This window comes from Acidobacteriota bacterium (assembly GCA_029861955.1).
GTDB lineage: Bacteria > Acidobacteriota > Polarisedimenticolia > Polarisedimenticolales > Polarisedimenticolaceae > JAOTYK01.
Window position 1 is genome coordinate 1 of the sequence record JAOTYK010000014.1, and the last position, 57,671, is coordinate 57,671.

45 protein-coding genes (1 of these 45 running past the window's edge) are annotated in these 57,671 nt (G+C 62.1%); 27 read left to right on the forward strand and 18 right to left on the reverse strand.

The genetic code is table 11. The features are described 5' to 3' along the window. The 4 genes from OES25_08650 to tal form a co-directional block, all read right to left on the reverse strand. The coding region (locus OES25_08650) for a hypothetical protein (protein ID MDH3627710.1) at positions 1 to 329 on the reverse strand (329 nt) is incomplete at its 3' end. Between the two features lie 485 nt (positions 330 to 814). Beyond that, on the reverse strand, positions 815 to 3,232 hold the full coding sequence (locus OES25_08655; GenBank protein MDH3627711.1) for a hypothetical protein: 2,418 nt from the start codon (positions 3,230 to 3,232) through the stop codon (positions 815 to 817). A gap of 39 nt (positions 3,233 to 3,271) precedes the next feature. Then, positions 3,272 to 5,683, reverse strand: a complete 2,412-nt coding sequence (locus OES25_08660; GenBank protein ID MDH3627712.1) for a TonB-dependent receptor — start codon at positions 5,681 to 5,683, stop codon at positions 3,272 to 3,274. Positions 5,684 to 5,692: 9 nt separating this feature from the next. Then, entirely contained in the window at positions 5,693 to 6,655 is a 963-nt protein-coding gene (gene tal, locus OES25_08665; protein ID MDH3627713.1) for a transaldolase, read from the reverse strand. Between the two features lie 124 nt (positions 6,656 to 6,779). Here tal and OES25_08670 point away from each other — a divergent pair, with 124 nt between their 5' ends. The 6 genes from OES25_08670 to OES25_08695 all read left to right on the forward strand — a co-directional run bounded on the left by OES25_08670 (position 6,780) and on the right by OES25_08695 (position 14,175). Then, positions 6,780 to 8,501, forward strand: coding sequence for an aldehyde dehydrogenase family protein (locus OES25_08670; GenBank protein ID MDH3627714.1), 1,722 nt, complete (start codon positions 6,780 to 6,782; stop codon positions 8,499 to 8,501). 77 nt (positions 8,502 to 8,578) lie between these two features. Beyond that, on the forward strand, positions 8,579 to 9,838 hold the full coding sequence (locus OES25_08675) for a dicarboxylate/amino acid:cation symporter (GenBank protein ID MDH3627715.1): 1,260 nt from the start codon (positions 8,579 to 8,581) through the stop codon (positions 9,836 to 9,838). 119 nt (positions 9,839 to 9,957) lie between these two features. Then, positions 9,958 to 11,370, forward strand: coding sequence for a hypothetical protein (locus OES25_08680; protein ID MDH3627716.1), 1,413 nt, complete (start codon positions 9,958 to 9,960; stop codon positions 11,368 to 11,370). Between the two features lie 57 nt (positions 11,371 to 11,427). After that, complete coding sequence (locus tag OES25_08685; GenBank protein MDH3627717.1) at positions 11,428 to 12,537, forward strand: MBL fold metallo-hydrolase; 1,110 nt, start codon at positions 11,428 to 11,430, stop codon at positions 12,535 to 12,537. A 13-nt stretch (positions 12,538 to 12,550) separates the two neighbouring features. After that, complete coding sequence (locus OES25_08690) at positions 12,551 to 13,780, forward strand: MFS transporter (protein ID MDH3627718.1); 1,230 nt, start codon at positions 12,551 to 12,553, stop codon at positions 13,778 to 13,780. Next, entirely contained in the window at positions 13,777 to 14,175 is a 399-nt protein-coding gene (locus OES25_08695) for a response regulator (protein MDH3627719.1), read from the forward strand. The genes OES25_08690 and OES25_08695 overlap by 4 nt, the downstream gene beginning before the upstream one ends. Here the strand turns inward: OES25_08695 and OES25_08700 are convergent. The 3 genes from OES25_08700 to OES25_08710 are packed head-to-tail and all read right to left on the reverse strand — an operon-like array spanning position 14,172 to position 18,615. Beyond that, positions 14,172 to 15,161, reverse strand: a complete 990-nt coding sequence (locus tag OES25_08700; protein MDH3627720.1) for an aldo/keto reductase — start codon at positions 15,159 to 15,161, stop codon at positions 14,172 to 14,174. The two genes, OES25_08695 and OES25_08700, sit on opposite strands and share 4 nt — an antisense overlap. A 14-nt stretch (positions 15,162 to 15,175) precedes the next feature. Continuing rightward, positions 15,176 to 17,596, reverse strand: a complete 2,421-nt coding sequence (locus OES25_08705; protein ID MDH3627721.1) for a penicillin acylase family protein — start codon at positions 17,594 to 17,596, stop codon at positions 15,176 to 15,178. Beyond that, positions 17,593 to 18,615, reverse strand: a complete 1,023-nt coding sequence (locus OES25_08710; protein ID MDH3627722.1) for an NAD(P)-dependent alcohol dehydrogenase — start codon at positions 18,613 to 18,615, stop codon at positions 17,593 to 17,595. The genes OES25_08705 and OES25_08710 overlap by 4 nt, the downstream gene beginning before the upstream one ends. 107 nt (positions 18,616 to 18,722) lie before the next feature. Here OES25_08710 and OES25_08715 point away from each other — a divergent pair, with 107 nt between their 5' ends. Further along, positions 18,723 to 20,084, forward strand: a complete 1,362-nt coding sequence (locus OES25_08715; GenBank protein MDH3627723.1) for a DUF4388 domain-containing protein — start codon at positions 18,723 to 18,725, stop codon at positions 20,082 to 20,084. Between the two features lie 39 nt (positions 20,085 to 20,123). Then, positions 20,124 to 21,695 (forward strand): phospholipid carrier-dependent glycosyltransferase, encoded by a 1,572-nt coding sequence (locus OES25_08720; GenBank protein ID MDH3627724.1) that lies wholly within the window; start codon positions 20,124 to 20,126, stop codon positions 21,693 to 21,695. Here OES25_08720 and OES25_08725 read toward each other — a convergent pair. After that, the gene (locus OES25_08725; protein ID MDH3627725.1) at positions 21,692 to 23,602 is read right to left on the reverse strand and encodes a TonB family protein; all 1,911 of its coding nucleotides are present in this window, start codon (positions 23,600 to 23,602) and stop codon (positions 21,692 to 21,694) included. The genes OES25_08720 and OES25_08725 overlap by 4 nt on opposite strands. 98 nt (positions 23,603 to 23,700) lie before the next feature. Beyond that, positions 23,701 to 25,497, reverse strand: a complete 1,797-nt coding sequence (locus tag OES25_08730) for a long-chain fatty acid--CoA ligase (GenBank protein MDH3627726.1) — start codon at positions 25,495 to 25,497, stop codon at positions 23,701 to 23,703. Positions 25,498 to 25,572: 75 nt separating this feature from the next. Between OES25_08730 and OES25_08735 the strand changes: the two genes are divergently transcribed. Continuing rightward, positions 25,573 to 26,154 carry a DNA-3-methyladenine glycosylase I gene (locus OES25_08735; protein MDH3627727.1) on the forward strand — a complete coding sequence of 194 codons (582 nt, stop codon included), beginning with the start codon at positions 25,573 to 25,575 and terminating at the stop codon, positions 26,152 to 26,154. Here the strand turns inward: OES25_08735 and OES25_08740 are convergent. Next, entirely contained in the window at positions 26,151 to 26,954 is an 804-nt protein-coding gene (locus OES25_08740) for an HDOD domain-containing protein (GenBank protein MDH3627728.1), read from the reverse strand. The two genes, OES25_08735 and OES25_08740, sit on opposite strands and share 4 nt — an antisense overlap. 67 nt (positions 26,955 to 27,021) lie before the next feature. Here OES25_08740 and OES25_08745 point away from each other — a divergent pair, with 67 nt between their 5' ends. Continuing rightward, positions 27,022 to 27,441 carry a secondary thiamine-phosphate synthase enzyme YjbQ gene (locus OES25_08745; protein MDH3627729.1) on the forward strand — a complete coding sequence of 140 codons (420 nt, stop codon included), beginning with the start codon at positions 27,022 to 27,024 and terminating at the stop codon, positions 27,439 to 27,441. A 9-nt stretch (positions 27,442 to 27,450) separates the two neighbouring features. Here the strand turns inward: OES25_08745 and pruA are convergent, their stop codons facing one another. Then, entirely contained in the window at positions 27,451 to 29,076 is a 1,626-nt protein-coding gene (pruA, locus tag OES25_08750) for an L-glutamate gamma-semialdehyde dehydrogenase (protein MDH3627730.1), read from the reverse strand. Positions 29,077 to 29,147: 71 nt separating this feature from the next. Next, positions 29,148 to 29,417: a hypothetical protein gene (locus OES25_08755; protein ID MDH3627731.1), complete on the reverse strand. Its 270-nt coding sequence runs from the start codon at positions 29,415 to 29,417 to the stop codon at positions 29,148 to 29,150. A 56-nt stretch (positions 29,418 to 29,473) separates the two neighbouring features. On the opposite strand from OES25_08755, the gene OES25_08760 reads away from it, so the two are divergent. The 3 genes from OES25_08760 to OES25_08770 are packed head-to-tail and all read left to right on the forward strand — an operon-like array spanning position 29,474 to position 32,587. Next, a complete protein-coding gene (locus tag OES25_08760; protein MDH3627732.1) occupies positions 29,474 to 30,358 on the forward strand; it encodes a CAP domain-containing protein in 885 nt (294 codons plus the stop codon). Further along, on the forward strand, positions 30,355 to 31,320 hold the full coding sequence (gluQRS, locus tag OES25_08765; GenBank protein ID MDH3627733.1) for a tRNA glutamyl-Q(34) synthetase GluQRS: 966 nt from the start codon (positions 30,355 to 30,357) through the stop codon (positions 31,318 to 31,320). The genes OES25_08760 and gluQRS overlap by 4 nt, the downstream gene beginning before the upstream one ends. A 13-nt stretch (positions 31,321 to 31,333) precedes the next feature. Beyond that, positions 31,334 to 32,587 carry a DUF1015 family protein gene (locus OES25_08770; GenBank protein MDH3627734.1) on the forward strand — a complete coding sequence of 418 codons (1,254 nt, stop codon included), beginning with the start codon at positions 31,334 to 31,336 and terminating at the stop codon, positions 32,585 to 32,587. Positions 32,588 to 32,591: 4 nt separating this feature from the next. On the opposite strand, the gene OES25_08775 is transcribed toward OES25_08770, so the two are convergent. Next, on the reverse strand, positions 32,592 to 33,389 hold the full coding sequence (locus OES25_08775; GenBank protein ID MDH3627735.1) for a PilZ domain-containing protein: 798 nt from the start codon (positions 33,387 to 33,389) through the stop codon (positions 32,592 to 32,594). Positions 33,390 to 33,489: 100 nt separating this feature from the next. Here OES25_08775 and OES25_08780 point away from each other — a divergent pair, with 100 nt between their 5' ends. Next, positions 33,490 to 34,551: a Fic family protein gene (locus tag OES25_08780; GenBank protein MDH3627736.1), complete on the forward strand. Its 1,062-nt coding sequence runs from the start codon at positions 33,490 to 33,492 to the stop codon at positions 34,549 to 34,551. Positions 34,552 to 34,560: 9 nt separating this feature from the next. Here the strand turns inward: OES25_08780 and ftcD are convergent, their stop codons facing one another. Next, the gene (ftcD, locus tag OES25_08785; GenBank protein ID MDH3627737.1) at positions 34,561 to 36,231 is read right to left on the reverse strand and encodes a glutamate formimidoyltransferase; all 1,671 of its coding nucleotides are present in this window, start codon (positions 36,229 to 36,231) and stop codon (positions 34,561 to 34,563) included. A 187-nt stretch (positions 36,232 to 36,418) separates the two neighbouring features. On the opposite strand from ftcD, the gene OES25_08790 reads away from it, so the two are divergent. The 6 genes from OES25_08790 (at position 36,419) to OES25_08815 (ending at position 46,001) form a co-directional block, all read left to right on the forward strand. After that, complete coding sequence (locus tag OES25_08790; protein MDH3627738.1) at positions 36,419 to 37,642, forward strand: efflux RND transporter periplasmic adaptor subunit; 1,224 nt, start codon at positions 36,419 to 36,421, stop codon at positions 37,640 to 37,642. Next, complete coding sequence (locus OES25_08795) at positions 37,639 to 41,181, forward strand: efflux RND transporter permease subunit (GenBank protein ID MDH3627739.1); 3,543 nt, start codon at positions 37,639 to 37,641, stop codon at positions 41,179 to 41,181. Before OES25_08790 ends, OES25_08795 begins: the two co-directional genes overlap by 4 nt. Further along, positions 41,178 to 44,363 (forward strand): efflux RND transporter permease subunit, encoded by a 3,186-nt coding sequence (locus OES25_08800; protein ID MDH3627740.1) that lies wholly within the window; start codon positions 41,178 to 41,180, stop codon positions 44,361 to 44,363. The genes OES25_08795 and OES25_08800 overlap by 4 nt, the downstream gene beginning before the upstream one ends. A gap of 24 nt (positions 44,364 to 44,387) precedes the next feature. After that, positions 44,388 to 44,678, forward strand: a complete 291-nt coding sequence (locus OES25_08805) for a hypothetical protein (protein ID MDH3627741.1) — start codon at positions 44,388 to 44,390, stop codon at positions 44,676 to 44,678. After that, on the forward strand, positions 44,679 to 44,993 hold the full coding sequence (locus tag OES25_08810; GenBank protein MDH3627742.1) for a TMEM14 family protein: 315 nt from the start codon (positions 44,679 to 44,681) through the stop codon (positions 44,991 to 44,993). 87 nt (positions 44,994 to 45,080) lie between these two features. Then, positions 45,081 to 46,001 (forward strand): class I fructose-bisphosphate aldolase, encoded by a 921-nt coding sequence (locus tag OES25_08815; GenBank protein ID MDH3627743.1) that lies wholly within the window; start codon positions 45,081 to 45,083, stop codon positions 45,999 to 46,001. On the opposite strand, the gene OES25_08820 is transcribed toward OES25_08815, so the two are convergent. The 4 genes from OES25_08820 to OES25_08835 all read right to left on the reverse strand — a co-directional run bounded on the left by OES25_08820 (position 45,998) and on the right by OES25_08835 (position 51,237). Continuing rightward, positions 45,998 to 46,990, reverse strand: a complete 993-nt coding sequence (locus OES25_08820) for a TlpA family protein disulfide reductase (protein ID MDH3627744.1) — start codon at positions 46,988 to 46,990, stop codon at positions 45,998 to 46,000. The two genes, OES25_08815 and OES25_08820, sit on opposite strands and share 4 nt — an antisense overlap. A 46-nt stretch (positions 46,991 to 47,036) precedes the next feature. Further along, entirely contained in the window at positions 47,037 to 48,089 is a 1,053-nt protein-coding gene (locus OES25_08825; protein MDH3627745.1) for a hypothetical protein, read from the reverse strand. Positions 48,090 to 48,160: 71 nt separating this feature from the next. After that, the gene (locus OES25_08830) at positions 48,161 to 49,681 is read right to left on the reverse strand and encodes an MFS transporter (protein MDH3627746.1); all 1,521 of its coding nucleotides are present in this window, start codon (positions 49,679 to 49,681) and stop codon (positions 48,161 to 48,163) included. Continuing rightward, positions 49,678 to 51,237: a hypothetical protein gene (locus OES25_08835; protein MDH3627747.1), complete on the reverse strand. Its 1,560-nt coding sequence runs from the start codon at positions 51,235 to 51,237 to the stop codon at positions 49,678 to 49,680. Before OES25_08835 ends, OES25_08830 begins: the two co-directional genes overlap by 4 nt. 64 nt (positions 51,238 to 51,301) lie before the next feature. On the opposite strand from OES25_08835, the gene OES25_08840 reads away from it, so the two are divergent. From OES25_08840 to OES25_08870, 7 genes are all read left to right on the forward strand, one after another. After that, a complete protein-coding gene (locus OES25_08840; GenBank protein MDH3627748.1) occupies positions 51,302 to 51,979 on the forward strand; it encodes a phytanoyl-CoA dioxygenase family protein in 678 nt (225 codons plus the stop codon). Positions 51,980 to 52,000: 21 nt separating this feature from the next. Continuing rightward, positions 52,001 to 53,863 (forward strand): M1 family metallopeptidase, encoded by a 1,863-nt coding sequence (locus tag OES25_08845; GenBank protein ID MDH3627749.1) that lies wholly within the window; start codon positions 52,001 to 52,003, stop codon positions 53,861 to 53,863. A 64-nt stretch (positions 53,864 to 53,927) separates the two neighbouring features. Continuing rightward, entirely contained in the window at positions 53,928 to 54,296 is a 369-nt protein-coding gene (locus OES25_08850; GenBank protein MDH3627750.1) for a hypothetical protein, read from the forward strand. A 16-nt stretch (positions 54,297 to 54,312) separates the two neighbouring features. Next, on the forward strand, positions 54,313 to 54,819 hold the full coding sequence (locus OES25_08855; protein MDH3627751.1) for a PH domain-containing protein: 507 nt from the start codon (positions 54,313 to 54,315) through the stop codon (positions 54,817 to 54,819). Next, positions 54,809 to 56,287 carry a PH domain-containing protein gene (locus tag OES25_08860; protein MDH3627752.1) on the forward strand — a complete coding sequence of 493 codons (1,479 nt, stop codon included), beginning with the start codon at positions 54,809 to 54,811 and terminating at the stop codon, positions 56,285 to 56,287. Before OES25_08855 ends, OES25_08860 begins: the two co-directional genes overlap by 11 nt. Before the next feature lie 72 nt (positions 56,288 to 56,359). Then, the gene (locus OES25_08865; protein ID MDH3627753.1) at positions 56,360 to 57,448 is read left to right on the forward strand and encodes an AAA family ATPase; all 1,089 of its coding nucleotides are present in this window, start codon (positions 56,360 to 56,362) and stop codon (positions 57,446 to 57,448) included. A gap of 15 nt (positions 57,449 to 57,463) precedes the next feature. Beyond that, positions 57,464 to 57,671, forward strand: partial view of a hypothetical protein gene (locus OES25_08870; protein MDH3627754.1) — the 5' end (the start) only. The gene runs 362 nt beyond the window's last position; only the first 208 of its 570 coding nucleotides appear in the window; the start codon lies at positions 57,464 to 57,466; its stop codon lies beyond the right edge, outside the window.

Below are 57,671 nucleotides of genomic sequence, written 5' to 3' on the forward strand. Positions count from 1 at the left end.
CAGGTCGAGCCCCCCGGGCTCCTACTTAGGAGTCTTTCCAGCGTATTACAGGTGGAATCGATCCGGACACCGGGCGTCGTCGGGTCGGGGGTGCGCTTCAGCATTCGCTTGCGTCGACTGCGGCGGCGAGACCCTCGGTAGCGCATCCCGTCGACGGAGTAAACAAACCAGGACTGTTGCCCGACGGCGGTGCCGATCGCCAGGCGCTCCATTTGAGATCGCACGAACGTCTCAAAATGATCGAAGACAACCGGCTCTTCGATCGTTCCCAACTGTTCCAGGGACGCTCGATGAAACAGGTCGGCATGGCGGCCGAGACGCACACTCATCGTCATGACGGTCGAGGGTGAACAGCCCAGATACCGGGCAATCTGGCGATGGGCCGACCCCGCCACCAGCAATCCGGCGACGGGTCGCAGTAGCTCCGGCCGCTTGAGGTAGTAACTCGTGGCAAACGACTGACGGGAGAATGTGCGTTCGCACGTCCGGCATCGAAAACGAGGGACGCGCCGGTGAGGGTCACAGGCTCGACGGTAGTAGCCGACCCGCCGGGGACGGTACCCACGTCCCTGAACCCGATGATCAGGGCAGTCCGACTTCGGGCAATGAGGGGGACGAAATCGGTCGGGTCGTCTGCCTTCGATCGGCTGGCATGGAGTCCACATCGTCCAGGAGACATTGCGAGGACCGTGCCGCCGTACGATGCCGATTTACCCTGGGAATCTTGCGGGTGATGCAATCACATGTCCGCTGGCGGACGATCGGCGACCGGACGTATCACGCAACACACAACATTCTTCGAGCCACGTTGCGATCAGTTGCCCGAGGCCTCCCCGCACGCGTCAACGGCGAAGGCCCGATAGGCCAGGTTGCCGGCGGCGACGCCACCCACATGCGTTGCCGTCGCGGTCGACGGTGAACAGTCCATCCCAGCGGGGCATGGAATCTCGAGGTCCGTGTCGAGGTCGTACACCGTGATCAGGTAGGCGTCAGCACCGGCAACCGCGTTCCAAGACAGATCGATGTCGCCGCCGTTAATGGCAGTGAAGGGCGTCACCCCATCGCCGACGCGAAACGTGACACCGTCGAGCCGCGCCGGGTCTTCGAGGATCTGGTAGAACGCGCCGGACTGGAACGTCGTGACATCGAGGATGTCGGGGTCGGTGTAATCGATGGCGGTGGTGACCGTGGCTCGTACGTCGCTGCCTCCCCAACCGCTGATCACATAGGACGTCGGCTCGGAACCGGCAGGTGCACTCAGATAGCCCCCCTCACCGGGCAACGGCGAATGGTTCGGGTTGCCGGTCCAGTCTGCCAACGCCTCGGGCGTTGTCTCGGTTCCCCACGAGACGACGTAGCCATAGTTGGCGATGTTGGGTTCGCCGTTGAGGTTGGAGCCATCGTCCGGCAACGACCAGTCGACGCGGGTTCCCGAGAGACACGCGTCGGCGGTCATCTGAACCGGTGGGAACGGCCCCCACGTGAAGTCGGCGCCGTCGGACGTGTTGCCGTTGGCCGACCAATCGGTGCCCGTGATCGTGTCGTTGTTGGACGACGAGACGCTGGCCAGCAACCCGTACGTATCGTTGACCCAGAAGAAATCGAAGGTGCGGTTGGGAGTCGATCCCAGGGCACACGAGACGATGAAATCCAGACCGGCAATCAGGTCGGTGTCTTGACGCATCAGGAGTGACGGCAGGTAGTTGCCGGCGGGCACGTGGACGAACCCGTCCTCGAGGACTGTCATCTGAAATCCGGAATTCCCCGCCAGTTGCCCCTGGGCACGTGGCTGCGGGATCGTGCAGCCGGGATAGCACTGATCCCCGCACTGAGACGCGGCGGTCAGGCGCAGGCCGTTGCCATCGTTGCACGACGGCCAGTTGCCGGAGTTCCAGACATCGCCGACCCCCATGGTGGCGGTGGCGTTGTCGGGTCCGGTGAACTGGAAGAACCGCAAGAAGCGATCGGCTCCTCCCGCGCTTTGCTCGAAACAGACCTGGGTTCGATCGGACGCGTTCAGCACATCCTGTCCGGTGAACGGAACGTCGATGGATGGATTCGCGCCGGTGTCGTTGTCGTTGAGGGCGAAGAAGTCCTCGGTGTAGAGCGTGCCGAGGTCATCGTAGGTCGCGATCTTGAGGTAGGCCTGCCAGGTGCCGTCCGGCGGGGTGGCCGTCACGTCGCGCGTCGTGCAGTTGGCGAAACAGGGCGCCCCTGCCTGGTCGTCACGGGTGGAGTTGAACGTGCGGAAGTTCAGCACCGCCGTGTCGAGAGCCCCGAACTCCCAGACCTCCGGGAGTGTGACCTGCGAACCCGGATCATCGCCGTCCGGTTGGATGACGACATTGCTGGCGTCGGTGGCGATCATCGTCGGGATATCGATCCATGCCGGGTGGATCGCCGACAGGACCGTGTCGTTCACCGTGGTGTACTGAAGGAACCCGGTTCGTCCCGGTGTCAGACGATTGCTGAACGTCTGATAGTCGATCGTCATCAGGTTGTCGGCCTCGGGCGAGAAGCTCTGCAGCGTTTCGAGCTTGTCGACGACGAAGCCGTCGGCTCCCGGACGCCCCGTCAACCCTGCCAGGGCCCGTCCCTGCCGATCCAGGAAGAGGTAGGAAGTCGGCGCGGAGTTGTCCCGCAGGTCGCGAGTCTCCACGAGCAGAACCTCGGCCGGTCCCATTCCCGTCACGAGCAGTCCTTCGGCGACGACCCGCTGGCGACGCTGGATCCGTACACCGCTGTCGTCTCTTGCCGTCTCCAGGTGCCGGTCCCCAAGCCGCAGAGGTGCCATGGCAGGTCGTGTGCTCTCCCAGCGCAGGCCCGCCGAAAACTTTGGCGTCCATAACGGTTGGTCAAGCTCGCCTGACGAGTCGAGAAGACGACACGCGTCGCGGGTCGTGAAATCTTCCGGGCAGAGAGCCAGCTCCGCGCCGACCCGGTCGGCCTCGGTGCTGAGTCCGGCGTCGATCGGTTGCATCACCGACCACGATCGCCGTTGCCCGACCTTCTCGTAGGATCGAAGATCCCAGAACGTTCCACCGAAGAACGAATCGGTGAGGATGAGGAGCGACTCACCCGAAGCCGGCTCGTGTACCTGCAAGGTGAAACGGATCTCCTCGGAAAGCTGTTGTCGTTGCACCTCGATCGGTGCGGCGATGATCGCGCCGATACCGAATAGCAACCCGAGGCAGCATAGAAGCGTGGTGGTCAGTCTTCGATTCAGGTTCATGGCAGGTTCCCCCCAAACAAGCGTCCCCGGAATGTACGGTCATTTCCCCTGACTGGTTTCGGCCACGCCACCCCACGCGTAATGCAGGGCGATCGAGGCCCGACGATCCACGATATCGCCGAAAATATGCTGTTGGATGTCGTCGTCGAGGAGGTTGCTGACCTGTGCGGTGATCTCCAGCGGAGATCGTCGGAATCGGTAGCCACCCTTGAGCCCGACCAGTGTGTAGTCGGGAACATAGCCCCAGAAGTCCGACGTCAAGACATCCTGCCAGAACGTCTCACCGACATGATCGATGTTTAGCGACGTGTACCACTGTGCTCGGTCAAGTCGCGCAGAGAACGCGATCCTGTTCTCGGCAGGGATGTTGACAAACGATGCAGTATCAGCGACGAGACCGTCGCCATCCAGATCCATTCCCGCTGCGTCCTCGGCGATCACCGTGTCGATCCGACGATCCATCGGGATCCCGTCTGCGCGCGGGATACTCTGCCAGGAATAGTTCAACCCCAACGAGAGTCCGTTCGGTCCGTTCCAGTGGGTTCCGAGTTCGATTCCCCAGTTTCGTGCCGTCGCACCATTGTCGTACTGGAACAGAGACGGGATCTCACCATCGAGCAGGATCGACAGGGCTTCGTTGTAGGTTACCGCTCCGAACTGCGGGCAGAGTTGATTGAACGGTGGCAACGCATTGAGATACGGACAGACATCGACCGCCGGTGCTTCGTCAATGCCGTTGCCGTCGGGATCGGTTGGCAGGATGACATCGTCCAGGGTCCCGAACAGGCCGTCCACCCCCAGGCCGTAGCTGCCCTTCTGCGGAAAGTCGATCCCCTCCTCGGAGTTCGTCCGATAGACCGCCGCCGAGAGATCGAAGTCTCCTAGCTGTGCTGCATAGCCGATCTCGATCGAGCGCGTCGATTCTTCCTTCAACTCTCGCGAGCCGAGTGCCGATGTCACGGCGATATAGTCCGGAACCTCACCGGGCGGTGCACCGCAATTGTCGGGTTGCGACTGGCAGACGACCGCAGCGATCGGTTCGAAGAAGCCGAACGGGAACAAGTTGGGATCGATGACCTCGGCATCGAGCTCCGCCCAGTCGATGATCGCGACGGGAATCGTCGGCACCAACAGGTCGCTCTCGATCACCGACGGAGAGCGGAACGCCTGACCCCACGCCAATCGAATCGTCTGGGTCTCGTTCGGTTTGAACCGCAGCGCGGCTCGCGGCGAGAGGACCGTGCCGATGGTCTCGGTGAAATGATCGATTCGGGCGCCGGCGTCGAGCCACACCCTGTCGTGAAGCCTGAGATCCGTCTCCGCGAAGATGCTGAACTGGGTCCGCACCTTTCCATCCGGCGCGATGCTCAGTTCGTAGCGAGTTCGTTGCACCTCGCTACCCCAGGCGAGGATGCCACGGCTCCCGAGCAGCGTCTTTCCGCGGAACGCGGAATGCACCTTCCCGGATCGAAAGCCGAACGGGATCGCGTTGATCAGGTTGAGGGCCCCGCCGTCAAACCACGACGCATCGATCTGTGCCTCGTAGGGTCCGTACTGATAGCGGCCCTGGACGTACGAGTTGGAAGTGCCGGGGTCGATATCGAACGGACCCAGCCCCGTCGCGATCCAGCCACGGGTGCGACCCCAGCCGCCCTGCAGGATCCAGCGGGCCCCGGACTCGCTCTCCCAGTCGGCGCGCAGATCCAGGGACGGTTGATCGGTACCGGAGTCGCGGAACCCGTCCTCGATCAGACCGAGGTCGGGATCGACCACCTCACCGAACAGGTTGGTGATCGTCTGTGGCCGACGGAACGCGTCGGCCTCGAAGAAACTGCCCTTTATGCGCAACGCCCAGTCACCGACCAGAAAACTGTGTTGTGCGTCGATCCTGCGGGAGGCGTAGCTGCCCGAGGTGATCGAGAGGCGGCCGCCGAGGGTCTCCGCCGGAGACTTGGTGATGATGTGAACGAGGCCACCGACCGCATTGGCGCCCCACAACGACGACGAGGGACCCCGGACGACCTCGACGCGATCGACCAGTGAGAAGTCCGTCGGTGCAAATTCCCAGAGGATGAAGCCGAGAAAGTCCTGATAGATCGAGCGCCCGTCGGCCAACGCCAAGGTCGAGTTGTTGATCCCGCCGGTTGCACCCCGGGACGAGATGTTGACGTCGCGGGAGCTGAACTGAACGACGTTGATGCCCGGAACCCGACGAAGATGATCTGTCAGTTGCTCGCCGCTACCGGTCTCGAGGGCTTCGCCATCGATCACGGAGACGGCGGTCGGTGAATCGAGCAACGCCTGGGTCGTCGCCGAGGCCGAGACGACGACCGTCTCGGTGATCGTCTTCTTCCGTTTCTTCTTCTTGCCTTCGGCTTCGTCGTCTTTCTCATCGGGAGCCGACCACGCGGGCGTCGCGACGAGCAAGAGAATCAGTAGCAGACGGATCAACGTCCCGTCCTAGGCCTGGACGCCGGTCCGCTCTGCAAGAAGCTGACGCAGCTTCGTAAGATCCGCCGCGAAGTTGCGGATGCCCTCCGCGAGTTTCTCGGTCGCCATCGCGTCTTCGTTGAGCATCCAGCGGAACATCTGTTCGTCCATCGCGATCCGATCGGGGCTGGGGTCGGAGACCTCCTGGCCGCCGAGCTTTTGCGGGACCTCGCCCTCGGCCGCCTGAAGCTCGTCCAGTAACGAGGGCGCGATGGTCAACAGGTCGCAGCCGGCCAACTCGAGGATCTGACCGCTCTTACGGAAACTGGCACCCATCACCTCGGTCTTGTAACCGAAGTGTTTGAAATACTCGTAGATGGTGCGTACCGACCCGACGCCGGGGTCGTCCTCCAACGGAATATCGTCGACACCTTGCGCCTTCCGATACCAGTCGTATATCCGGCCGACAAACGGACTGATCAGCGTGACGCCGGCTTCTCCGCAGGCCACGGCCTGACCGAAACCGAACAACAGCGTCAAATTGCAGTGGATGCCCTCGTTCTCGAGTTGGTCTGCCGCTCGGATCCCTTCCCAGGTCGAGGCGATCTTGATCAACACGCGTTCGCGTTCGATGCCGGCATCCTTATAGAGGTCGATCAACCGGTGGGCCCTGGCGATCGTCGCCTCGGTATCGAAGGAAAGGCGTGCATCAACCTCGGTGGAGACTCGGCCCGGAATCAGCTGGAGGATCTTGTGACCGAAGTTGACCGCCAGTCGGTCCATCGTCGCGTCGAGTCGATCGACGCCGGCCTGACTCTCTCCCCAGCGAACCGCCTCGTCGACCAGATCCCGGTAGGCCTCGATCTGGGCCGCCTTGTAGAGCAGCGATGGGTTGGTCGTGGCGTCCTGTGGGCGATAGCGGGCGATCGAGTCGATGTCCCCCGTATCCGCGACGACGGTCGTCCACGCTTTCAGTCCTTCCAGCTTGTTCATGGTCGCTCCAGCCAATGAAAATCCCGCGTGGAAGCCAGTATAACGGTCCCTCCGCCCGTGAACGCCCAAAAACGCCCTATCTGGGAGGTGGTTTCCGCCGGTGGCAGGGACTTATATTCCCGTCGTGCTCGATACAGACCTTGAGAGGACCCTCGCCCGGGATATTCAGGCGGCCCTCGCCGAAGTCACCGGAACCGAAGAGGTCGCGGATGCCGTTCGTCCATTCGTAGACGGCCAGCAGGCCGGGGGCACCGGTGCGATTCAGGTCCTGGTCGATCCGTCCACCGGGGAGCCGTTTTGTAACGTCGCCCTGGCCGGTCCGGAGGATGTGTTGCAGGCCGTCGAGGCCGCGGGGCGTGCCTACCCTCTCTGGCGGAGTACCGCCTACGAGGAACGGGGTTCGCTCCTTCGACGACTGTCGGTCTTGATCCGTCATCACGCCGATCGTCTGGCAGAGATCATCGCCCACGAACAGGGAAAACCGAAACACGAAGCGCTGGCGATGGAGATCCTCCCCGCGCTGGATCACCTTAAGTTCATCATCTTCCATGCCGAGCGATTCCACGCCGGTCTGGCCGTCGAACCGCGTCACCCGTACTACGCCCACAAGCGGGCCCACTACCTCTATGACGCCATCGGTGTCGTGGCGCTCGTCACGCCGCGGGCCATGCCGTTCGCCACACCGCTGATTCAGGTCGCCGCGGCGCTGGCCATGGGCAACGCCGTGGTCCTGAAACCCTCAGAGCACACGCCGTTGTCGGGAATCGAGATCGGTCGACTCTGTGCGGAGGCAGGTTTTCCGCGCGGAATCGTCAACGTGGTTCCGGCGGTCCCCGAGGACACGCTGCACCTCGTCGCCCATCCGCGTATCGATAAGGTATTCGTCACCGGTGGCCTGGAGACCGGACAGAGTGTGATGGCGACGGCCGGTTGCTCTCCTCGACCCGTCGTCCTGAGCCTGGGTGGAAAACATCCAACGATCGTCGCCGGCGATGCCGACATCGAGCGGGCGGCGCGAGGCATCGTCTGGGGCGCGTTCGCCAACTGTGGTCAGAGTTGCGGATCCGTCGAGCGGGTCTACGTCGAAGAACGGGTCGCCACCAAATTCATCGAACGCGCGTTGCATCACGTCCAACAGCTTCAAGTGGGCAGTGCGGTCGACGACGGCATCGACATGGGTCCGATGCAGTCGGAAGCCGATCGGACTCGGGTCCACCAACAGGTTCAGGACGCCGTCAACCAGGGCGCCCAGTGTATGCACGGCGGTGAGATCCCCCACGGTCCCGGAAGCTTCTATCCGCCGACGATCCTGACGGACGTTCCCAACGACTGCCGTTTGATGCAGGAAGAGACCCTCGGTCCGGTCCTGCCGATTGTCGTTGTCGAGAGTCTCGAGCGGGCCATTCTTCTGGCAAACGAAAGTCAGTACGCGTTGGCGGCCAGTGGCTGGACGAGCTCCTCCCATCAGGCGGAGCGAATGATGGTGGGGCTGCAGGCCGGTGTCGTGACGATCAACGACCTGCTCTATTCCTACGGCGAACCCAGCGCCACCTGGTCCGGCTATCGACGAAGCGGAATCGGTCAGAACCACGGAACACCGGGACTCCGCGAAATGTCTCGCCAGCGATTCGTCTCATTCGACGCCAACTCCCTGGAGGCGCCGGCGTACTCGTATCCCTACAACGACGACGCCGAGGAGATGGTGCAGAACAGCATCCAGCATTTGCACGGCACCGGGAAGATGGCGCGCTTCAAGGCCTGGTGGCGTCTGATCCGAAACGAACGGTTCCGTCGTCGTGTCGACCTTCGGACACTGATCTTCTCGCGCAAGCGTCAGCTGCGCTAGTCTCACAACAGTTCCTGTTACCCTCCGGCACCGGATTGAGATAAGGTCGGTTGGCCCGCAACCGACGAGGTGCCAAAATGCCCAAACTGAAGCTGCACTGGTGGATCCTGATCGGGATCGGCGTCGGGATCCTCGCCGGCTGGTATGCCAATCAGGCCTACCCCGAGGAAGTTGTCAAGCACACCTTCCTCTATCAGTCCTTCGACGGCATCGCGCGAATCTTTCTGAACCTGCTCAAGATGGTCGTGGTCCCGCTGGTCTTCTTCACACTCGTCAGCGGTCTTATTGGAATGGGTGACGCCTCGCGGTTGGGGCGCATCGGTACGCGAACGTTCGGTCTCTACATCCTGACCAGCCTGATCGCCTGCGTCTCCGGCCTGCTGTGGGTCAACACCCTTCGACCCGGGGCCAACTTGAGCCTGGCCATGCCACACGATCCGGTGGACACGAGCGGTGTGCCGCAGACCTTCTGGGATGTCCTGGTCAACATCGTTCCGTCCAACGTCATCGATGCCGCCGCACGAACCGAACTGGTCGGTGTCATCTTCTTCGCCATCCTCTTCGGCGTGTTTATTCTCAAGATCGGCGATGAGCAGCGAGAGACGATGACCCGGTTCATCAAAGCCGGTAGTGAAGTGATGATGAAGATGGTGGGCTTTGTCATCGCATTGGCGCCCATCGGCATTGCCGGCCTGATCGCGCGCATGTTGGCCATCGTCGGTCTGGATGCGTTGCGCGCCATGCTGCCTTACGTCCTCACCGTATTCCTGGCACTGTTCACCCACATGCTGGTAACGCTACCGATCCTGGTCTGGGTGATGACCCGACGCAATCCCTACCGCTTCCTCTCGAAGATGATGCCGGCCCTCGTGACCGGTTTCTCGTCGGCCAGCAGCAGCGGCACGTTGGGCGTGACAATGGAGCGCGCCGAGAAGGGAGCGGGCATCTCCAATCGGATCGCCAGCTTTGTCTTACCGATCGGTGCCACCGTCAACATGGACGGAACCGCGCTCTACGAAATCGTCACGGTCCTCTTCATCGCCCAGGTCCACGCCGGCGTCGACCCCAACTTCTCGCTGACCATCGGCCAACAGCTGATGGTGGTCTTCCTGGGCCTGACCATCAGCATTGGTGCGGCCGGCATCCCTCATGCGGGCCTGGTGATGATGGTGATCATCCTCCACGCGGTCGGGCTACCGATCGAGTACACCGGGTTGATCTGGACCGTCGATCGGGTCCTGGACATGCTACGCACCTCCGTCAACATCTCTGGCGACTCGTGTATCACCCTGATCGTGGCCCACGGCGAGGGCGAAATCGCCGATGGGCGCCCCTGACCCACAGAAGGTCCATAAAATCCGGTTGTGCGGGATATCCCTCACCCAGAATCCCCGTTGTCAGGGGGACGCTTTTACGTACCTTATTGGGAGATCTTACCGGTGGGAGGGCCATGGTCATGGATACGAGAGCACTACGTTTACTGGGTTCGGTCGCTGTTTCGTTCCTGCTGGTCGGTGTGGCTGCCGCCCAGGTAGGCGAGATTCCCAATCTGCCTGCCGACCGACCGACCCACGACGACGTCGCAGACGACCTTCTGAGCCTCGATGAACTGCGCTCGGCGGGCCTGACGATGTTCACGACACCGTTCAACACACTGGACGGTTATGGCGACGGGCCCCTCAACCTGAACGACACCGTCTCGCCCGGTGGGCGTCCGACGCTCCAGGGCAACGGCACCTTCCTCCGTATCAACGGCCTCGATGCTCAGACTTGTTTCGAGTGTCACACCATCGTCCGTGGATCCGAGATCCCCGCAGAACTCGGCCTCGGTGGCGCCGGCGGCTCCAACTCCAACGCCATCATCATGCCGACCTCCATCGACCCGGCGGACCTGGACGATTTCGACGGCACCGCCGGATTCAACGGTCGCTTCGCCAACCCGCCGTTCCTGTTCGGCGTCGGTGGCCTCGAGTTGGTGGCCAGCGAGATGACCGCCGACCTGCAGGCGCTGAAGGCGCAGGCGGTGAGCCAACCCAACATCCCGGTTGACCTGATAACGAAAGGCGTCTCGTTTGGCCGGATTACCTGGGATGGCAATAAGTTCGACGAGGAAGAGATCGAGGGAGTCAACGCCGACCTGGTGATTCGACCGTTCGGCCGCAAGGGCGAGAACTTCTCCATCCGCGATTTCGACATCGGGGCCATGCAGTTCCACTTCGGCATGCAGCCGTCGGAGGCGGTGGGCGACGGAGTCGACGCCGACGGGGATGGGGTCTTTGACGAGATCACCCGTGGCGATCTTTCGGTACTCAGCGTCTTCCTCGCGGCCCTCGAGCGACCGGTCGTCGAGGCCCAGGGACAAGAGGGCAAGAACGGAGCCAAGCACTTTGACGAGATCGGTTGTGTCGACTGTCACATCCCGACCCTGCACACCCGTTCGCGCAACCTGAGTCTGCGCTTCCCCGAGGTTCCGACCGATCCCTCCGCCAACGTCTTCTACGAGATCGATCTGACCCGCAAGCCGGCGCGCTTCGACCGAAGCCGACTGGGTGGGATCGAGGTTCCCCTGTTTGCCGATATGAAACGTCACGACCTGGGCCCGGACATGGCCGAGTCGTTCCACGGTGCCGACGAGCAGACTCGGAGCGAATTCACGACCGCCCGTCTGTGGGGTGTTCGGGATTCGGCGCCCTACCTCCACGATGGTCGTGCCACGACGCTGACCGAGGCGATCATGGCCCACGGCGGTGAGGCCGCGGACCAGCGAGATGCGTTCGTCGCGCTGAGCGATCGGCAGACCGAAGAATTGCTGGAGTTCCTGCGAACGCTGCGGGCTCCCACGAGCCCGGCGGTAGATCTCTTGCACTGACGTCCGGTCCGGTTATGCTGAGGGTCTGCACCTCGTGATCGCCGGAGGGATGGTGGCATGGAAGAGATCGCTCTCGACGAGCTGAAACGTCGCCTCGAAGACGAGGACCGACTGGAGATCGTCGACATCCGCGAGGCCGCGGAGCACGAGGCCTGGCATATCGCCGGTAGCCGAAATCTTCCGGTCTACAACGCGCTGCGTCTTCAGGACCCCAGCGGTCTCGTCCAGGCAGCCAAGGCGTTGCCCCGCGATCGCCCGCTCGTCACGGTCTGTCGTGCCGGCATCATGTCCTTGCAGGCTGCTGCCGTGCTGCGATCCATTGGATTCGAGGCGTTCAGTCTTCAAGGTGGGATGCGCGGGTGGAGCGAGGCCTGGAGCCGGGCGACCGTCGTCGATACACCGTTTCGATTGATCCAGATCCGTCGCAACGGGAAGGGCTGTCTTAGTTACATGATCGCCGACGGTGAAGAGGTGATCGTCGTTGATCCCTGTATCGACGCCGGCGTCTACGTCGAGTTGGCGGATGAAATGGGTGCACGGATCACGCAGGTCGTGGAGACCCACGTCCACGCCGACCACATCTCTCGTGCGCGGGCGCTTGCGGACACCACCGGAGCGGCGCTCTGTCTCCCCAGAAACGATCGTGTGACGTTCGACTACCAGCCGATCGACGATGAGGATCTTCTCAGCGTGGGGTCGGTATCCGTTCGTGCCATTCGTACACCGGGCCACACGGGGGAAAGCACCTGCTATCAGGTGGGAGACGACTGGCTACTCAGCGGTGACACGGTGTTTGTCGGGGCCGTTGGACGTCCGGACCTCGAGAAGGGCGACGCCGGTGCCCGGCGTGGTGCCGAGATGCTGTACGGCTCTCTCACGGAGCGGATCCTGCAGCTGGCCGAGACGGTGACCATCCTTCCCACCCACCACGCCGGTGAGATTCTCTTCGACGGGATTCCGGTGGCGACGACCCTCCGCGAGCTTCGCAGCGAGCTGCCGTTACTCACTCTCGATCAGGAGGCCTTCGTGGGCCGGGTGGTCGATAGCCTGCAGGGCAAGCCGGGCAACTTCGAGACGATTATCGGGATCAACGAGGGGCGGCTCGAGCTGGGTGACGCGTCACCCCTGGATCTCGAGGCCGGCCCCAACCGCTGCGCCGCGGGCTGAACGACTTCCAGAGATGATTGCCCGCGTCCGCCGCCTCTATCGCGAGGCCTATCGCGGTCTACCCCGCGAATTATGGCTGCTCGCCGCCGCGACGATGATCCATCGGGCCGGCACGATGGTCCTTCCGTTTCTCTCGCTCTATCTGACGACGCAACGAGAGTTCAGCATCGGCGTGACAGGCCAGATCATCGGCACCTACGGTCTTGGTTCGATCATCGGCTCCTTCGTCGGTGGGCAGCTGGCGGATCGGATCGGCGCCCGCAGGACGATGTTCCTCAGCCTGACGATCAGTGGTGTGGGCTATCTGATCCTGAGTCAGTTGGACGATCTCTGGGCCATCACCATCGCGGTCTTTTTCGTCAGCGCGGTGGCCGAGGCATTTCGTCCCGCCGTGATGGCCTGCTTCGCCCGGTTCGCGCCGGAAGACGCCACGGCCCGCAGTTTCGCCCTGTTGCGACTGGCCGCCAATATCGGTGTCAGTATCGGACCGGCGGTCGGTGGGTTGATCGCGCTCTACAGCTACCACTGGCTCTTCATCGTTGACGCGATCACCTGCTGGGTCGCTGCGATCGTGCTCCATATCTTCCTGGCGGGGCCCCGCGTGCACGCGGAGGATCGGGCGCAACCGGATCCGAACTCCATCTCTCCGTGGACCGACGGACCGTTCCTGGCGTTGCTCCTGATCGTGGTCGGGATCGCCAGCATCTTCTTTCAGATTACCAGCACGTTCCCGCTCTATCTGAAGGAGATCCGTGGGTTCCGCGAAGATATGATCGGTGCGGTTTTCGCGCTGAACGCCGTGGTGATCGCCATCTTCGAGATGTTGTTGATGTTGTGGCTCAATCGGTTCCGAAAGATGCGGGTGATCGCCTTCGGTGCCGCCCTGATCTGCATCGGTTTCGGGTTGATGCCTTTTAGCGGTTCGCGACCCTATATTCTCTTCACGGTTTTGGTCTGGACACTCGGTGAGATGATCTGTCTGCCCTACATCAATGCCCTGGTCGCGGAGCGCGCGGGACGAACCCATCAGGGTCGATACATGGGTCTCTATGTCTCCGCATTTGCATCGGCGTTCGTCTTCGCTCCGATCATCGGTACCCAGGTGTATCAGCGATATGGCCCTGATACACTCTGGTTTGGTATTGCCGTGATGGCCCTACCGCTGGCAGTGGGGTCGCTCTTGCTGGAGCGACACCTGTCCGTCGTACCGGCGGCAAAACGGACCGACGAGGTAGCCCGATGAGTCTGGAGCCGACACGAGTTCTGGTCGTCGAGGACAACCCGATCAATCGCAAGGTCGCCCTGTCGATGCTGGGGACCCTCAACTGCGATTGCGTCGAGGCCCATGACGGGGAACAGGCGATCGCCGCCATGCGACAGGCCCACTACGACATCGTCTTCATGGACTGTCAGATGCCAGGAACCGACGGATTCGAGGCGACCCGTGTCATTCGAATCGAAGAGGCGACAGCGGGCCGACATACACCGGTGGTGGCGCTGACCGCCAACGCCATGAAGGGTGACCGCGAGCGGTGTCTCGATGCAGGCATGGATGACTACATCTCGAAGCCCGCTCGCATCTCAGACCTGAAGCGGGCCCTCGACCAGTGGGTACCCGCCCGCGCGACAGACTCCTAGAACTGCTCGGGTAGCGTGGGTCGATTCTTCAGGACCGTTTCCACTCGGTCCATGACTTCGTCGTCTAGTTTGTCCACGATCTCCAGCGTCTGGAGATTGTGACGCAGCTGCTCCACCCTGGACGCCCCCAGGATGACGGTGCTGACGTTGGGATTCCTGAGACACCACGCGATGGCCAATTGGGGCATCGAGATGCCGAGATCGTTCGCGATCGGATTCAGATCGATCGCGGTCTGGATCTTACGTCGCCCCTCTTCCGTTTCCAGTTGCTCCCGCAACCACTGGTAGTCCGGCAGCGCCATCCGTGAGTCGTCGGGAATTCCCGCGGCATACTTTCCGGTGAGGATTCCGGACGCCAGCGGCGACCAGATCGTGGTCCCGAGTCCAACACCGTCGTAGAGTCGGTGGTACTCACGCTCGACCCGATCGCGATGCAACATGTTGTACTGCGGTTGCTCCATGGTGGGTGGATGACAGCCCAGAGCCCGCGCACAACCGTGCGCTTCCTGGATCTGCTGCGCCGACCATTCGGAGGTGCCCCAGTAGAGCACCTTGCCCTGCCGGATCAAATCATCCATCGCGCGGACGGTCTCCTCGATCGGTGTCTCGAGGTCCGGGCGGTGACAGAAGAACAGATCGAGATGATCGACCTGAAGACGACGCAGCGCACCGTGACACGCCTCGACGACATGCTTGCGGTGGAGTCCACGCTGGGTCGGCAGATCACCACCCCAGTAGACCTTGCTGGAAACGCAGAACGTATCCCGAGACCAACCGAGGTCGGCGAGAACCTGACCCATGATCCGTTCCGACTCGCCGGCGGCGTAGACCTCGGCGTTGTCGAAGAAGTTGACGCCGGCGTCGTAAGCGCAGGTAAGCAGCTCGGTGGCCGCCTTTCGATCGACCTGAAACGAGAACGTGACCCACGATCCGAACGAGAGAGCACTGACCTTGAGACCGGACCGACCAAGACGACGATATTCCATGAACAAGGCTCCTGTTACGGGATCACGTTTGTCGGGATGAGTTCCAGCGAATGTTGTGTGTCACCGGGAAGAAACGCCGATGGTCTCCCCTCTGCCCAGTCACGATGTCCTTCACGATAGAACGGCGAGGACGGATGACCGCTCTGGCCGCCAGGCATGTGGAAGTAGCCCTCTTCTTCGCGTCCCGGCGAGACCACGAACCGTTGGGATGCGCCGAAGCCGATCGACTGGACCCGGGGCATGTGGCCTCCGCCGGGGAGTGACTCGATTGGCATATCCAGCCAGTCTGCAAGTTGAGGAACGGCGCGAGAGATCGGGTGCCGGAAGCGAACCCGGTTTCGCTGCCCCCAGCTCTTGTCGGCGAGTGTTTCGTTCTCGTCGGTCAGGAGCCCCTCGATGGCGGCGTCGACGCCGGCAAGTAGCGCATCGTTCCAGCTCTCGTAGGTCGGATCCAGGAGATGGACCGGACGCTCGGTGACGAGGGCCCACAGGGGACCCTCCCACTGGCTGATGCCGGTCAGTGAGAAGTCCGGATCGACGGCAAGACAGGCGGCGACGATGGGGTCGAAGACCCGATCGGCCAGGAACAGACGATAGGCCCGTACGAGTCGGAAGCCGACGGAGTCGATGGACGCGTGACCGCTCCAGTCATCCTTCACCCAGCGGCGGAACTCTTCTCGTTGTGGGTGGCCCGTGACGGCGGCGTCATTCAGGAGGTCCAGCAGCAGCGTTCGCCAACGATCCAGGAACAGGGCGCGATCGTCCAGTTGGATCGCAAGGAGGTCCTTTGCCCCGACCACCGCTCGCGCTCGAAGCCCGTCACGGATCTGTGCGGCACGGGCACCGACAACCAGAAACTCGTCGCCGATCTTCTGCAGCGACTCTCCACCGATCACCCGATTGTTGGCGGTCCAGATCCTGCCACCGGGCGGATCGACCCAGCTTGGTGCTTCGTCCTCACCGAGGATCCCGTCCCAGCGGGGCCCGTCCGGCGACCAGAACCGTGGGGTGACACCGTCCAACCCACCGACCCTCCGTGGAATCGGTCCGGCGATCGCCCAACCCGCGCGACCGGACCGATCGACGACGTTGAGGTTCTGGGCCGGGATCCCGCAACGGTTCGCGACAGCCAGTGCCTGGTCCAGGTCACGAGCCGAAGCCATTTCGATCAGTTGCAGATTGGCGCCTTGCGGTTGGTGGGCCATCCAGTGGATCGCCTCGCCGACGCCGCCTTCATCCTGACGAAGGATCGGGCCCCAACGGGTCTCTCGCACCGTCAACGTGACCGGCTCACCATCGTGAACCGTGATGACCTCGTCGAAGGACTCGACATCTTCGAACTTGTCCCCGGCCCGATACCGATCACGATCATCGGTGGCGAACTCGATCTTCACGATGTCCAGCCAGTCGCCCTGGCTATTGGTGAAGGCCCACGCGACGTCGCCATTGGAACCCGCGACGATGGCCGGCACACCGGGAAGGGTCACGCCTGCCACACGACGGGGTTCGGGATCGTCGTACTCCAGGACGGTCCGGTACCAGATGTTGGGCATCGAGTGGCCAAGATGCATGTCGCCGGCCAGCCACGCGTGGCCGTCGGCTCCGACCTGGTCTGATACCGCGAAGGCGTTGCTGCCAAGCGCGGCGGGCAGCTCAAACTCATCGGTTGCCTTCGTGCCGGGGCTTCGATCATGTCGAACGTAGCCCGGCTGCCGCAGGTCGAAGACCGACGCCGGCGGAATCTCGGCGATGACCACGGCGCTGTCGTCGAGAGCCGCATCCCATGCGGTGCCGACCGGAAGAAGAAACTCCGCCAACGGTAACGGGAGTTCCGTTCGCAGCAGGTCACGCTGTCGTTCGATGCTTCCACGACTCCCCTGTAGCTGGAAGTACATCGCGTACAGCGTCAGGAACGAGTCCTCCGGTTGCCAGGGTCGTGGGGTCTGACGCAACAGAAGATACTCGGGCGGCGGTGGACCCAGTCGCTGCAGTCCGCTGTTCACCCCGTCGGTGTACGCCAGTAATACCTGCCGATGTACCTCGGGGAGTTCCGCAACCCGTTCCCGGGCCCGGCTGCGAAAACGATGAAAGCGTGATTGGCGATCGGCATCGACGGCGGCGGCGCCGATCAGTTCTGCCAACTCCCCCGCCGCCTGTCGGCGCTGGAGGTCCATCTGAAAGAACCGATCCTGACCGTGCACGAATCCCAGAGCGCCCATCGCGTCAACTCGATCAACCGCTCGGATCGTCGGGACCCCCGCAGCATCTCGGTCGACCTGAACCGGCTGCGAGATTCCGACCGCCTCCAACGAACCATCCAGTTGGGGAAGACTGCCGTGGACGCGACCACGCAGCCAGAGGAACAAGCCCGCGACCACCAGAAGCACGACCAACACCAGAACCCCGGCGATACGCAGGAACCGCCGCCAGTTCATGGCTTGTCCGAGAGATCGACGGTGATCTTGCCGAAGTGCCGTCCGGCCGCCATGTGCTCGAAAGCGGCAACGCAGTCGTTCAACGAGAACGTTCGATCGACGACCGGTCGTAGCTGGGCCTCCTCCAGGGTGCGGTTCATCGCGACAAACTGTGCTCGATGCCCGACGAAGATCCCCTGCACCCGGACCTGACGCATCAGGATCGGTGCCAGGTTCAGCTCCGTCACAAGCCCGGTCAGGTTTCCGATCAGGCTGATCGTGCCACCCATCCGCACACTCCGCAGCGCCTGCGGAAGGGTCTCCGCACCTCCGACCTCGATGACCTGATCGACGCCGCGACCGTCGGTGGTCTCCTTCACGAACTTCGACCAGTCCGGCTGCTCTCGATAGTTGACGGTGTAGCTGGCCCCAAACTCTCTGGCTCGCTCGAGTTTTGCATCGGAGCTGGAGGTGACCCACACGCGGGCACCCAGATGAACGCCCAACTGCAACGCGAAGAGCGAGACGCCTCCGGTGCCCTCGACAACGATCGTGCGGCCGTTGACGGAGGGATCGGATCCGGTCAATGCACTCCAGGCCGTCAGCGCCGCACAGGGCAGTGTCGCCGCCTCATCGTCGGTGAGGTAGTCCGGCGTCTTCACGACCCCGTGCTCCGGCAACACGATGGACTGACAGAGCGTCCCGTCCAACGGTCCGCCAAGGGTTCGTCCGACCCGCTCCGGTGTGGGATCGCCGTCGATCCAGCCCTGAGCGAAGAGCGTCATCACCCGGTCGCCGTTTTTGTGAAGCTGGACGTCGCGGCCGATCTCGACGATCTCACCGACACCGTCGGAGCAGGGAATCAACGGAAGTGGCTGGCGAGGGTTGTACTGGCCGCGGACCATCAACAGGTCTCGGTAGTTGAGGGAGGCCCGTCGCAGGGCGACCCGAACCTCTCCCGGGCCTACGGCCGCCGCCGACCGCCGGACGGTCCGCAGCTTGTCGAGGCCGAACCCGTCACCGATCTCTACTGCTCTCATGGGAACCCCCGAAACCCGTCACGAGTACGAATAACTATTGTAAGTAGTATCGACTTGACCCTTCTCATAAGAAATCTACGTTTGGACTAGGGTTCAAGGAGCATCGGATGGCGATCAATGGAAATATCTCGACCATGTCTCTCACCGATCTCCTGCGCTGGGCGCATGGGAATCGGAAGCAAGGCGTTCTGGAACTAGAGCGAAACAAGATTCGCAAACAGATCCTCTTCGAGCAAGGGCGAATCGCCTCCTGCTCGACGCAGGATCCCACCCTACTACTGGGACAGTTTCTCATCTCTCGGGGCAAGATCACGCCGGCGCAGTTGAAGGAGTGCCTGGCCATGCAGGAGGAGTCCGGCCAGACTCTCGGCATCATCCTGCCGGAACTTGGTCTGATGACCACCGAGGAGCTCGACGACGAGTGTCGCGCCAAGGTCGAGGAGAGCCTCTACGGTCTGTTCGATTGGACCGAAGCCGTCTTCCGATTCAACGAATTCGTCGACATCGAGGGACACGCCATCGCCATCGATCTCGAGGTTGAGGAGGTCATCGAGAAGGGCACCCTTCGTCGCCAGGAGTTGGAGCGGATTCGAGGTGTCTTCACCCATTCCGCCATCGTGCTGCAACAGACCGATCAGCAGACGCCTGCAAAAATCCGGACCAGCGGGATGGCTTCGCGGATCCTCGATACCATCGACGGAGAGCGCAGCATCGCCGAGATCCTGCTTCATGCCCACGCGACCGAATACCTGGTCCTCCGTTTTCTTTTTACGCTGTTCCAGCGCAATGTCGTCTCGATCCGCGAGGAGTACGAGGGCACTCGGGGCAACACGTTGTTGGATTCGCCGGAACCGGCCGTCGATTGTCCCGCAGTGGACCCGGTCGCCGAAGAGCCCATCGTGAACCCGGAAGTTGCCGACGTTGTCGATGATCAAGAACCCATTGACATCGACATTCAGTTTTCGACACCCGAAGAGTTGTTATCCGGCGTGACGTCCGTCGAGACGCCCGTCGAGCCGCCAAGCGAGGCACCTCATGTTTCGGAGCTTGGTTCCAGGATTCGACTCTACGAGCAACTGGTCGAGCGTGGGGAGTACTACGGCGCACTGGACATAATCAGCGATTGCTACCGACGACATCCAGGCGATAGCTACCTCCGTCATCTGGTCTTGCAGGCGGAATCGAGCTTCCTGAAAGACGCACGACAAGGAACGCTGGAGCTTACGCGGGTGCCGGTGGCGATCATCTCACCGGAGCAGGCCAGCGAAGCGATTCAGCCTAGCGAGCGGTTCCTGATGGGCATGCTGGACGGCAAGAATAATATCAAGTCGATCCTGTGGACAGCACCCCTGCGCGAACTGGATCTGTTTCGCGCGCTGTATCAACTACTCGTCAAGGGCATGATCGAGTTGAGGGATGCGGACGGGGCTAACGAAGGGATTCGTCCTGCGGCCGTCCTCTGGGTCTGATACCAACGTTGACGTATGCTGCACGATGCCGGAGGCATCTTGCAGTCACACAGCAAAACTGACACGACGTGGTTCCGCTGTCTCGGCGTCGGTCTCCTGTTGGCGATCCAGTTTGCGATCCTCATTCCGGGAATCCTGGACCTGACCGCGACCTACGATGAGCACACCCACCTTCCGTCGGGTTACACGTATCTGAAGACCGGTGACTTCCGTCTTAACTCGCAGCACCCTCCGTTCGTGAAACTGCTGGCGGCGACGCCGCTCCTGGCTCTGGAGCCCCAGCTGAATCTCAACGACCCGGCCTGGCGTGGACCGCGACAGGACGAGTGGGCGTTTGGCGCTCGGTTCCTCTACACCAACGACACCGACCGACTGCTGTTCTGGGGGCGTCTACCGGTCGTCTTGTTGTCGCTGCTGTTGTCGGGCTACGTCTTCGTCTGGGCGCGCCAGCTGTTCTGCCCCGCCGCAGGCTGGTTATCCCTACTGTTGAGCGTCTTTTCGCCGACGCTTCTGGCCCACTCGCGATTCGTCACGTTCGACGCACCTCTGGCGGTCTTCGTGACGATGGCGCTCTACCACTTCTGGCGTTGGCAGCGAGACGGCACGACTCTTCACGCCAGCCTGGGCGGGCTTGCGTTGGGTCTGGCGCTGGCGACGAAGTTCTCGGGTCTGATCTTGTTGCCGGTGTTGGCGATTCTCCTGGGTCTCTGTGCGGTGCAGAAGGTGCAGCGCACGGGGAAGCTATTGCTGGGTGCGGCTCTGGCGTTGGCTCTGGCGGCTCTGGTCATTCAGGCCTGTTATTTCTTTCCGTTCAGCTTCGAGCCCTATCTTGACGGGGTGACGCGGGTCAACGCCGATCGAGACCCGAACTTTTCCTACTTCCTGATGGGAGAGTTCAGCACCGGCGGCTTCTGGAATTACTTCCTGGTCGCATTCCTCGTCAAGACACCGCTGCCGCTGTTGCTCGGTCTGCTGGCAACCGGGGCACTCTATCGACGCTTCAAAAGGATCTCGCTGAGAGACGAGGCGTTCTTGTGGGTCCCGGTGTTGCTGTTCCTGTTGGTGACTTCGTGGAAGGCCGACAACATCGGAGTTCGTTATCTCTTGCCGATTTACCCCCTACTCTTCATCGCGGTTGGGCGACTGGCAAAGGGATGGAACGGCGGACGGCCATCGCGCGTGGCGTTAGTGCTCCTGGTGTTGTGGTACGCCGGCGGGACGTTACGGGTTCAACCCGATCAACTGGCGTTCTTCAATGAGATCGCCGGCGGTGCCGAGGGCGGGCATCGTTGGCTGGACGACTCGAACATCTCGTGGGGGCAGGACGTAAAACGAATCAAGTGGTGGATGGATGACAACGGGGTGGACCGCATCAAGTTCCGCTACGGTCGGAACGTCGCACCGGGTCACTACGGAATCCGTAGCGTGCCGGTCTCCGACGCCGAATGGCTCGGGGACCCGCCTCCCGGTCTGTACGCGTTCGATACCCACGAGTTGATCCGTGGCCGATTGCACGAGCAAAAGAACCCGGCGTTCAAGACCGACTGGTTGGAGCGCTACGAGCCGATCGCACGGATCGGTTACTCGTGCTACGTCTTTCGTTTCGACTAACGCTCGAAGACGAACCGTGCCAGGGCCCATGAACGGATGGACACCCCGTCCTCGGTTGCCGGCTCGTACCGCCATCGCAGGACCGCACTGATCGCTGCCGCTTCCAGCGGAGATCCGCTCTGCCCCTCTTCGACCAGCACGCGACCGATACGGCCGTTCTCGTCCACCAGCACCTTCAACACGATCACGGCACGCTGACCCCGTTTCAGGGATCGCGGTGGGATCTCCGGATCGACTCGCTTCACCAGGATCGGTTCCGTGAGGACCGGCTCTGCGACCACCGGGGGCGATTCAACGATTTCGGGTTCCGGCTCCACGAACGGTTCGGGCTCCGGGACGCTGGCAACCTCCGGCTCGGCTTCGATCACCGGTTCGATTTCGACCACCGCGGGAGCTTCGACAACGGGTGTGGCGATGATCTCGACGGGCTCGGTTCTGACCGGCTCGGTTCTGATCGGCTCGGCAATCACCGGCTTCGATTCGACCACCGTCGGTTTGGGTTCCGGCTTCTTCGGCTCAGGTTTCTTGGGTTCGGGTTTCCTGGGTTCCGGTTTCGGCTGCACCGCCGCGACGGTTCGAACCGGTTTCTCGGCGACCTTCACCGGTTTCTTCGTGGGCGCCGGTTTCGGCTCCTCGACCGCGGCGGTCTCGGTTGGCTCCGGCGTTTCGGTCTCTTCCAGGAATGCCGGAGGCTTCATCGGTTCCGGCGCTTGCATCATGTTGATCTCGCCCAGTGTACCCGCCTGGGCGACTTCGGTGTTGCCGCCGGATCCGCTGTCGTCGCCGCCACCGCCAATCATCAGTAGCGTGATGCCACCGAACACGACGACGAAGCCGATACCGGCGGCGACCATCCAGGAACGGGAGGGTTTGCGAGCCGGGAGATCGGGGAACGAGACCTGTGCAGCCGGGGACCACGGCGCCGGTTTAGCCTCCGTCTCCTCGACGGGGTCGACGACGGTTGCGCCCGCCGGTTCGGTGACGGTCGCGTCTTCCGTCTCGATGACCGGCTGGGCTTCGACGGCAGAGATCGTCTCGGCTTCCGCATCGTCGCTGACGGGGAGCGGCAGACTCGGCTCGATCGGTGCCTCGGCCGGGGGCAGCCCATCGTTGAACAGCGATTCCAGGTGGCTGTCGATATCCTGCCCGACGTCGTCGGACAGCTCAGCCTCGGCCGAGGCCAGATCGGACTGAGGCTCTTCGGCAGGCAGCGGCGGTAGGTCAATCGACTTCGGGTCACCGGCGGGTTCCTGCTGCATCTCCTGCAAGACGTGGGAAAAATCACCGCCGCTCTTGGCATCGACAATCTCCGGCACTTCGGCCTCGTCCACGGTGCCGTCGTCGATGATCGACTCTAACGCACCCATGGCCGAGGAGACTTCTTCGCTCGGTAGGAGTGTCTTGCCACCATTGAGTGCCGCATCGGTCTGATCGGCGATCGACGAAGTCTCGTCCGGGGCCGGCGCGGCCTCATCGAGGGCGTCGGCGGCGGCATCGATCGCCGCGTTTCGTTCTTCCGTCGTCTGAGGTCGGGTGTCTCCGAGTAGTTCGCGACAGATGATGACGAGCTGTTCGGAATCGACGTTCTTGTCGATCAACTGGTCCCAACCACATTCGCCGACCGGGAGGGAGGCTGCCTGTTCGGCGATCTCGAGTCCTCCAAACAACACCATCGGCGTCGTGAGGCCCTCTTCCGTCGCGTTCAGGTCACGACAGAGGCGTATTCCGGAACCGTCGCAGATGGCGGCTTCGATCATCACCAGATGCGGTTTGTGTTCCGTCAACATCGCTGGCGCAGCGGCCGCGGTATCGCAGCTGACAACCTCGTAACCCGCCTCGACCAGAGGTTTACGAATGCTGTCGACAGCCTTTGAATCGCCGTCAACGATCAGAATCTTGTAGTCCACGATGCCGTCCCCTGTCTTCCGTTTGGAATCACCTCATAAAGAAGATAGGTTCCCCGGGAACGGGCTTTCAAGCGACGGCGATTACAATGTCGTAACTGTCAGTCGGGGGCGGGGCCGTTGTCGTAGAGCGCGGCGAGAGCATCCCCGTATCGCTCGAAAACCACCTTACGCTTGACCTTCATCGTAGGCGTCAATTCGCCGTTCTCGATGGACAAATCGTCGGCGATCAGGTGGATTCGCTTGACGGTCTCGAACGAGGCCAACTGCTCGTTGAGACGCTGGATCTCCTCCTCGACCCGACGCCGCAGGTCCGGGTGGTTGGAAAGGGTCTCGACGGTCTCACCGTCATGCCCGTGATCCTTGGCCCAGCTCTCGACCGCCGAGTGCTCCAGGGTGATCAGGGCGACGATGAACTTCCGACGATCGCCATAGGCGACCGCGTGACTGACAAACGGCGACGTCCGGAGGATGCGCTCGATGCGTTGCGGGGCGATGTTCTTGCCACCGGCGGTGACGATCAGGTCCTTCTTTCGGTCGGTGATTGTCAGGTAGCCATCGTCTATCTCGCCGATATCTCCGGAATGCAGCCAACCGTCGGCGTCGATCGACTCGGCCGTCGCCTCGTCGTTCTTGAAGTAGCCCTTCATCACGTTGCGGCCACGGAACAACACCTCCCCGTCCGAGGCGATGGAGATTTCGATACCGGGTCCGGCCAGACCCACCGTTCCGAATCGGTTGTCGACCTTCGTGTTTACATTGCTGAACGAAGAGTTCTCGGTCATGCCGATCCCCTCCAGGATCAGCACCCCGGCCGCGTGAAAGAACTCGGCCAGGGTTTGATTCAACGGCGCGGCACCGGAGACACCGAAGACCATCTGTCCACCGAACACATCCTGAATCTTCTTGAACGCGATCCGGTGGGCGACGGCGTTCTTCAGCCGCAGTCCCAACGGGATCGGTTGACCGGCTTGCTCCAGCCGACTGCGTTGATGCCCCACCGCCATCGCCCAGTAGAAGAGCGTCTTGCGGATCCCCCCGCAGGCATCGGCAGTCGCGGTGATCCGGTCGTAGATCTTCTCGTAGACCCGTGGGACACAGGGCACCCAGTGGGGTCTCACCTCTCGGAGCGCCTCCGGCAGTCGGGCCAGGTTGTCGCAAAAGGCGACCTCGGTGCCGTCCCGTAGGCACCACCAGACCACCAACCGACCGTAGACATGGGCTAACGGTAGGAACAGAAGCGTCGTGTAGTTCTTCCCCGCCAGACTCAGACGTTGCGAGACGGACCACGTCGTGAACAACAGATTGTCGTGGGTGATCATCACCCCCTTCGGCACACCGGTGGTTCCCGACGTGTAGACGATGGTGGCCAACGAGTCGGGAGTCAATTGTCCCCATCGTTCCTGCAGCGTCTCCTCGGTCACTTCCTCGGCGAGAGCCAGGAAGTCGTCGAACGAGAGGATCTGTTCCTCAGGGATGCTCTCGCCTTCAAAGGTGACGATGCAGCGGATTCGTGGTAGCTGGCCGCGGACCTCTCGGATCTTATCCAGTTGCTCCGACCCGTCGACAAACAGCAGATCCGCATCGCTGTGCTCCAGGATGTAGCGACAGTCCTCGGGCAGGTTGGAGGGGTAGATCCCGACGGTCACGCCGCCACAGAGAACGTTCCCGACGTCGGCCAGCATCCACTCGTAGGAGGTCTCGCCCAGGATGGCGACCCGATCGCCGACCTGGACTCCGAGGGAGATCAGCGCTCGCGACGTGATTCGCGCGACGCGGTAGGATTCTCGTCGCGTAACGGAAACCCATTGTTCATCTTTGGCGTAGCGGAAAGCGGCCTGAGTTGGGAAACTGTCCGTGAGGTCGCGAAGTAACTCACAGACGTTTTGATGCTCCATGGGGGCCGGTCCTCCGGCGCCGATGGTAGACCAGTTCCGGTAGGGTACAAAGCCTCACAGTCAGGAGAGATGCAGGTGGCACGCAAGACACGAAAGCGCTGTTGGTGGTGTGGGGACGATCCTCTTTACGTTTCCTACCACGACAAGGAGTGGGGAAAACCGATCCGCCGAGATCGAAAGCTATTCGAGATGTTGATCCTCGAGGGGGCGCAGGCCGGTCTCAGTTGGATCACGGTCCTTCGCAAACGGGATCGCTACCGAGAGCAGTTCCGTCAGTTCGATCCGGCGGTGGTGGCCGCGTTCGGCAAGGCCGACGTCCAGCGGATGATGGCCGACCCCGGCGTCATCCGAAATCGGGCCAAGCTAGAGTCGGCCATCGACAACGCGCGTGTGTTTCTTAAAATAAGGGACGAATTCGGCACCTTCAGCAAGTACCTATGGGGCTTCGTGGACGGCCAACCGATCATCCACCGTCGTCGGCGACCGAAAGACGTTCCGGCCAAGACGCCACTCGCAGAGAGTCTCAGCAAGGATCTCAAGACGCGGGGGATGCGTTTCGTCGGTCCGACCATCCTCTATGCCTACATGCAGTCGGTAGGGATGGTGAACGATCACCTGGTGGACTGTTTTCGGTATCCGGAACTGGGAGGTCGCTAGAGTTCATCCGTGAGCTGCTGAACCTTCAGGTGCATCTCGTACAACTCCCCCATCAGCAGCAGGAACTCGGCTTCACTGCATCCCATCGTGGTCAGCGCGACCTCACGGATCTCGTTCTTCCGGACGTCGGTCATCTCCGTGGTTGACAATCCGGAAAGCAAGTTGGCCAGACAGATCAACTGCTGCTGATCGTCCAGATGACCGCCGGAGAGATCTTCCAGTTCGTGTTTCAGGCATGCGCGCAACACCGACCCCGGTAGTTTCCACCGACGACAGAGGGCGGTGCCCATGTCCGCGTGGCTCGGCATCGTCAAGGAGGCCTCGGCTTCGCAGAGGCTCAGACCCTTTTGCCCGGCATGAACCTGCAGTTGTCGATAGGCATCGGGAAAGAACTTCATGTAGACAAGTTTGCCGATGTCATGGAGCGACGCGGCGATGTGCAGCTCCTCCAGGTCGCAGGTGGTCATGTGCCGTCGCGCGATCTGTCGTGCCGCCAGGGCGGTGTGGAAGGCGTGATACCAGAAGTCGCGGAACGCGTCGGGGTCGTCGGGAGTCAGGCGATCCATCACGGCCACCGTCAGACCGATCCGCTGCATCTCGTCGGCACCGAGGTAGGCCGCGGCGTGTCGCAGTTCTCCGATCGGGCGGGCGAGATCGTAGTAGGCTGAATTGACGATCTTGAGGGATCGGGGGACCAGATTAGGGGCGGCGGCGGGGAGATCTCCCGCCGGTAGCGGCGGCAGGTCGAAACGATCACCCAAAAACGAGCGCGGATCCTGGATCTGTCCCGTCGATGGCATGAAGCAATTTAGTGTTATTCCCTTTCCAATTACAATAATTATCTGATTTTCATATCTGGAGCTATAAATCCAACAGCAAACCACAGAATTTATTATCGAAACCCCCGGGAAGCGACTAATCGACATCACCGAGGAGATCGTCGGCTGGGTGGGGGATCAGGGGATCCCGACGGGACTCCTCACGCTCCATCTCCAGCACACCTCCGCCTCGCTCCTGATTCAGGAGAACGCGGATCCGGAGGTGCAACGGGATCTGGAGCGGTTCTTCGCCCGCCTGGTGCCCGAGGGCGACCCGCTCTTTCGACACACCTGTGAGGGGCCCGACGACATGCCGGCCCATGTGCGGACGGCGCTGACGGCGACGGGGCTCTCCATCCCGGTCCGGGACGGTCGGCCGACCCTGGGGACCTGGCAGGGGATCTATCTGTACGAACACCGAACGGCACCCCACCGTCGTAGAATCGCCGCCCACCTTCTGGGTCAGTGAGCCGCCGCGTTAGTCCATGTAGGGGTAGGGGAACTCCTTCGGTGGGTCGAAGGTCTCCTTGATCGTTCGTGGACTGACCCAGCGAACCAGGTTCAGGTAGCTTCCGGCCTTGTCGTTGGTTCCCGACGCGCGTCCGCCCCCGAAAGGCTGTTGCCCGACCACCGCCCCGGTTGGCTTGTCATTGATGTAGAAGTTACCCGCCGCGTGGGTCAACGTGTCGGCCATCTTGACAATCGCCTCGCGATCCTGGGCAAAGACCGCGCCCGTCAGAGCGTAAGGTGAACCGCCGTCACAGATCTTGAGTGTCTTGTCGAGGTCCTGATCGCGATACGGGTAGACCGTCAGCACGGGGCCGAAGATCTCTTCCTGTAGCAGCTTGAAGTCGGCCTTGCGGGTCAGGACGACCGTCGGCTCGATGAAGTAGCCCTTGCTCTTGTTGTAGTTCCCACCGGCAATGATCTTGGCATCCCGCGATCGCTTGGCGTGACGGATATAGCCGGTGATGCTGTCGTATGCGTGGCCGTCGATCACGGCACCCATGAAGTTCTGGTAGTCCGCCGGGTCGCCCATCTTGATCTTGGCGACCTCGCGAAGCAGCATCTTCTCGAATCGAGGATAGAGCGATTTCGGAACAAACACCCGGGACGCTGCGGAGCACTTCTGCCCCTGGAATTCGAACGCACCCCGGACACACGCCGTTACCAGCGCCTTGAGGTCCGCCGAGCGGTGGGCGAAGATGAAGTCCTTGCCGCCGGTTTCGCCGACGATTCGTGGGTAGTACTTGTAACGATCGATGTTCTTGCCGATCGTCGACCACATCCCCTTGAAGACCGCCGTCGAGCCGGTGAAGTGGATCCCCGCAAGATCGGGGCTGTTGAGACACGGGTCGCCAACGTCTCCGCCGGAGCCGGGGACCAGATTGATCACGCCGGCCGGCAGTCCCGCCTCTTCCAACAGATTCATGATGAAGTGAGCGGAGAAGACCGACGACGACGCGGGCTTCCAGACGACGGTGTTGCCCATCAACGCAGGCGCCGTCGGTAGGTTGCCGGCGATGCTCGTAAAGTTGAAGGGGGTCACGGCGAAGACGAAACCCTCGAGCGGTCGATGCTCGAGAGAGTTCCAGAGGCCGGGGGCCGAGTCGGGCTGCTCGCCATAGATCTGCTGCATGTAGTGAACGTTGAAGCGGAAGAAGTCGATCAGCTCACAGGCCGCATCGATCTCTGCCTGATGACAGGTCTTCGATTGGCCCAGCATCGTCGACGCGTTGAGGATCTGACGATAGGGCCCTGCCAGGAGGTCTGCGGCCTTGAGGAAGATCCCTGCGCGATGACGCCACGGCATCCTCGCCCAGTTCTCTCGGGCGGCCAGCGCCGCCTGGATCGCACGTTCGACTTCCGGTTTGCGGCACTTGTGCCAGGTCGCCAGCAGATGCCCGTGATCGTGAGGGATGACGGCTTTCCCCAGTCGACCGGTGCGCACCTTCCGCCCGCCGATGCGGGCCGGGATATCGATCGACTTGGCGGTCATCCGCTTGAGTTCCGCTTCCAGCGCGGCTCGTTCGGGGCTGCCGGGACGGTACTCGCGAACCGGCTCGTTGACAGGGACGGGAACCTTGAAGTTGCCGTTGGACATGGCGACTGCTCTCCTCGGGATTGGATGTGGGATCCGTGTCGCGAGGATTCTAGCAGCGAGACGCGAATCGGTCAGTCGATCTGCTGGAGCGCTTCCTGGACGTCGTCGGCATGGGCGTCGGTCTGCAGGCGCATCTCGCCGAGACCGGGGAGGTTCCCCTGGCGTAACGCTTCACCGGCACCCGTCTGGCCGTGATCGTCGACCCGCGGACGATCGCCGGCCGCATCGAGGGTGGTGGCGACCGGCGCGATCGATTCCCAGTTCTTGGCGACCAGGAGAAGGACGATCGCGACCGTGACAATCAGGATCAACATGCCGAAACTACTGCCTCGTCGTGCCATGTCGTAAACCTAGGTCCGGCCTGCGGCCCCGGCAAGAGTGTGGGAGAATGGCCGTCATGTCCCGCTATTCGTCACTTCTCGGTCGCTCCTTGCTGTGTCTGCTGGCGTGGGGTCTGACAACGGCGGCAGGCGCCGGTCAGACCGCGGACCGGGTCTTCGGTGGGGTGAACGAATACCGCGCCGAGGCCGGTGTCGAACTCAGCGAGCGGCTGGCGATCCTGGACCAGGTGGCCATGGCCCGGGCTTCTCGGATTGCGGGACTTCCTGACAAGAAGCGTCTGAGCGTCAAGGACGGGATCTCTCCGGACATTCGCGCCCTCGGGCTTCGTCTATTCGGGGAGTTGCGGACCCGGGTCGACCTCTCCCGAGGCTACAAGGATCCGGCGTCATCGATCATCGCCAAGTGGACCAAGGCCAGTGGCTGGAAGGACGCCATGGATCCGCGTTTCGATCTGGCCGGTGCCGCGGACTACACCGCCGCCGACGGGACGTTGGTGTTTGTCATGTTGCTGGTCGAATCCTCGAAAGTCCCCGATGACGTCGAAGCCCTCGCGACGTTGACCCTCGACGCCGTCAACGCGGTCCGTCACCGGCACGCCCTCGAACCGCTGACCGAAGACAGCCGGCTGCGGGATGTCGCCTCGTCTCACAGTAAAGACATGGCCCGTCACGGGTACTTCTCCCATCGCGACCGCGACGGCAACCGCCCGGCAGATCGACTGGACGAGGCCGATATTTCGTATCGCATGATGGCCGAGAACATCCAGATGAGTCTCGGCGCACGGAATCCCATCGAGACGGCGGTCCAGTCCTGGATGGACAGCCCCGGTCACAGGAAGAACATCCTCGATGAGCGGTTTACCCACAGCGGGATCGGCGTTCACATTCGGAAGGACGGGACCGTCTACTTCACCCAGATGTTTCTGCTCCCGCCTGCATGACGCTCCCCACGGGACGATACGCCCCGAGTCCAACCGGTGAGATGCATCTCGGGAACGCATCCAGCGCGTTACTCGCGTGGGCGTCGATCCGTTCCCGTGGCGGACGGTTCATCCTGCGAATGGAGGATCTGGATCGTCAACGATCCCGCGCCGATCTGGCCCGGCAGCTGCTCGAAGATCTCCGCTGGCTCGGCATCGACTGGGACGAGGGACCGGATGTCGGTGGACCTCGCGGACCCTACACCCAGTCGGATCGGATCGATCTCTATCGCGCCGCCGCAGACCGACTCCACGATCGTGGGGATCTCTACCCCTGTTTCTGCACCCGCAAGGAGATCGCGGCCGCCGCGAGTGCGCCCCAGGAGCCCGATGAACTCCGGCGTTACCCCGGGACCTGTCGCGAGCTTCCGCCTCAGGTCTCCGAGTCACGGATTGCCCGGGGGGACCGTCACGCATGGAGATTCCGCGTAGCTGCCGACGCCCGACCGGCATTCGTCGATCGTTTCCACGGAACGCAGATCGTCGACCGGCAACCGGGCGACTTCGTCATCCATCGGGCAGATGGGGTGATCGCCTACCAGCTGGCCGTCGTCGTCGACGACATCGCCATGGAGATCGACGAGGTCATCCGTGGCGATGACCTGTTGGCTTCCACCGCCTGGCAGTGTCTCCTGTTCGACGCGTTCGGCAAGCCATCGCCCACCTTCGGTCACGTGCCGTTGTTGTTGGGTCCCGACGGCCGGCGTCTCTCCAAGCGTCACGGGGGCATTACCCTGCGGGAGCTTCGGGAGGCCGGCTGGACGGCGGAGGCCCTGGTCGGTTGGTTGGCCTACCAGCTTGGGTTGATGGAACATGCCGAACCGCTTACGGCCTCGGAATGGGCGACATCGTTCGACGGGTCCGCCCTCAGACCTCACCCGAGGGGAATCGTCGTCGATCTGGAATCGATGTCGAAGCCGTAGTAGCCTCACCTCGATGATCGTCAAGCCATTTCGCGGGCTCCGCCCCCGTGCCGACCTCGCCCACCGGATACCCAGTCTTCCGTACGACGTGCTGAACAGTGCCGAGGCGCGGGAGTTGGCCGCGGACGACCCCCACACGTTTCTTCACGTCATCAAGGCCGAGATCGATCTCCCCGTTGGGACCGTGCCCGGTGATGACGCCGTCTACGCGATGGCACGACGCAACCTCGATCACATGGTGGATGAGGGCTGGTTGGTTCAGGACCCGCGCCCGGCCTACTACATCTATCAACTGGTGATGGACGGCCAGTCGCAGACGGGAATCGTCGGCGCGGCGGCGGTCACCGACTACCTCGCCGGCAAGATCAAGAAGCACGAGTTCACCCGTCCGGACAAAGAGGAGGATCGGATCCGTCTGAACGACGCACTCGACGCCCACCCCGGTCCGGTTTTTCTGACGTACCAACCGCTACCCGAACTGAACGCCCTGATCAACGGCGTGGTCGCTCGAGATCCCGACGTCGACTTCGTTGCCGTCGATGGGGTCCAGCACACGTTGTGGCGCGTCGATGACACCCAACAGGTCAACGACATCGCACGGCTACTCGGAAGCGTTCGCGCCACCTACGTCGCCGACGGCCACCATCGGACGGCCGCCGCCGCTGCCGTGTCGAAGATGCGTGGCGAGCTCTTGGAAGACGCCACCGGTGAGGAGCCCTGTCACTACTTCATGGCGGTCCACTTTCCGGTGGATCAGGTGCGAGTCCTGGACTACAACCGGGTCGTGCGGGACCTGAACGGTCTGGATTCCGAGCAACTGCTCGAACGGATCTCCGCCGCCGGTTTCCAGGTGGAGCCGGGGCACGCCGGAAAACGTCCGCCCCATGCCGAGACGTTCGGAATGTACCTGGGCGGTCAGTGGTATCTGTTGAGACCGAGGACGGAGATCATCCCGGAGGGGGATGTGGTCGGCCAACTGGACGTGGCAATCCTGACCGATCGCCTGCTGCAGCCGATCCTGGGGATCGGGGATCCCCGCACGGATCGACGCATCGACTTCGTCGGAGGGATCCGCGGCATGCAAGAGCTCGAGCGTCGGGTCGATAGCGGTCGCGACGCGGTGGCCTTTGCAATCTACCCGACTCGGTTGGAACAGGTGATGAAGGTTGCCGACGCCGGTCGTGTGATGCCACCCAAGAGTACCTGGTTCGAACCGAAGCTGCGCTCGGGGATGGTGGTCCAGCGAATCGACGGCGATCGGTTGTAACCGCCTACCAGCTCTGCAGGTTCTTCGTCGTAAACTTCGTCAATAACTTCTTCTTGATCGGGTCGGCAAGACCGGGACGACGCAGCACCTGTCTCTGTCCGCCCGGCGTCATCCGATCCACGACACGCTGTGCCAGTCGAAGGTTGACCCGCGGATGGGTCGCGATGATCATGTTTACCTCGTCATGGTTGGACCAGCGTGGGTCGTCGGCGACCAGCCCCAGTGCTCCTGGAGTCAGTCTCGGGCTGCGGATCATCGTCATCAGCTCCGGTGGCGTCAGGTGGGGGTTTCGTAACAGCGCCTCGGTAACGCCGTAGTTGCGATCCTGCCAGAGGATCTTTCGAAGATCGCCATCGGCCTTCCGCGCCAGTTGGATCCGATGGGCCACGGGTACCTGCTCGAGCGCCTCACGGATCTCTTCTTCAGAAGCGTCCGGCGAGAGCGCGGCGATCGGGGCCGGTGATACCCCCTCGACGACCCGCGCCAGCAGCGCATCGAAGTCGTCATGGACGGCTTCCGGAGGCGTCTCGAACTGAATCCCGACCCGGGTCTCGCCATCGTCCTGTTCGTGGAGATGAACGATTTTCCCGCTCAGCTCGAGGATCAGGTCTCCCTGGACCGCCTCCAGGCGAACCCGCACGTCCCGCTCCAGAATCGTCTTGAAGGCCCCGGTCAGCAAAACCCCGGAGCGGCTGAGATCTTCTGCGTGGCAGTCCCCGCACTGATCCTCGAGGATCAATTGTGCCTTGATTCCGGCCAAAAACCGGTTATCTCGTCGATTGTTGGCGGGGGGTTTCTTCATTATGGGTGGCCTGCTGCAAGTATAGGCCCTTCCCAACGGCTTTCAAATCGTGTACAACCTTGAGTTATGGGTGGATCAACGTCCACCACCCAAAACCCCCATGATCTTCAAAATCCCCAACACGCCCAAGCTCCGACAGACGTTGACCGAGATCGATCGGGTCCGCGATCGATTCCGTGGTGGCCGTCCGGCGCCGTCGTCTCGCCTGGAGCGGATGGCCTACGAGTCGTTGGTCCGCGGTTCCGCCTCGGCCTGTCGGCTGGCGGCCATCCCCATGACCGACCAGCGTGCCGGCGAGATCCTGGAAGCGGCCCCGGGCGACGCCGACGAACGAGAGCTGGCCTGTTACGCCGCCGGTCTTCGCTCTCCGGTGCCGTCGCGAGATCGTCTCCTCGACAGTTCTTACTTCGGCGCCCTGCATTCCACGCTGACGGGCAACGATCCCACACGACCGAGCCCGTGGCGTGACGGCCCGTTGCACAACGAGGCGTTCGATCAGGCGGGCCACGCGACGGGCCGGGTGATTCCGACGCTTCCTTCTCATCTTGTCGAGACCAAGATGGAAGACCTGTTGACCTGGCTTGAGCTCGAGCTTCGCAGCGGCGATCATCATCCCATCATGGTGGTGGCGACCTTCACGCTGGGCTTCCTTGGCATCAGCCCGTTCGGATCGAAGAATCACCGACTGGGTCGACTCCTGCTGCAGAAGCTGTTGATGCGAGCCGGCTACGAGCACCTGCGCTACGCCAGTCTAGAGGTCGAGATCGAACGCTCTCGCGACGCCTACTACTCGGCGATCGACCGCTCCCGAAGTCGTCTCTGGATCGGTGCGGGGCAGCTCGAACCCTGGATCGAGTTCGTTACCGACTGTCTCGACGGGCAGCGTCGTTGGGTCGAGGCGCAACTCGGCGAGAGTTCTGCCGACCCCGTCCCGACGCAGCGCGAGATCTCGCCGTTGCAGGAAGCGATCCTCCTGGCCACCCGAGATCACGGCGTGGTCGATGCCGGGCTGCTGATCGAGAAGACCGGTGCCAATCGAAATACGCTGAAGGACAACCTTCGCAAGCTTGTGGACCTGGGCTATCTGGAGCGCAGTGGCCAGCGTCGGGGAACGCGCTATCGGATCGCAGAGCTCGACGACCCGCCCGTTCCCGAGGTCTGACCCAACCGGTCAGTCGAGATCGGCATCCACCATTGCTGCAACGGCAGCGGCCCGCTGACGGGCCTCCTTGATCGCTTGACCCATCTCCTTCCGGATCTCATCGGCGACCTCCTGGTCGTGGAGGGTCGGGAGATTGATGCGGACGTTCAACGCCGCCCCTTCGGCTGCCGCCAGGCCGCATGCGGCGCCGACCGCGGCATCGCTGACCGAGTTGGGGTTGCCCTTCTCGGCGGCACGAGAGCAGAGAACGATCGCCTCGACCGATTTCTGTAGGACCCGTAGTGGCACCCGGGTCGCCCCCTGGTTGGCCTCCTCGAGAGCCCGATCCCGCACTGCCTGTTGCGCCTCCGTCCGCTTCGGCAAACGGCCGGCGGCCAGCACGGCGTTGAAGGCGTCGGTATCCGCATCGATCGCGTCGACAAACCAGGCCTTCAGAGCATGTCCGTCTACACCGATCTCGCCCATCTCCGGTCTTGCCGACTCCATCCCTTTCTTGTTCCAGGTCAGCGCGGCGACCATCGCGGCCAGGGCGGCCGCCAGCGATCCGCACAGCGCCGCCACACTTCCGCCGCCGGGGGCGGGGGAGTCGCTGGCCAGCTCATCGGCGAAGTCTCGAACGGTCATGGCCTGGAGACCCGATGGCGCACCGCGGTAGCGAAGCTCGATGATGTTCTTTTCAGGTTCGAATGGCGCGAGTTCGGCGAGACCCATCGAGAGAGTCGCCGCGTGGATCCTCTCCGACTCGGATACGCCGGTGGTCGCACCTTCCTTCCGTAGGTAGTGGTCGCCGGCCGAGAGGATCGCCTCCAACGGGATCAGCCCGACGAGTTCGCTCCCGGTCACCCGCACGCCGAGTTTATCGGCCTCTTCGCAGCAGGCGTCGTAGACGTCCTGGATCGAAGTGATCCTGTAGTTCATCAGGTTGAACGAGATCTGCGCTCTCCCGTACTCGTCGATGTACCAGCCGCCTCCCTGAAGTTCGGTGAATCGCCCAGGGGTTCGAAGCGCCTTGCCATCCGCATCGCGGACGAACTTGTTGTTGGCGTCCCGTTTCAGCTTGCCCTGTTCCCGAAGCTCGGCGGCGATCTTGTTGGCCATCTTCCGATTACGCGTGTTGAGGTTGACGTTCCACGCGATGAGGAACTCCCGTGCCCCGATGGCGGTGGCACCGGCACGGGCGTTGAACGTCGCAGGCCCACAATCCGGCGCGAACCCCGGGTCGGACAGTTTCTGCTCGAGCGCTTCGTACTCGCCCTGGCGAATGTCGGGAAGACGTCGTCGCTCTGGAGTTCTCGCCGCCTCGCCGTAAAGGAAGATCGGAAGTCCCAGTTCGTCGCCGACCCGCTTGCCGAGACGCTCCGCCAGTTCTACGCAGTCCTGCATTGTCGCCCCCTGCATGGGGACGAAGGGGCAGACATCGGTCGCGCCCATGCGCGCGTGAGCCCCCTCGTGACGGGACATGTCGATCAGTTCGGCCGCTTTCCGGATCACCCGGAACGCCGCCTCCAGGACCGGTTCCGGGGTTCCGGCGAAGGTGATCACCGTCCGGTTGGTCGCCTGCCCCGGGTCGACATCCAGGAGCTGAACGCCCTCGATTCCCTCGATTTCTGCGGTAACCGCCTGGATTACGGCGGGATCCCGCCCCTCACTGATGTTGGGAACGCATTCGATCAGCTTCATCTATTGGACTCCATCGGCTCCTGACCCGGCGAAATTCTAGCAGTCGGGTGTAATCGGTGGGGCTCCCCGCCCGTCCTAGAGGGTAAGGACAGGGTGGATTGGCACGACTCGGCGGAACCCGATCCACACCTCGTCCGTAAGAGTTATTGAAACGCGAGGCGACGCAACAGCGAACTGAGGTTTGATCATGAACGGCAAACAGATGGCTCGAAACGGATTCTTCCTGCTGCTGATCTTGTTGATCGGTGCGCTCACCCTGAGCGGTTGCAGCTTCTCTTCGGGGTCCGAGTCGGACTCGGATGACAAGAAGGATCCGGCGACGCCAGCCAGTCAGCAGTCGACCGACGACGACGATGCCGACGCCAAGGACGACGATGCCGAGGGCAAGGACGAGGACAAGGAAGAGGCGGTGCCGATCGAAGTCGAAGAGATCCAGCTGGGATCGATCGAGTCCGTGCTGCGTTTCTCCACCAACCTCGAGACCGAGAAACAGGTCAAGGTCGTCTCCCAGGCCAGGCGTCTCGTGATCGATCTAAAGGTGGAAGAAGGGGACTCCGTCAAGGAGAATCAGATCCTACTTCGACTCCAGGACGACGAGCAACGCTCGCAGCTTGCCAAGGTGCGAAGCCAGTTGGCCAAGGCCCAGCGCGAGTACACAAACCAGGAACGGCTCTACAAGCAAGATCTCATCAGCGAAGATGCCTACACCAATGCGACCTATGAAATGGAGCAACTCGAGATCTCGTTGGCCGACGCCGAACGAGAACTGAGTTATACCGAGGTCCGCGCACCGATCCGTGGGACCGTCACCTCCCGGATGATCAATCTGGGTGACCAGGTACAGATCGGACAGGAGCTATTCGAGATCGTCGACTTCAATTCGATGGTCGCCCGGATCTTCGTCCCTGAAAAACACCTACCCCGTTTGTCCCGTGGTCAGGACTCGCGGATGACCGCCCAGGCCGGTGCCCGCCAGGCTTACACCGGCCGCGTGACCCGGATTTCGCCGGTCGTCGATCCGAAATCCGGCACGATCAAGGTGACGATCGGTGTCGGCAACCAGGCCGGTCTCCGTCCTGGCATGTATGTCGATGTCGAGCTGATTACCGCGACCAATGAAGACGCGGTCCTGATCCCCAAGCGGGCGATCGTCTACGACAACGATCAGATGTTCGTCTACCGACTGGGTGTCGAACACCGAGTCGAACGGGTCTACATCGAGACCTCTCTCGAGGACAAGCACTTCGTCGAACCTGAGGACGGTGTTCGTGCCGGTGATCGCCTCGTCGTTGCCGGACAGGCCGGTTTGAAAGACGGAGCCCTCGTTCGTCTCCCCGGTGAGGACGACGTCGATGACGCCGCGGCCATTGCGGAAGCCGATGGCACGGTCACTGAAAGGGCGAGTCTGTGAGCCAGACGGCCCTGAAGAGTTTCGCCACCGCCCGCCCGGTCGCCATCCTCGTGGTGTTCATCGCGGCCGGAGTGTTCGGGCTGCTCTCGTACTTCCAGCTACCCGTGACGCTGATGCCGGAGCTGACGTACCCGACGTTGACGGTCCGCACCACCTATCCCGGCGCGGCACCGGAAGAGGTCGAGAACGACATCGGCCGCCCGATCGAGGATGCGCTCGGTGTCGTTGGCGGCATCCAGAAGATCAGCAGTATCAACCGTGCGGGAATCTCCGACGTGGTGCTGGAGTTCACGTGGGACACCGAGATGTCCGACGCGACTCAGGAAGTGCTTGAGAAGTTGGACCGGGTCTTCCTGCCGATGGAAGCCGAACGCCCGTTGATCCTGCACTACGACCCCTCCCTTGATCCGATCCTCGAGCTCTCGCTGTCCGGTGACGGCGAGCGTTTCCACGGACAGGAAGGGCTACGCCGACTACGTCGCCTGGCAGAACTGCAGGTCAAGCGACAGATCGAGCCGATCAAGGGGATCGCCGCGGTCCGCGTCCGTGGAGGCCTGGAGGAAGAGATTCACGTCAAGGTCGATGCTGCGTCCCTTCGTCGGACGGGGATTCCGATCCAGCGTGTCATCGATCGCCTGGCCCAGGAGAACATCAACGTCGCAGGCGGAACTCTCCAGGAAGGGCGGATCGAGTATCTCGTACGAACCCTGAACGAATTTCAGGATCTCGACCAGATTCGCGGGACGATCGTCTCCAGCTTCGAGGGACGCCCGATCCGCATCCGCGATCTGGCCACCGTCAGCTGGGAGCACAAGGAACGAGAGATCCTCACTCGAACCGACGGCGGCGACAGTGTTCAGATCGATATCTTCAAGGAAGCCGACGCGAACATCGTCGGCGTGGCCAAGAGCGTCAACGTCATGATCGGCACGATCGTCGAGGGTGACGACGAGAATCGCGGGGCCGGGGTCGCGCAGACGCTGTTCGATGAAGAAGGCGCACGTCTCTCCCTCGCCGCAGACCGATCGTTGTTCATCGAGAGCAGCATCGACGAGGTGAAGCAGACGGCGGTCCTCGGTGGATTCCTCGCCATCTCGATCCTCTATTTGTTCCTGCGCAACTTCAAGAGTACGGCGATCATCTTCGTCAGCATTCCGCTATCGCTCCTGGTCGCGTTCGCACCTCTGAAGATGCTCGGCGTGTCATTGAACATCATGTCGCTAGGAGGACTTGCCCTCGGCATCGGCATGTTGGTCGATTCGTCGATCGTGGTCCTCGAGTCGATCTTCCGTTGTCGTCAGGAAGGGGACGGCATCCTGCAGGCCGCCGTCCGTGGAACCCTCGAGGTTCGCGCGGCGGTCTGGGCCTCGACCTTCACGTCGATCGCGGTGTTCTTCCCGATGGTGTTTGTCGAGGGGCTGGCCGGTCAGGCGTTTGGCGATCTGGGTTTCGCGGTCGTCTTCTCGCTTCTGGCGTCGGCACTGGTGGCGCTCTACTTCATCCCGATGTTGGCTAGCTTGCAGCTTAACTTGCGAGGTGGCACCGGCGACGAGAGCCCGGAGGGACTGAAGAGTCTGCTCCGCTGGTCGTCGTGGCATGGTTTTCGGCGCGACCTGGGTGCACCGTCCCGTGTAACTCGTAGTCTGCTGACTCTGCCACTTCGAGGGAAGAGCCTGCTCGGAAAAGTCGGGCTGTGGCTGTTCTATCCGCTGTGGATCGTCTGTGCCGTTTTGACCTTCGTGGTCGGGTACTTCTTCGTGTTCATCGGCAGGCTGGTTCTGGGGACGATCCTCGAGTTCCTCGGTAAGCTGCTGGCCGCCGTTGTGTTCGGGGTCGGTTGGTTGATCGCACGCTACGTGGTGCCGGTAGTGGTTGTCGCCTTCCGCGTCGTGACGTGGCTGCCGAGGAAGATCGTCGGTGGGATCCTTGACACCATGAATCGCATCTACCCTCCACTGCTCCGCGGCGCATTGGCCGCGCCACTCCTGATCGTCGTTCTGGTGTTTGGCGTCCTCTGGGTGACCTGGCAGGTCGGCACGTCGCTGGATAGCGAACTGTTGCCGGAAGTCCATCAGGGTGAGTTCACCGTCGAGGTTCAGTTGCCCGTCGGCACGCCGCTCTCCGAGACGGAGTCGATCGTCATTCCGGTCGAACAGGCGCTGCTCAAAGAGAAAGAGAACATCCAGAGTCTGCTGCTGACCGTCGGCTACGACTCGGCAAACTCGCAACGATCCGATGAAGGAGAACATACCGCCGCGTTCAAGGTGCTCCTCGACGAGAAGAGTCGAAGCGCGGAAGCCGAGCAGGCGGTCATCGACCGACTTCGAACGAGATTTTCTCGTATCCCCGACCTGGACGCCCGCGTCGTCCGTCCCGTGCTGTTCAGCTCCAAGACCCCGATCGAGGTGGAGATCTACGGCAACAACCTCCGTCTGCTTCGCGACTACTCGACGCAGGTCAAGGAAGTGCTTGCGCGTCTACCGGAGTTGACCGATGTCGAGACGACGTTGCGTCCCGGTGCACCCGAGGTTCAGATCGTTTACGACCGTGACCGATTGTCGTTGTATGACCTGAGCATCGGCGATGTGGCGCGCCACGTCCGCGACAAGGTCAAGGGCTTCGAGGCCACGCGCTTCAACATGACGGATCGTCGGATCCCGATCCTCGTTCGATTGCAGATGGACGATCGGGAGACCGTCGAGGACGTTCGCGATCTGATCGTCAATCCCGGTGGTGATCGACCGATCCCGCTGTCGGCCGTCGCCGATGTCTCCCTCGGTGAGGGTCCCAGCGAGGTGCGCCGGGTCGATGGGTCCCGCGTCGGTCTGGTTCAGGCGAACCTCGGCGAGGGCTCTCTGAGCGCCGCCGCCACTGCGATCGAGACGGCGCTTCACGCCGAACTCGATTGGCCCGCCGAGCTGGGCTTCGCCATCAGCGGACAGAACGAGGAATGGCAGCGAAGCCAACGCAGTCTGTTGCTGGCCCTCGCCCTGTCGATGTTCCTGGTCTACGTCATCATGGCGATTCAATTCGAGAGTCTGGTCCATCCGCTCGTCATCATGCTGACGATCCCGTTGGCGTTCGTCGGAACCGTTCTGGCCCTCAAGATCCTGGGCCTGAATCTGTCCATCGTCGTGTTCCTGGGAATGATCATGCTGGCCGGCATCGTCGTGAATAACGCGATCGTGTTCGTCGACTACATCAACAAGTTGCGCGAGCGTGGGATGGAGCGAGCCGAGGCGATCGTCACCGCGGGTCAGGTCCGCCTGCGACCGATCCTGATGACCACCATGACGACTGTCCTCGGGTTACTCCCGTTGGCGTTGGGCGTGGGAGACGGTGCGGAGATTCGAGCCCCCATGGCGATCGCGGTCATCAGCGGACTGATCACGTCGACCGCGTTGACGCTGTTGGTCATCCCGGTGGTTTACAGTCTCTTCGACAGCGTCGTCGCCTGGATGTTCCGCTCGCGCGTCAAGAAATCTGAACAGGACGCACCGCTGGTGGCAGGCGGAAGCGTGGATTCGGTGGCGCCATGAGCCCAAGAGATTTAGACCACGAAGCGGCGCTTCCCAAGTTCTCCCTGAACCGTCGCATTACCGTGTTGATGCTGGCGGTGACGATTGCGCTTGTCGGCGGTATTGCCGCCAACAAGATCCCGGCCGAGATGTTGCCGACCGGCTTCGTCCTGCCGTTCATGAACGTCCAGGTGCCGTGGGACGACGCCCCCGGTCGGGAGGTTCTGGAAAAAGTGACCATTCCATTGGAGGAGGAGTTGAGCACCGTCCGGGGAATCCAGACGGTCGTCAGCATCTCGTTTACCGGTGGAAGCCGGGTGTTCATGCGGTTCAAGCAGGGCACCGACATGTCGATCGCCTATCGCGAGGTCCGCGATCGAATCGAACGAGCCAAGGTCAATTTCCCATCCGACATCGATCAGACGTTCATCAACAAGGCCGACCTCAGCGGCCTACCGGTGTACGCCATCGGCATCGCCGTCGATCCCGGTCTTGCCAACTCCTACGACCTGATTCAGAACGCCGTCGTCGCCCGTCTGGAACGACTCGACGGTGTTGCCTCGGTGGAGGCGTTCGGGTTGGAAGAGAAAGAGATCCTGATCGAGCTCGATCGCGAAAAGACGAACTCTGCCGGGCTGAATATCTACGAGCTGGCGGAGGACCTCGGTGACGACAACTTCACCATGGCCAGCGGAACGGTTCGTAACGGCTCGCAGAAACTCCTGATGCGATCGATGGCCAACTACAGGAGTTTGGAGGAGCTCGAGAATCGTCGTATCGCCCCCTCCATCCGTCTCGCCGACATCGCCTCGATTCGCTACGAGGAACCCGACAAGACCTATCGCACCCGAGTGATGAGTCGTCCGGCCGTCGCCCTTCAGATCATCAAGGAGGCCGAGGCCAACACCCAGGAACTCTGCGAGCGTCTTGACGAAGAATACGCAAGTCTCGAGCAAGACCCGCGTCTGGCGGGACTGTGGATGAAGAACTACTTCAGCCAGGGCGAGATCATCGATGAGTCCCTCGGCACGTTGGTGAAGAGCGGGATGATCGGTGGGTTGCTCGCCGCGATGGTGCTGTTTGCGTTCATGCGTCGGGTGCGTCTGACGATGATCGTGGCGCTCTCGATCCCCTTGAGTCTCGTTGTGGGTCTGACGGTGATGTACTTCGCCGGGGAATCGCTCAACATCCTCACGTTGATCGGTTTGATGATCTGCGTCGGTCTTCTGGTGGACAACTCCGTCGTTGTGGCGGAGAACATCCATCGTCTGCATCGCGAGGGCATGCCGCGTCGTGATGCTTGCATCAAGGGTGCGGGCGAGGTCGGTCTGGCGATTACGATGTCGACGTTGACGACGATCATCGTGTTCCTACCGGCGCTACTCGCCGAGGGGCCGGCCCAGTTCTTCATGATGCGACTGGCCATTCCCGTCGCCGTGTCGGTCGCGGGCTCGCTCGTCATCGCGCTGTTGTTCATCCCGATCAGCGTCTACCTGACGCTTCCCACAGGGCTCGAGACACGTGCGCCCGGTCGCCTGAAACGGGCCCACGAACGGGTCAACGACCTCCTACGAATCGGTTACGAGGCGACGTTCGGACGAGTCAACCGTGGCTACTGCAAGGTGCTCGAGTTTTTCCTCTCGCGACGCCTGGAGATGAGCCTGGCGGTGGTCGCAATCCTGGCCATCAGCGTCGGGATCTTCTCGAACACGACGAAGTTCGTGGGCTCGCAGGAGGACGAACAGGCGCAGTTCGAGCTGCAGTTCGACTTGCCAAGTAATACGACCCTGGAAGAGTCCGAGGAGTACTTCCTGGCCGTCGAGAAGACGATCGAGGCGTACAAGGACGAATACGAGATCGACGGCTGGTTCATCTTCCATCGAAAGACATTCGGTGAGGTTCAGGCGTGGTTTGCGCCGGAGCGCACCGCACCCTACAGCGCGAAGGAAACGATGCAGGTCGTCATGGATGGCATCCCCGAACGGGCAGGCGTCGAGATCTTCGCCGGTGACGAGGCGAACTCCGAAGAGAACGCCCTCTCGACTCACGTTGTCTTCGTTCGCGGCGAAGACCCGGATCTGGTCAATGATGTCGCCGATCAGGTGGCCGATGTGCTGGTGAATGTCGACGGTGTCGTGGGACGACTTAAGGCCGGTGGCGATGCCCCGAGCGAGCTGGGACTGATCATCGATCGCGAGCGAGCCCAACACGTCGGTGTCAACCCGCAGGTCATCGCCGGCCTGGTCGGCTACACGCTGCGGGGAACGTCGTTGCCACGATTCCAGGCCGAGGGGCGCGAGGTGCCGGTCCGTGTCCGATTCCAGGAATCGGACCGGGAGAGCTTGACGGAGCTGGCCAGCTTCCAGGTGCCGACCAACGACGGTGGTTTTCTTCCGCTGTCGGCGTTGACCGAGAGCCGAGTTCTTCCCGAGACACGAACGATCTTCCGTCGCAACAAGATGGTCGGTTACACGGTCACGCTGGAGCTGGAGGAGGGCCGTGAAGAGGAGGTCCGCGAGACGCTGGTCGCGATGCAGGCCGCCATGGATCTTCCGGAGGGTGTCTCCTTCGGTGGTGATTCGCGTCAGGCTCAGAGCGATGATGACCTCTCGGGACTCATCTCCGCCGCGCTACTGTCGGTGATCTTCATCTACTTGTTGATGGCGTTCCTGTTCGAGAGTTTCATCTTGCCGCTCTCGATCGTCCTGACGATCCCGCTATCGGGGATCGGGATGATGTGGGGGCACATCATTTCCGGGGTCGATATCGATTTCCTCGGAGCCGTCGCCGTGATCATTCTGGTCGGTGTCGTCGTGAACAACGGCATCGTGTTGATCGACTACGTCAATCGACTTCGCCTCGAGGGTCGCAATCGACGGGAAGCGCTCCTGCGGGCGACGGACCTCAGGTTCCGCCCGATCATGATGACCGCCATCACGACCGTCGGTGGCATGGTCCCGCTGGCTCTGGCCGGTGCCAGCAGCATCGGGCTCAGCTACACCAGCTTCTCGCTGACGTTGATCGGCGGCCTCATCACGGCAACGCTGCTGACCCTCCTGGTCGTTCCCGTGTTCTACACGCTATTTGACGACGCGCGGGAGTTCGGCTCCCGGATGTTCGGCAATCTGCTGAGGGGCCGATCGGCTCGTGCGACCTCCCCCGACGATGCGCCTGCCATGGCCCATCAGGCCCTGGAGAGCTAGAAATAGGTTAAGATAATCACCGTCATGAGCAGTGCTGCAATCCTCCTCACGTTGCTCGTGAACGGTGTCATCGGTTTCTTCTGGCTCAGGGAGCGAAGTCGAAACCCCCTCCATCGTTCGCGGGTCGATGCGTTCGCCATCGGTGTTGCGTTCATCGTGAACGTCGTCATCATCCTGCCGTCTCCCTCCGCGGAGACTCTGCGAAGCTGGTTGGCCGCTGCGGTCGTCGGCGGCATTCTTGCGGCGATCGTCCATCTGATCTGGTCGGCACGTGAGCGGGCCGCACATCGACAACCGACCGATTGGGTTCGTTAGATGCCACTGGCGCTCTACACACTCGTTGCCCTTGCCGTGCTGATGGCCATCGGTGGGGCGATCGGCTTTCGCGCCGGTTCGAAGGTGTCCCTGATGGCGGGCTTCGGTAGTGCCGCGGCGTATCTGGTCTGTGCCTGGTGGGCTCAGTCGAGCCCGAAGGCCGCCATCATCGCCGGAATCGTGATCTGTGGCGTCCTCAGCGCGATGTTCGCCCTCAGATTCGTCAAGACGAAGAAGTTCATGCCGTCCGGAATGCTTCTAGTCGTCACCGACATGGGATTGGCGGTGTTGGTCGTCAGCCTGTTCCTCCTCTAGATCGTCCCGCCCGGCCCCCTTGCGGGCGCGGAGACGATGGGACACCATATCGGCGCAACCGGATCCGCCGATGGACCCACGAGAGGAATGATCATGACCGAGCGTGTCGCAGAGATTCTGTCCCACTACTCAGGCGAGAATCCCGGGGTTCTCTCGAACCTCGCGCGGATGCTGAATCACGGCACGCTGGCCGGGACGGGCAAGATGGTGATTCTCCCGGTAGATCAGGGCGTCGAGCACGGTCCGGCCCGATCCTTCGCGGCCAACCCCGCCGGATACGATCCCGATTACCACTTCCGTCTTGCGATCGAGGCCGGCTGTAATGCCTACGCCGCACCCCTCGGCTTCCTGGAAGCCGGCGCCGCGAAGTTCGCCGGCGACGTGCCGCTGATTCTCAAGGTCAACAACAACAACTCGCTGTACTCCGACGCCAACCCGCTTTCCGTCCAGACGTCGAGTGTCGGCGATGCGCTGCGACTGGGTTGTGCGGCGATCGGGTACACGATCTATCCCGGGTCGTCGAATTCGCCGATCATGTATGAGCAACTGCGCGAGCTGATCGAGGATGCGAAGGGTGTCGGGATCCCGACGGTCGTCTGGTCGTATCCCCGCGGAACGGATATCTCGAGCGATGGTGAGACCGGTATCGATGTCGTCGCCTACGCCGCACAGATCGCCGCTCAGATCGGTGCCCACGTGATCAAGGTCAAGCTACCGTCCGCCCATCTCGAGCAGGACGCCGCTCGCAAGGTCTATGAGTCCGAGGGCATCGTCATCGATACGTTGGCCGATCGGGTGAAGCACGTGGTTCAGTCGGCCTTCAACGGCAAACGGATCGTGATCTTCTCCGGTGGCGGGAAGATGGACGACAGCAAGCTATTCGAGCAGATTCAGGCGATCCAGGATGGCGGCGGGTTCGGCTCGATCATCGGTCGCAACTCGTTCCAGCGTCCGCAGAAGACCGCTGTCGCGATGTTGAAGAAGATCATGGCGATCTACGGCGGTTAGCGACCGAGCTTCTGTCCGTAGCCCTGTAGTTCGACGAGACATTCGGGCCCCGCGCCGGGGCCGCCCTGATTCAGGATCGCGGTGAACTGCATCTCCGTCGGGTTATCGCCAAAAACCCGTCCCTTGATCTCCAGCTGCACGATCAGTTCCTGGTCCCCGTCTTGTTTCTGATCGCGGCTATCGAGATTAAACCCCTGAGTCGCCGCGTTGTAGTCCAGCGTCAACTCTTTGACGCCCAGGTACCCGGTCCCGAACGTCGCTCGCATGTTGTTTCCCTTGATCTCGATGACGAGATCGAGCTGCTGGGGTAACGCCGGCAACGCGCAGGTATTGGCGACCTGCTGCAACTCGAGCCTGTATCGACCCGACATCGGATCGACCGCCGGTGGGCGAACACGATCGTCGTCTTTCATCGTGGGGTACTGGCCGACGGAGTCCTCCTCGACATCACGCAACAGCCGGTCGATGAACCCTTCGATGCTACGCGCGTTGAAGATTCCGAAGTGATCGAAGACCCGTTTGCCGTCCTTGCCAATGATGACGATCTGGGGAGTGCCCTGAGTCTTGAAGCGTTTCATCGTGACCGGCATCTCGGGGTCGATGATCTCGTAGCCGTCGATACCGACGGGGCGACGGATACCCTTCTCCTGAACGAAGGCTTTTAGTCGCTCCGGTGTCTGGACGTCATGCCCCTCGAAGACGGTGTGGATCGAGACCAACAGCACGTCGCTTCGTCGTCCGTACTTTTCCTCCCATCGCTGCATCAATGGGAGCGAGAACTGATTGCAAGCCGGGCACCACATCTGAAAGAACTCGATGATGACGACCTTGTCGCGTTGCTGGCGAAGGGGGCCGGGATCTCCGTTGATCCACTCCGAGATGTGCCAGTCCGGTGGGTTGGTCGGCTCCATCACGACGCCTGCGCTCAGCGGCAGCGACAGAAGCAGAAACAGAGCGAACCCCAGCCCGATCCGTCTCTTCTGGGTCATCATCGATCTCATCTCAGGTAGTGATACGGTCGAGGGCGCATTCTATCTAGTCGGCCCCGCCACGGCCTGTTCCAGCAGGCTCCGCAGTCGGTCGACCCCCGCCAGATCGAAGATGGGGCCAGACGGTACGGGCGATTTGCCGGTTGGACTCGATGTCTCTCGAGGGCAGCGTGATCGTTTCAAAACCGGCGATGGCCAGTGCGTTTGCGTAGGTCTGAGTGATACGCGAGGCACCGGCCCAGTCGGCCCACCGCGAGCCGCTCGAAGACTCGGTCGGAGGGAACAGGAGCACGGTCAGATGCCCCCCATTCTCGGTCACGACATCGTTCAGTGCCTGCAACACGATCACAGCTCGCAGGATGACTGCAGGCTCTTCGGCCATCTGGTAGCGCAGACGACGGGCGCCCGGGCCCAACGCCCAGCGTCGCTCGAGTGCCAGGCCCCCGCCAAGATCGAGACGCCTGAGGAGTTCATCGCGAAGGGCTTCCCGCGAGCCGGCCAGTGGCAGGTATCGCCCCTCGTCGAGGGTCACCAGGGTGTTGGCCAACGGGTCATCTTCCAACGAGAGACCGATCACGGTGTGGTGCGGGGCAAGCGGAGGGATGAGATCCCGTCCTACCGCCAGCGCCTGGACGCTGTTGAACCCCGGCAGCGCGTAGTTGAGCACGTCGAGTTGGATCGTCTCGGCGGCGGCTACCGACTCCAACTGTGCGTCGAACGTGTTTGAAGCGTCGACGCCGACGCCGAACAAACGATCGTCCCCGAGAACGACGACGCGCATCGTATTCGACGGCAACTGATCGATCGTCACCGGCGGCTTCGCGCGAAACCCGAGCTGGTTGGTGTCGATCGAATAGGGCGTTGGCCCATCGATCGTTCGCTGGGTAGATGTCTGGAGCGTGAAGCCGTAGTGAGGATGGGGTACGGGATCGGCCCCCGAAGGTCGATCCTCGGTCGCAAGCACCCGACCCAGCAGACGGTCCGCGAAGGAGTCGGTCGCTGCGCCCCTCTCGGCGAGCCTCAGTCCACACTCGGTGAACGGCAGGATCAGGACCAGGCCGATGCCGAGGGTCACGATCGTGCGGCGGGATTTCGTCATGGGTCACGGTGCCATTTGTCGGATTGGGAACCGCAGGTAAACCTAGTGACTTCATCCTGCGGAGGCCGAGATTAAATAAATCTGTCCCCTTTTCTTGCGCTGGCGGCGCCGAGAAGTCCGCAAATCAAGGAAAAAACGACGATTCCTGTCAGGAGGATCCAGCCGCCGGTGCCGTCGGGTAGCAGAATCTGACCGACGGCGGACCCCAGGTCGAAGGGCGCCGACGAGTCGTCCTTCAAGGCCTCGAGGGATCGTCCGAGGGCGACGAGCCCGACTGCGGTGACACCGCCGGCGACCGCCCCCAGCGCTCCCCGTCGCCAGGCCATGGCTCGATCCACCGCGCCTCGTCGCCCGTCGTCCTCGACGTTGAACACGATCTCTCGCGTGCCCCACGGCACGAATCGAGAGAGCAGGATCATGCCGGGCAGTCCGGCGATCATCGTAAAGATGAAGAACGAACTCCAATCGAACTGATGGACGATGAACCCGGTGATCGGTCCACCGACGACACGGGGCAACGCGAACATGCTGGAGAACAACGCATACTGCGTCGCCGAGAATCGTTTTGCCGTCAGTCGCAAGAGGAGGACACCGAAGGCCCCCATCCCCATACCGCTGGTCCACATCTCGAACGACATCGCGCTGTACATCGCCCAGCGGGTAGTCGGGAGATGGGCGATCCACAGGTAACCGACGTTCGACAGGATCTGAAGCGCGCCAAATACCCACAGCGCACGCCCAAGACCGATCCGGTCCGACGCGATCCCACCGAAGAACGTTCCACCCACCGTACAGATAAGACCGACCGTCGTCAGACCAACCCCGCGATCCCAGTCGCCGTAACCCATGTCGATCAGGAAGGGTCGCAGGAGCGACTGCGACAACGCGTCCGCCAACTTGTAGAGCAACACGAAGGTCAAGATCTCGAGGGCACGCGGGCGGGTCATCATGCCCACGAACGGTTCCCAGATTTCGCGACGCAGGTTCCGCGCTCCCGCCTCCGCGCGATCGGGGACCGGCTGGGTCTGCCAGGTCACGTAGATCATCGGCAGGTAGAGCAGTGCTTGCAGGCCGCAAACCAGTTGCCACGAGATCACCGAGGCGAGATAGATCGTCATCCCACCGCTGACGAACATGGCCGCGCGATAGAAACCCGTTCGTGCGCCGACCACGACGCCGTGCTCGCCCTTCTCCAGGACCTCCACGACATAGGCGTCCAGAGCGATATCCTGTGACGCGGCAGCGAACGCGATCGCCATCGATACCGAGAGGATCACCCAGGGGAGGTCCGGGGCGCTGGCGAAGAAACCGAGGGCCGCCGTCCCCAGGATCAGCCCGACCTGGGTGACGATCATCCAGCTTCGCAGTCGCCCGCGAAATGCCGGCTCCCAGCGGGACATCAGAGGTGCCCAGAGGAGTTTGAATGCCCACGGTGCCTGCGCCAGCGTCATCAGCCCGACGACCCTGATGTCGATGCCGGAGTTTCGCATCCAGTCCGGTAACGCGATCCAGATCAACCCCAGCGGTAACCCCGACGAGAACGAGAGCAGGGTGACGGAGAGTGTCCGACGAGAAGCGAGGGTTGAGGTCATCGTGGTTGCAGACGCCAGACGGAGTAGCCGGGACAACGTGCGGGCCCGTGACCGAACGCCTCTTCCAGAGTCAACCGTTCTTCGAGGTGTTGGCTCCCGGTCCTACTTATGTAAGGAAGCAACGTCGGCCGGTCGCCGCAAGTCTGATCGGCAAGAAAGTCGATCGACGTCTCTGCGAGATAAGTTTCGAGATCGTTCCCGCGAATCACCTGTTCGAGATATCGCTTGTCGTTCACTAGCCCATCCAGATTGACGACATGCCGATGAGAGAAGTAGCCCAACATGCCGGCATTCCAACTTCCGATGCGGCTGCCTTCCGGAGTGTTCGTCGCTAGCCAACGTGCGGCTGCGATGCGTTGCGCCGGGTAGAACCGTCCGGGCTCTTTCAGATTCAATGCGGTGGTCGGCACCCGAACCAACGCCAACGCGATGACCAGCGGAATCAACCAGCGTGTCATGCGAGGAGAGACCAGCAGCCCGGCGACGAGGGAGGTCGCCAGCAGGATCGGCCCCTGATACCAGGCCGGCATCCAGATCACGACCCCCATGTCGGCGACGATGATTACCGCACCGGCAACGAGGAGCCAGACAACACCGGGCTGGGTGAGTCGTGGAGTCGCGTCCCTTCGACGCAGCCAGACGATCGACACCGCGGCTGCCAGGAGACCTCCATAGAGCGCGATGCCACCGGCTCCGAGCGCGGCAATTCGCGTCGCACCGGTGACCCGCAGGACGGCCGCGCTGCCGACCCACGGAAACTCGGCGAGAGCGCGAAGACGCTGACCGAACGGTGCGTTGCCCGCCCACTCCGCCTTGACCGCTCCGCTGATGGGCAGCACCGAGTCGAACACAAGTTGGTTCCAGGCCAGGTAGCCGACGAGTCCCAGCGTCGGCAGGAGCGCCAACGCCACAAGACACCGCGGCGTCTGCCGCAGTCGTTGCCATTCGAAGAGCACGATGACCGGTAGCAGCAAGGCCGCTTCAAGACGGGCGAGCATCGCCAACAGGCAGAGACCACCGAGCCACAGCCAGTGCCCCGCAGTCCCGTCCTCGTCCTGACGGAGGCCCGACCAGGATCGCCACACACACAACAGGAGAAAGAGCATCAGGCTGCTCTCGAGCCCCGAGCGCAGGATGACGCGGGCCATCGGCATCGCGATCAGGAGGAGAGCGACGAGCCGCGCGTTTCGTCGATCAACCCAACGACAGAGTGTGCGGTAGAGCACGACCGCGGCGCCGGCACAGAGCGCGGTCTCGAGCAACGCGATCACACGGAGCGGGGCCAGATCGCCGGATACGAACGCAAACACCGGAACGAGGATGACAAGCCACAGGAAGTGAAATCCGTTGGTCGCGTGAATCCCATCGAACGTCAGGCCGTTTCCCGACGCGGCGTTGCGAGCCACCTGGAAGTAGTAGAACGCGTCGTCGTGGAACAACGCCGCGAGCGCGTCACGTCCAAGAAAGGGGATCCACGCGCCGAGCGAGACGACCGTGACCGCGACCAGCAGGACGCTGGTCGCGAAATGACCTGTGGGTCGATCGACGGGGGTCACACGCTTCCTCCGGTTTCCAGTGTAATGGAGGGTTTATGCTAACGTCTTCGGGGAGGTTCGTGACATGCCTATCGACGCAAAGCAGAAAGACATCTGGCTCCGTGAGTTTCACCTCAACGGCTTCGTCGTATTGCGGAATTTTTTGCCCGTCGAGTTCGTCCAGCAGTTGCGAGATGAACTGGCCCCGTTACTCGAGACCGAATACGCCAAGGCCAATAAGGACGAATTTGCGAGTGGTCGGGCAACGGGACGCCTGGCGCTGCATCTCGATCAGTACGCAAGCCTCTTGCGCGGCGCCCTGGCGGACGATCGTTACCAACGAAACGCCATCATCGAAGAACTGGTGGACGCGACCCTGGGCGAGGGACAGTGGGATCGTGGCTGGACGCTGGTCGAGGCCGCCTGGAAGGGTGCCTCCCACATGGCATGGCACTCGGATCAGAAGCCGGAAGACACGCCGGATGTCCATGGCCCCCACCAGACTATCCGGGTGACGTTCAACATCCCCCTGCTCGAGTTCATGTGGCAGACCGGCGCGATGGAAGTTATTCCGGGAAGCCATCACCTACCGCGAGACTACGCCGGCATCGACGGGATCTCGAATATCCACAGCTATCTTCTCCAACTGACTCTTGGCGATGCGATCTTTCGCGACGGCAACATTCTCCATCGGGGAACGCCCAACCTGACGGACGATGTGCGCCCGATGTTGGACCAGACCTACAAGAAGAAGTCGGCGTAACAACACCGCCAGAATTCGAGGATGACCGTGCGTTCACTTGCTCTGCTTGTATTTGTCGGCGGTCTGTTCGCAACGCTTGCCTGCGGTCCATCGACCAGTGAGCAATCTTCGCTAGCCGCCGCCGGACGCGATCCACACTCGTTCGCTCGTCCCGACGAGATCGCCGTCGATCATCTTCTTCTGGACGTCACCGTGGATTTCGAGGCCCGGACCATCAGTGGGACGGCCTCGCTGAAGATCGCGCATCACGCAGAAGCCAATCAACTCTGGCTCGATAGCCAGAACCTGACGATCCATGCCGTGACCCTGGGGGACGATCGAACGCCGACAGACTTCAAGATCGGCGAACCCGTCGAACATCTCGGAAGCCCGCTGTCGATCGAGATTGCGGCCGAGACCGAATGGGTTCACGTGAGCTACTCGTCGGACCCCGGCGCCGAGGCCCTTCAGTGGCTCGGGGCCGAGCAAACCACCGGCAAGCGGTTTCCGTTCCTGCTCTCCCAATCGCAGTCGATCTTCGCCCGGACGTGGGTTCCCTGTCAGGACAGTCCTGCGGTTCGTATGACCTACGAGGCCGTCGTGCGCGTGCCGCAGGGAATGATGGCGTTGATGAGTGCGGTGAACCCCACCCGGAAATCACCTGACGGGGTCTACCGTTTCTCGATGCCGCAGCGGGTGCCGGCCTATCTGCTGGCGCTTGCGGTGGGGGACGTGGAATTCCAATCGATCGGACGGCGGAGTGGTGTCTATGCCGAAGCCGAGGTGCTTCAGTCGGCCGCCTGGGAGTTCGCCGATACCGAGAAGATGATCGAAGCGGCGGAGGGCCTCTACGGAGCGTACGCCTGGGAGCGTTACGACCTGATCGTCCTACCGGCCAGCTTCCCGTTCGGCGGCATGGAGAATCCGCGGCTGACCTTCGTGACGCCCACGGTCCTGGCGGGGGATCGATCGCTGGTCTCATTGATCGCCCACGAGCTTGCCCACTCGTGGTCCGGCAACCTCGTCACCAACGCGACGTGGAACGACTTCTGGTTGAACGAGGGATTCACGGTCTACTTCGAGTTCCGAATCATGGAGGCGATCTACGGTCGCCCCTACTCCGAAATGTTGGCCGCCATCGGCCTCGGCGACCTGTTGGAAGAGATAGAGACGCTGTCCAAAGAAGATACCCGGCTCCAGGTCGATCTGGTGGGAAGACACCCCGACGACTCGTTCACCTCCGTCGCCTACGACAAGGGCTACCAGTTCCTCCGTCGACTGGAGGCGGCCGTCGGTAGAGACCGATGGGACGTGTTCCTACGCGAGTACTTCGACACGTTTGCATTCCAGTCGATGACGACGGATAAGTTCCTGACGTTCTTACGTCTGAAGTTTCCCGAGATCGACGATGCCGTGGATATCGACACCTGGGTCCATGGTTCGGGCCTACCGGACGATGCCATCGCGATCGACTCCGACGCGTTTCGTCGTGTCGATGCCGGACGCGAACGCTGGCTGGAGGGCGGCGCTCTGGACGAACTGGAGACGACCGAATGGACCACCCACGAGTGGCTACGTTTCATCCGTGAGCTTCCCGACGGACTCGCCGCCCAACGAATGGCAGAGCTTGACGAGGCCTTCGGCCTGACCGAGACCGGCAACGCGGAGGTCCTGCACGCCTGGCTGGTCCATGGGATCCGGACCGGGTACGGGCCCGCCGATGCGGCCACCGAGAGGTTCCTACTCAGCATGGGTCGCGCCAAGTTCCTCCGGCCGCTCTACGCGGAGATGGCGAAGAGCGACGAGGGGCGGCAAAGGGCGCTGGAAATCTACGAAAAGGGGCGCCCGTTCTACCACCCGATCGCCAGTTCGGCGCTGGACGAGTTGCTAAAACCGTCCGGTTGAGCCGCGACTGGTTTTCTTCCCATGCCCGCCCCTATATTCGTCGACGGGGGAGACGGAGGCCGAAATGGGGCAAACAGCCAGCAACTGTCGACGAGGTCATCGCCGTTTCAAGATCCACGAATCGCGAGAGGCCTGGGTCGGATTCACGTTCCCTCAGCCCAACGGCAAGATGCGACGCTTCCGCCTCCTGGACGTGAGTGTCGCGGGGTTCTCGTTCGAGACCGACCTGCCGTTCGACCAGCTGGAGATCGGTACGACACTCCACGACACGACGTGTCAAATCGGCGAGTGCACGTTGCAGGGCGATCTTCTGGTCATGCATGCCACCGACAGTGATGACAGCAACATCTGTGGAGTCTTGTTCTATCCCGCATCCGACGCAGATCTGGTCAAGATGAAGAGCCTTCTTGCGGGACTCGAACTCGGTAGCTAGCTGCTAGACTGGTCCGGTGCCTGAGTCACCCCGAACCGAAGAACGACAACTCGATCCCCGCAGTGTCACGCTGTCCCGTGCGTGGTCGGCGATCTTTGCGGTGATCGTCGGTCTCGGCTTCCTGTTCACGACATCGATGATTACGATCTTCGGGGATTCTCCCCGTATCGTGACGTGGATCGGGTTTGGGGCAGCGTTCTTCGTTCCCAGCTTCATCCTCGTGGTCTGGACGTGGCTCTGGCCACCTCTCCAGTACCGTCACACCCGCTATCGAATGGACCAGGAAGGGATCTGGATCATACGCGGCGTCTGGTTTCGCGGTGAGACCTCGATCCCGATCACCCGCATCCAACACATCGATGTGACCCAGGGCCCGATTGAACGCGCCTTTGGTCTGGGCACTCTGATCATCTACACCGCGGGGACTCAGCACGCGTCGGAATCGCTGGCGGGGCTGTCCCACGAAGAAGCGACGCGTCTCAGAGATACGTTGATTGCGTTCGGAGAGTCGGATGGAGTCTGAGCACCGACTCCACCCGAGCTCGGTGTTCTTCTCCATCGTCGGCGCCCTGCGGTCGTTCGTCGTCCCGGTCATCATCGCGATCGTGGTTGCCCGTAGCTTCGCGTCGTTCTGGCTGATGCTCGCCGTGATTCCCGCGATGATCGCCGGCACTCTGCACTACATCAGTTACCGCTATCGACTCACCGAGGAGGAGTTGATCATCCGACAGGGCATCCTCCTGCGGAAAGTCCGTCACGTCCCATTCACGCGAATTCAGAACGTGAATCTGGTTCGCAACCCGCTCCACCGAATGTTCGGTGTCGCCGAGGTTCAGCTGGAGACCGCGTCGGGGGACAAACCCGAGGCCGTCATGCGCGTCCTGTCGATGGACGCCGTGCGAGAGCTTCGACAACAGGTCGACGCGGACACCGTGGCACCCTCCGTGACGTCGACAACCCCGGCGTCCACGCCGCTTGTCCAGTTGTCCCTCCGGGAGGTCGCCCTGTACGGGTTGATCTCGAATCGTGGACTCGTTCTCGTCGGCGCGGTGCTCGGCGTCGCGTCGCAGTTTGAGTGGTGGGAAGTCGGCGAGGAGCAGGTCAAACAGATTCCCGCCCTCCTCGAGCGGTTTCTGCAGATCGAGGCTCCACCCCTCTGGCTATCGATCGTGACGGGAGTCGCTCTGGCGCTCATCATCATCGTTGCGCTGGCATTGCTCTCGACCGCGTGGGGCGTGATGCGCTACCACGGTTTCAAGCTGACCCGTCGCATGGATCGACTACGGACCGAGTACGGGCTGTTCACCCGCATCCAGGCGACGATCCCGTTGCAACGGGTTCAGCTGCTGGCCACCCGCCAGGGCCCCCTGCAACGACTGTTCAATCGCGTTTCCGTTCTTGCGAAGACCGCCGGCAGCACGCGTCAGTCGTCGGATCCCGACGAGTCCACGATCGTTCGTCGTCCGTGGCTAGCGCCGATCTTCCCCGCGCAGAAGATGGTGGATCTGATCGAGGCCGTACTACCCGAGACCCGATGGCACTCCCTCGAATGGCGCCCGTTGGCACCCCGGGCGGAATGGCGAATCCGAAAACGCCTAATCATCGTGTTCTCGTTGATCGCACTGCCTCTGACCCTGTTGCTGAAGGTCTGGGTCGTACCGCTCTGGATCCTGGCCGTCCTGTGGGCATCGATCTACGCACGGAAATTCGTCCTTCACAGTCGTTGGGCCCTGGGTGATCGGGTGGTCCTCTTTCGCAGGGGTTGGTGGTTCCGTCGCATGGCCGTCGTGCGAATCGACAAGATCCAGGGCATCTCGATCCGCGAAACCCCCTTCGATCGTCGTCACAAGATGGCCTCGCTCTGCATCGACACGGCCGGATCCGGGGCCGGCTGGCGGACCGTCGATATCCCCCTGATTCCCGCCGAGACCGCCGCCCTGCTCCGGGACCAGCTCTACCTGGAGACCTCCCGGACCGACTTCCGCTGGTAACCCCTCACTTGGCGCTAGACGGCCAGGGGGGGTGGGTCGTATCGATATAATGACCACGGAGGCGAGACAGGTATGAATCCGGTCGAAATCAACGACTACATGAAGAAGGACGTGATCGGTCAGGAGGAGGCGCTGCGCTTCGTCTCGGTCGCGATCTTCAAGCATCTGGCCGGCGAGATGTTCGGCAACCTGATGCTGATCGGCAACTCCGGCACCGGCAAGACCACGATCATGCGATCGATGGAAAAGCTGTACTCCGAGCACGACGAGTTCAGCAAGTATCGCGTCGTCATCATCATGAACGCCAACACCTTCGCCACCGAAGAGGGTGTGATCGACACCAGTCGCCTGTTTGCGACCCTGGAGGAGCGGGCCCGCAAGATTCTCGGGCCGAGCGCGTCGGCGGAACAGGTCGGCCAGTACATGCAGCATGCCACCGTCTGTCTCGACGAGATCGACAAGGTCTCGGGTATGGTGGGTGGCAAGCCCTACGTCACCGGGATCAACATTCAGCAAGCGTTGCTGACGTTGATCGAGGGCGAGCAAGTCGTGCACCGCGTCAAGCTGGACGGCGAGGGGCGTCAGACTCAGCCGGTCACGATCGATACTTCCAAGATGCTGTTTCTCTGCGCGGGGGCCTACGAGACCCTTTACGACCAGGTCTTCAAGCGCGTCACCTCGCCGACCAGTCGTGTCAAGCTGCCGACAGAGACCGTGGTCAGCGGATCGGACGTCAGTATCCGCGAGTACTTCACTCTCCGCGACCATTTCAAGCAGGAAGACCTGTTCGACTACGGAATGCAGCCGCAGTTTCTATCCCGTTTCGACAACTCGGTCATCTTGCAGGATCTCGACGCGGCGATGCTCTCCCGGATCTTCATCGAACCGGACGACTCGGTGTTCAACATCTCCCGCGAGTTCTTCAGAAAACGACAGATAGACCTGTCGATCAACGATCAGGCGATCCAGCTTGTCGCGCAGACCGCGTCGGAGGCTCGCCGCATTGGCGCGCGTTCCCTGAAAGAGGTGTACGGCCGGATCATCAAGCCGTTCGAATACGATCCGTTCGGCCGCGAAGAGGTCGTCAAGAACGGCGACGGTTATCGACTGCTACTTGATGAAGGCGTCGTCACGCGCGCCCTCAAATCGTCCCTGGACTAGGGAGCAGGACCTTTCGTGGCCGAAACGTCCGCCACTCTGACACGATTCCTCGGGAGATTCGTGGCCGGACTGACCGGAGTGGTTGGCGTGGGCTGGGTGGCATTCCGCGGCCGCCTGTTCGATCCCACCGGACCCATCTTCAACGTTCTGGTCGTTGGCGTCGTCGCGTCGGCCATCGTGGCCCTGATGCGTGACCGGCACGTGTCCCACGCTTCGGCGGTTG

Excerpts from the sequence above, each read along its gene's own strand:
- OES25_08830 (MDH3627746.1), bottom strand. The coding sequence starts at position 49,681 with ATGACCTCAACCCTCGCTTCTCGTCGGACACTCTCCGTCACCCTGCTC.
- OES25_08845 (MDH3627749.1), top strand. The coding sequence starts at position 52,001 with ATGACCGTGCGTTCACTTGCTCTGCTTGTATTTGTCGGCGGTCTGTTC.
- OES25_08815 (MDH3627743.1), top strand. The coding sequence starts at position 45,081 with ATGATCATGACCGAGCGTGTCGCAGAGATTCTGTCCCACTACTCAGGC.
- OES25_08715 (MDH3627723.1), top strand. The coding sequence starts at position 18,723 with ATGGCGATCAATGGAAATATCTCGACCATGTCTCTCACCGATCTCCTG.
- OES25_08850 (MDH3627750.1), top strand. The coding sequence starts at position 53,928 with ATGGGGCAAACAGCCAGCAACTGTCGACGAGGTCATCGCCGTTTCAAG.
- OES25_08825 (MDH3627745.1), bottom strand. The coding sequence starts at position 48,089 with ATGACGAAATCCCGCCGCACGATCGTGACCCTCGGCATCGGCCTGGTC.
- OES25_08865 (MDH3627753.1), top strand. The coding sequence starts at position 56,360 with ATGAATCCGGTCGAAATCAACGACTACATGAAGAAGGACGTGATCGGT.
- OES25_08690 (MDH3627718.1), top strand. The coding sequence starts at position 12,551 with ATGATTGCCCGCGTCCGCCGCCTCTATCGCGAGGCCTATCGCGGTCTA.
- OES25_08760 (MDH3627732.1), top strand. The coding sequence starts at position 29,474 with ATGTCCCGCTATTCGTCACTTCTCGGTCGCTCCTTGCTGTGTCTGCTG.
- OES25_08840 (MDH3627748.1), top strand. The coding sequence starts at position 51,302 with ATGCCTATCGACGCAAAGCAGAAAGACATCTGGCTCCGTGAGTTTCAC.
- OES25_08710 (MDH3627722.1), bottom strand. The coding sequence starts at position 18,615 with ATGAGAGCAGTAGAGATCGGTGACGGGTTCGGCCTCGACAAGCTGCGG.
- OES25_08740 (MDH3627728.1), bottom strand. The coding sequence starts at position 26,954 with ATGCCATCGACGGGACAGATCCAGGATCCGCGCTCGTTTTTGGGTGAT.
- OES25_08675 (MDH3627715.1), top strand. The coding sequence starts at position 8,579 with ATGCCCAAACTGAAGCTGCACTGGTGGATCCTGATCGGGATCGGCGTC.
- OES25_08755 (MDH3627731.1), bottom strand. The coding sequence starts at position 29,417 with ATGGCACGACGAGGCAGTAGTTTCGGCATGTTGATCCTGATTGTCACG.
- OES25_08805 (MDH3627741.1), top strand. The coding sequence starts at position 44,388 with ATGAGCAGTGCTGCAATCCTCCTCACGTTGCTCGTGAACGGTGTCATC.
- OES25_08860 (MDH3627752.1), top strand. The coding sequence starts at position 54,809 with ATGGAGTCTGAGCACCGACTCCACCCGAGCTCGGTGTTCTTCTCCATC.
- OES25_08810 (MDH3627742.1), top strand. The coding sequence starts at position 44,679 with ATGCCACTGGCGCTCTACACACTCGTTGCCCTTGCCGTGCTGATGGCC.
- OES25_08820 (MDH3627744.1), bottom strand. The coding sequence starts at position 46,990 with ATGACCCAGAAGAGACGGATCGGGCTGGGGTTCGCTCTGTTTCTGCTT.
- OES25_08685 (MDH3627717.1), top strand. The coding sequence starts at position 11,428 with ATGGAAGAGATCGCTCTCGACGAGCTGAAACGTCGCCTCGAAGACGAG.
- ftcD (MDH3627737.1), bottom strand. The coding sequence starts at position 36,231 with ATGAAGCTGATCGAATGCGTTCCCAACATCAGTGAGGGGCGGGATCCC.
- OES25_08700 (MDH3627720.1), bottom strand. The coding sequence starts at position 15,161 with ATGGAATATCGTCGTCTTGGTCGGTCCGGTCTCAAGGTCAGTGCTCTC.
- OES25_08680 (MDH3627716.1), top strand. The coding sequence starts at position 9,958 with ATGGATACGAGAGCACTACGTTTACTGGGTTCGGTCGCTGTTTCGTTC.
- OES25_08790 (MDH3627738.1), top strand. The coding sequence starts at position 36,419 with ATGAACGGCAAACAGATGGCTCGAAACGGATTCTTCCTGCTGCTGATC.
- pruA (MDH3627730.1), bottom strand. The coding sequence starts at position 29,076 with ATGTCCAACGGCAACTTCAAGGTTCCCGTCCCTGTCAACGAGCCGGTT.
- gluQRS (MDH3627733.1), top strand. The coding sequence starts at position 30,355 with ATGACGCTCCCCACGGGACGATACGCCCCGAGTCCAACCGGTGAGATG.
- OES25_08730 (MDH3627726.1), bottom strand. The coding sequence starts at position 25,497 with ATGGAGCATCAAAACGTCTGTGAGTTACTTCGCGACCTCACGGACAGT.
- OES25_08655 (MDH3627711.1), bottom strand. The coding sequence starts at position 3,232 with ATGAACCTGAATCGAAGACTGACCACCACGCTTCTATGCTGCCTCGGG.
- OES25_08695 (MDH3627719.1), top strand. The coding sequence starts at position 13,777 with ATGAGTCTGGAGCCGACACGAGTTCTGGTCGTCGAGGACAACCCGATC.
- OES25_08775 (MDH3627735.1), bottom strand. The coding sequence starts at position 33,389 with ATGAAGAAACCCCCCGCCAACAATCGACGAGATAACCGGTTTTTGGCC.
- OES25_08705 (MDH3627721.1), bottom strand. The coding sequence starts at position 17,596 with ATGAACTGGCGGCGGTTCCTGCGTATCGCCGGGGTTCTGGTGTTGGTC.
- OES25_08800 (MDH3627740.1), top strand. The coding sequence starts at position 41,178 with ATGAGCCCAAGAGATTTAGACCACGAAGCGGCGCTTCCCAAGTTCTCC.
- OES25_08770 (MDH3627734.1), top strand. The coding sequence starts at position 31,334 with ATGATCGTCAAGCCATTTCGCGGGCTCCGCCCCCGTGCCGACCTCGCC.
- tal (MDH3627713.1), bottom strand. The coding sequence starts at position 6,655 with ATGAACAAGCTGGAAGGACTGAAAGCGTGGACGACCGTCGTCGCGGAT.
- OES25_08780 (MDH3627736.1), top strand. The coding sequence starts at position 33,490 with ATGATCTTCAAAATCCCCAACACGCCCAAGCTCCGACAGACGTTGACC.